Raw genomic sequence first — 56949 nt, 5'->3', positions numbered from 1 at the left:
GTGCAGCGAGGCCGCCCACTCCGGCGAGTCCGGCCGCGGCGCCGCGACGGCCGCCGCGATCGCAGCCGTCAGGGCGCCCTTGCGGCGGATCGTGTCCGGGGCGACCCGGTGCAGACACACGTACCGGCCGCTCAGATACGCCGCCCACTCCTCGGCGCCCTCGGACGCGTCCTCCCAGTGCGCCACGAACCACGCCCGCAGCCGCTCCGCACCCCCGGCCGCGGCGGAAAGCGCGAACAGGTCGTGCGGCACCATCTCCGCGCCGTCCGAGCGCAGATAGCCCGGCAGCGGCAGCAGCCCGTCCAGCATCTGCCGCCGCGCCTCGTCCGCGTCCCGCCCGAGCACGGCGCACAGCTCCTCCAGGGGCGTGAACTGCGCGCTCACATAGGCGTCGTCCGCCGTCGTCATCGCATGCACGCCGTTCACCTCGTGAAACCGCCGCGCGACCGCCGCCGCGTACCGCCCCGTCCCCACGCCCATCGCGCCACTCCTCGCGCGCCCGGCCCGGGACCCTCCCGGACGGCGCCCGAGCAGGCTAGGAGCCGGACCGTTCGGCACCCGCCGAACCGTTCCGGCCCCGTCGGCGCTCAGTTCCCGCGCGCGCCGAACCGCCGCCACAGCCACAGCGAGAGCGCCGCGCCCAGCGCCGAGCCCACGAGGGCCAGCGGAAGGCCGGCCGCCGTACCCGTGGGAGCGGACTCCTGGTGCGGGTCGCGGTGGACCGCGCCGGCCGGGGCCGCCGCGAGAGCCGCCTGCGGCCCGGCCTGGGCCGCCGCACGGGCCTCGGCGCGGGCGCCCGCGCGCACGGCCTTCACCGGCTTGAGGGAGCCCACCGGCCGGACCCGCCCCGCCGCGTCGAAGCCCCAGTCGAGCAGCTCCCGGGCCTCCTCGTACACCGCGAGACCACCGCCCCACTGAGGGTTCATCACCGATACGACCAGCGTGCGCCCCCCGCGCCGCGCCCCCGCGACCAGGGTGTTCCCGGCATTGCTGGTGTAGCCGTTCTTGATGCCGAGGAGCCCCGGATAGCGGGCCACCCCGTCCGCGCCGGTGAGCAGCCGGTTGGTGTTCGCGATGCCGTACGACCAGGAGCCGGCCGGGAAGTCGGCGTAGCGGGTGGAGCAGTAGCGGGTGAACAGGGGATCCTGCAGGCCCGCCCGCCCGAAGACCGCCAGGTCGTACGCCGAGGAGACCTGGCCCGGCGCGTCGTAACCGTCGGGGGAGACCACCCGGGTGTCGCGGGCACCCAGGGCGCGGGCCTTCGCCTGCATCTGCCGGGTCATCGACTCCCAGCCGCCGTTCATCGAGGCGAGGACGTGCACCGCGTCGTTGCCGGAGCTGAGGAAGACGCCGTTCCACAGGTCCGACACCTTGTACGTGTAGCCCTCCTTCACCCCGACGAGGCTGCTGCCCTCGCCGATGCCGGTGAGCTCCGCGTCGCTGACGGTGTGCCGCTCGTCCGGATCGTGGTGGGGCAGCGCGGTCAGCGCGAACAGGGTCTTCAGGGTGCTCGCCGGCGGCAGCGGCCGGTGCGCGTCGCGGGCCGCGAGGACCTCGCCGGTGGCCGCGTCGGCCACCACCCAGGACAGCGCCGACAGGGAGGGCAGCCGCGGGGCGCCCGGCAGCGGCTGCACCTGCGTTCCCGAGCGGTCGAGGCGGGCGGGATCGACGAAGGAGCGCGCCGGCGGGGTGGGCTCGGACACGACGGAAGCCGAGGCCAGGGGAACCGGCAGGACGAGCAGCAGCGCCGCGGCACCGGCGGCGGCATGACGGACAGCTGGCATGACGATCATTCAGCCACCGTAGGAACGGGGTGCGGCGACCGCAGGACGGAGTGCGCCGACCGGCGTAGCGCCCGTGCCGGAGGGTGGGCGCGTCGCCCCGCCGCAGCTCCCGCCGCCCCTCGCCCGGTGGGCGGCGACCGGCCTGTCGGTGCCGCAGGGCATCCTGGTGACGTGTCCTCATTCCCGAACCAGAGCAGGCCCGTTGCGCCCGGCGACGCCGACGGCCACGCCCCCGCCGAACACATGATCGTCTGCGGTGACGACGTGCTCGCCCACCGTCTCGCGGCGGAGCTGCACGAGATGTACGAGGAGCGCGTCACCCTGCTCGTCCCCGCACCCGCCGAGGCGCCGAGCCGGCCCGCGGCCGCCCGCACGGGACGGGCCGCCGCGCTCTTCGGCCGGGTGACCGCCGCCGTCACCCGCACCACGGGCGCCGGCCCGGCCGGTGCGGGCGAGCCGCACCCGGCGGGGCGCCCGATCCGGGTCATGGAGACCGGCGAGGCAGACGACCAGGCACTGCTCGACGCGGGCGTGCAGCGGGCCGCCGCGCTCGCCCTGGTCCACGAGGACGACGAGCGCAACATCCGCGCCGCGCTGGCCGCCCGCCGGCTCAACCCGAGGCTGCGACTGGTCATCCGGCTCTACAACCGCAAGCTCGGCCAGCACCTGGCCGGCCTCCTCGACCAGGCCGCGGCCGTGTCCGAGCCCGGCCTCGACCCCGAGAAGCTCGACGCGTCCACCACCGTGCTCTCCGACGCCGACACCGCCGCGCCCGCCCTCGCGGCCACCGCCGTCGCCGGGAGCAAGAAGGTGATCCAGGCCGGCGGACTGCTGCTGCACGCCGTCGACCGCACCCCGCCCGCCCCCGGCGAGGTCGCCGACCCGGGCCTGTGCACCCTGGCGCTGCTCTCCGCGACCGCGAGCGACCCGGCGGGCAGCGAGGGCTCCGAGCGCAGCGGCGACCAGGGTCCGCAGCTGCTTCCCGACGACGCCGCCGTCGCCGCCGCCACCGGGCGCGGGATCGTCGCCCTGGAAGCCGTCACCTACGAGGGCCCCGCCCAGAGCACCGGCTGGCTCGGCGCCTCCGCGCTGCCCGTCGGCTCGCTCTTCTCCCGACGGCTGCGCTGGTCCCTCGCGGGAGTGGCGGCCGCGGTCCTGGCGATCGCCCTGGCCTCGACGCTCGCGACCGGCGACCACCCGCTGCACGCCGCCTATCTGACGCTCCTGGACGTCTTCGCCATCGGCGACCCGGCGGTGGACGAGCCGACCAGCCGCCAGCTGCTGCAGATCCTCGCCGGGTTCGTCGGGCTGCTCCTGCTGCCCGTGCTCGTCGCCGCGCTCCTGGAGGCCATGGGCACCTTCCGCTCGGCGACCACCCTGCGCCGGCCGCCCCGGGGCCTGTCCGGGCACGTGGTGCTGCTCGGCCTCGGCAAGGTCGGCACCCGGGTGCTCGCCCGGCTGCGCCGGATGAACATCCCGGTCGTCTGCGTGGAGGCCGACCCCGAGGCCCGCGGCCTGGCGCTGGCCCGGCGGCTGCGGGTGCCCACGGTCATCGGCGACGTCACGGAGGAGGGCGTCCTGGAAGCCGCCCGCATCCACCGGGCGCGCGCCCTGCTGGCCCTGACCAGCGTCGACATCACCAACCTGGAGGCGGCGCTGCACGCCCGGTCGATCAGCCCCGAGCTGCGGGTGGCGCTGCGCCTGTACGACGACGACTTCGCCACCGCCGTCTACCGCACGCTGCGCGCCGCGCACCCCGGCGCCCTCACCCGCAGCCGCAGTGTGTCCCATCTGTCGGCGCCCGCCTTCGCCGGGGCGATGATGGGCCGCCAGGTCCTGGGCGCCATCCCCGTGGAGCGCCGGGTGCTGCTCTTCGCGGCGCTCGACGTCACCGACCATCCGCTCCTGGAGGGCCGGACCGTCGCCCAGGCGTTCCGCCCCGGCGCCTGGCGGGTCGTCGCGCGCGGCCCGGCCGGCGTGGCCGTCGACCGCAGGGGCTACGGCCTGGTGTGGCAGCTCGCCCCCGGTGACGTCCTCGGCCCCGGCGACCGGGTCGTGGTCGCCGCCACCCGCCGGGGCCTCGCCGAACTCCTGGGCCGCCGCCGGCACCCCGAGCCGACGGACCGCGGGGAGAGCGGACGGGCGGGCCGACAGGGTCTGACGGCGCCTGGCGGGCCCTGACGGGGCCTGACGGGCGCTGTTCGGGACTGACGGGGGGTGACGCAGGAGTCGACAGGGTCCCGGTGGGCCGGGGATGCGCCCCCCGGCCCACCGGCCGGGCTGGGGGGCCGGGGGCCGGGCGCCCTCACACGGGCCTGCTCCGATCGGCCGTGGGGGAGGCCCGCAGCGCCGCCACGAGACTCAACAGATGCGCCTCGTTCCCCGAGAAGCCCGCCTCGCGCAGCGCCGCGTCCGCCTCGGCCATCGGATGCGTCAGCATCGCCGCCGCGTACGGCTCGAGGTGCGGATCGGCGAGCACCGCCTGGGTGGATTCGAGCAGCCGCAGGTAGGCCTGGGCGGCGGCGCGCTCGCGGCCGGTGAACGTCGTCATGTCGGGCTCCCTCTCGAGCAGGTGGCGGTCGTCCTGCCCACCCTCTCGCACGGGTCTGACAATCAGGCCCCTGGCCCGCCGAGGTGCGCCGCCAGCCGCTCCAGGAACGCCCGCTGACCCGCCACCAGCAGGGGCGCGGCCTCCGCGAGGGTGAACCAGCCGACCCGGTCGAGCTCCGGGAACTCCCGCAGCACGCCGGAGCCGCGCGGCCATTCCATGGTGAACGTGCCCGGCACCATCCGCTGGGGGTCGAGATCCGCCTCGACGGCCCAGACGGTGACGGTCTTTCCGTTCGCCTGCCGGACCTCCCCGAGTGCGATGTGCTCGCCGTCCGGCGCCGGAAGCCCCAGCTCCTCCTCGAACTCCCGCCGCGCGGCGGCCTCGGGCGTCTCGTCGGGCCCGTACTCGCCCTTGGGGACGCTCCAGGCGGCATCGGACCGTGAGGACCAGAACGGACCTCCCATATGGCCGATGAGCACCTCCGTACCGCCGTCGGCGGTCCTGCGGTAGAGGAGGAGACCGGCACTGCGCTTCTCGGGCATACCGCCCAGTGTCGCGGAACCCGCCACCGCGGTCGAGAGCGCCCGAGCCATGCCGACGGCCGGTGCGGCCCCCACCGGTCCCGGTAGACCGACGGCCGGTGCGGCCCCCTCCGGTCCCGGCAGGCCGACGGCCCCTGCGGCCCCCACCACCCGGTAGACCGACCGCCCGTGTGACCGCCCCCGCCCCGGCAGGCCTACCGCCCGTGCGGCCCCGCCGCGTCGGCAGGTCCACCGCCCGTGCAGGCCTCGCGTCCGTCGAGGCGGAGGACCACCGGGCCGCCCGCCGGGTCCACATCGGCCGTCCAGCCGGTCGGCGGACGGACCGAGCGGTGGGCTTCGAGCCGCCCGGGGAGCCGGCCCTCGTGCAGCACCCGGTCGTCCTGTACGACGGTGAGCAGTGGGCGCGACAGCCGCCGCGCGGGGCGGAGCAGCAGGGCCGGGGCGGGCCCGGTGAGGCGGTTGGGGGTGGCCCAGCGCAGGGCGCCCTCCGGGGCGAGGGGGACGCCTGGGGCGGGCCAGGGCGCGCCCGCGAGGTGGTCGAGGACGGCGGCGGCCACCGACCGGCCCTCCGCGGCCGCCACCACCCCGGGCTCCACGCCCCGCAGCAGGTTGCCCACCGCGAAGACCCCCGGCACGGGCGTACGGAACGCCGGGTCGACGGCCGGGCCGCGGGTCGCGGGGTCGAGGGGGACGCCACCTCCGCGGGCGAGTTCGTGGTCGGGGATCCAGTCGCCGGTGAAGACGACGGTGTCGCAGCGCAGCAGCCCGGTACGCCCGTCCGCACCGCGCACGACCACTCCCGACAGACGGCCCCGCCCGACCAGTTCGACGACCGTCGCCCCGCGCAGCACGGGCGCCGGCAGGCGCGGACCGTGCGGCTGCTCCGCGACGACCGCGACGACCGCGACCCCGGCCCGGCGCAGGGTGCGCACCGCGTGCCGGGCGACCGGCTCGGAGCCCACCACGACCGCACGGCGCCCGATCCGCTCGCGGCGCAGCCCGAACAGCTCGACCGACTGCTGGAGTTCACCGGTGCTGAACACCCCGGCGGGCCGGCTGCCCGGCACCAGGCGGGCGCTGCGCGGCCGTTCGCGCGCCCCGGTGGCGAGGACGACGGCCCGGGCGCCGATCCGTTCGAGGCCCGTGGGTGCGGTGACCTCCAGGGTGAGCGGCCCGGCCCAGCCCGTGGCGCTCACCCCGGTGCGGACGACCGCCCCGGCCCGGGTGGCGTCACGCACCGCCCGGCGGGCGTAGCCGGGGCCGGTGAGCGCGCCGAAGCCACCCCGCGCGCAGTGCCGCGGGACGCCGCCGGCCGTCCGCTCCCGCTCCAGGACCTCGACGCGTCCCGCGCCCGCGGTGGCCAGCCGGGCGGCCGCCGCGAGGCCCGCGGGGCCCGCGCCGACGATCAGGACGTCGACCGTGCGCTTCACCGTGCGCCTTCCTCGAACAGGGCCCGCACCGCCGCACCGCACGAGAAGCCCTGGCAGCGCCCGGCCCGCGCCCGGGTCCTGCGCCGCAGTCCGTCGAGCGAGGCGGGCGGCACGGCGGAGGCGAGCGCGTCGCGGATCTCGCCGCGGGTGACCCGCTCGCAGTGGCAGACGATGTCGCCGTACGCGGGGTCGCGGGCGATGAGGTCGGCGTCCCGGTACGGGCGGGGGAACGCCTCGCCGAGGTTGGGCATCGTCACGGGGGCGAGGCTGCGTTCCGCTCCGAGCGGAAGACCCGTGTCGGCGAGGAGCTCCACGGTGTGCCGGGCGATGGCCAGAGAGGCCGTGAGCCCGGTGGACCGGATCCCGCCCACCGTCACGTACCGCAGCTCCGGGTGGGCCGCGATCCGGTAGTCCTCGGCGCCGGTGGCGGCCCGCAGCCCCGCGTAGACCGCGGTGACCTCCTCGTCGAGCAGCGCGGGCAGGATCCGGCGGCCCTGGGCGCGCAGGGCGGCGAGCCCCTCCGCGGTGGAACCGGTGGCGGTCTTGTCGTCGAGGTCCTCGGCGGTCGGGCCGAGCATCACGTTGCCGTAGACGGTCGGCGCGACCAGCACGCCCTTGCCGAGGGCGCCGGGCACCGGCAGCAGGATGTGCCGGACGAGCTCGCGCGCGAACTTGTCGAAGACGACGAGCTGCCCGCGCCGCGGGGTGACCGTGAAGTCGTACCGCCCGACCAGCGCGTCGAAGGCGTCCGCGTACAGTCCGCAGGCGTTGACCAGGTGACGGGTGCGCAGCACACCGCGCCGGGTGATCAGCCGGTGCGGTGTGCCGGGGCCGCCCGGCCGCACCCTCTCCACCGGGCAGTCGAGGTGCAGGTCGACACCGGAGCGGACGGCCTGGGTGGCGTAGGCGAGCGGGGTGGTCCAGGAGCAGATCAGCGACTCGTCGGGCACGGCCAGGGCGCCCAGCGCGCCCGGGCCCACGTGGGGTTCGAGCGCGCGCAGTTCGGCGGAGCCGACGATCCGGGTGCCGTGGTGGCCGTTGCGTACGGCCTTGTCGGCGAGGCGGGGGAGCGCGGCGAGCTGGTCCTCGTCCCAGGCGACGAGCAGCGCGCCGACGGGCTCGACCGGGATCCCGGTCTCGCGGGCGTACGCGGCGAGCAGCCGGCTGCCCTCGCGGACCAGACGCGCTTCGAGGGAGCCGGGATCGGCGTCGAAACCGGTGTGCAGGATCGCGGTGTTGGCCTTGGAGCTGCCCTCGCCGATGTCGCCGGACGCCTCCACGAGCGCGACCCGCAGCGGATGGCGGGCCAGCTCGCGGGCGATCGCGCAGCCCACCACGCCCGCGCCGACGACCGTGACGTCGTACGCGGCGCCCGGGCCGGAGGTGTCCGGCAGCACCCCGCGACGGGTCACGCTCACGCGGTCGGACCCTTCTGCTCCACGGTGGCGCGTTCCTCGGCGGCCAGCAGCCCCGCCACGGCGGTACGGAAGCGGTCCAGGCGCTCCGCCGCCTCGGCGGCCGTGATCCGCGGCTCGTACACGGCGGACGGCTTCCACGGCGGCACGGCCTCGTGGACGGCGAGCCCGGGTGTGTGGCCGAGCCGGGCGACGGCCGCCACGCCGAGCGCGGTGGCGTCGGGGAGCGCGGAGACCTCGACCGGCCGCTGGAGGAGGTCGGCCTGCGTCTGCATGAGCAGGGCGGAGCGGGTGAGCCCGCCGTCGACCCGGAGCGTGGTGAGCGGCGCGCCCAGGTCGGCCGCCGCGGCGCCGGCGAGCTCCACGACCTGCGCGGCGATGCCCTCGCACAGCGCCCTGACCAGCTGGCCGGGACCGGTGTCCAGGCCGAGTCCGGTGAGCGAGCCGCGCACGTCGCCGCGCCACCAGGGGGCGGCGAGCCCGGCGAGCGCGGGGACGAAGGTGACGCCGCCGGCGTCGGGGACGGCGCCGCCGACGGTGTCCAGGTCGGCCGGCCCGGCGATCACGCCCAGTTCGGTGAGCCAGCGCACGGCGGACGCGGCCGTGTACACCTGCCCGTCCAGGCAGTAGCTGGACTCGCCGCGGAGCCGCCAGGCGACACAGGAGACCAGGCCGGAGTCGCCGCGGCGCGGCACCGGACCGGTCTGGGCGAGCAGGAAGGCGCCGGTGCCGTAGGTGCACTTGGCCGCGCCGGGCTCGGTCACGTCCTGGGCGAGCAGCGCCGCCTGCTGGTCGACGAGGAGCCCGGTCAGCGGCAGCGGCGGGCCGAAGGCGGTGGTGGTGCCCACCGGGGTGTCGCTGTCCACCACGCGCGGCAGCCGCTCCGCGCCGAGGCCGAACACGTCGAGCGCGGGCCCGGACCAGGCGACGGTGTCGAGGTCGAGCAGCCCGGTGCGGCCGGCGGTGGCGGTGTCGGTGACGAAGGCGCCGGTGAGCCGGTGCACGAGCCAGGCGTCGCTCGTGGTGACGACCCCGGCTCCGGTCAGGCTGCGGCGGATCCAGGCCATCTTGGGAGCGGCGAAGTAGGGGTCGAGAGGCAGTCCGGTGACTCGTCTCAACTCCGGCTCGTGCGGGCCGAGTTCACGGCACAACGCCTCGGCCCTGCGGTCCTGCCAGACGAGGGCGTCGGTCAGCGGCTCGCCGGTCGCCGGGTCCCACGCGAGCACCGTCTCGCCCTGGTTGGCGAGTCCCACCGCGACGGCCGGCTCCCCGGCCTCGGTGAGCGCCGCGCGTCCGGCGCTGACGACGGAGTCGTACAGCTCACGCGGGTCGACCTCGACGAGGCCGCCCGGCAGCGCGCGGGGGTGCACCGGGGCGAAACCGCTGCCGATGACCCCCCGTTCGGGGCAGACGACGAGGGCCTTGGTGCCCGACGTGCCCTGGTCGACGGCGAGTACCGGGCCCGTCATGCGTGCGACTCCCTGCTGCTGTGCGGTGGCTGGCGACCTTGATCGTGGAACCGGTCAGCCTGATGCAGTCGAAGCGCCCCGTCAAGCCTTCGCGGGCAAGCACGTCAGTTTTCCCGAGGCCGCTGACATCCAATCAAACTCGGTCGTTGGCTTGATAGTTACGGTCACGGAAGAAGATGGAACGGTCACGTCCAGCGACCTCTATAGTGATCGCCGATCACGGCCGGGATGGCCACGGGGCCGACCACCCCCTCCACCCACCGCACCGAGGAACGATGTCTCCCACCCACCGCCCGGCCCCCTGATGGCCGCGCAAGGCTTCCGGCCCGTCTACCACCCGGCGGGCCACGACCACGCCCTGCGGGGCGCCGTCCAGGACCTGCGGACCGGCCGCTGGGTGGCGATGGCCAGGCTCCTCGACGAGACGGCCGGCTGGCCCGGCTGGACCCGGCGCACCCAGGTGCTCGCCGCCGTCGCGGCCGGCACCGACGTCGTCGCCACCTGGCGGGCCGAGCAGCCCGGTTCCGTCGCCGCCGCCGTGATGCACGCACGGGTCGCCGTCGAACGCGCCGTACGTGCCCACCGCACCGCCCACGCCCGCACCCGCGAGCTGTGGCAGGAGGCCTGGACCGCCTGCCGGGAGGCCGTCGAGCTGGCCCCCGCCGATCCCGTGCCCTGGGTGTGCCGCCTCGCGCTCGCCCTGCTCGACGCCCGCCAGAGCATGGAGGAGCACCGGCTCCCGCCGCCCGCCCCGATGCTGCCGCCGGGCCCGTGGGGCCTGCTCGCCGAGGCCGAGAAGCGCGACCCGTACAACCGCGAGGCGCACCACCGGATGCTGCAGTTCGTCTACGCCCGCCGCCCCGGACCGCTCTCCGAGGCCGTCAACTACGCGCAGTGGGCCTCGTCCTCCGCCCCCGTCGGCTCGGCCCTGCACGCGCTCCCCCTCTATGTGCGCGTCGAGCGCTACCGGCGCGAGCGCGGCCACGAGCGCGCGCTCGACCTGCACTGGGTCGCCGAGGACGCCGTGCGCGACGCCCGCCGCGCCATGGACGCCTGGTTCCTCTTCTGCGCGACCGACGAGGCCAGCCTGCTCGACCTGAACTACCTCGCGCACGCCCTCTACGGCGCCCTCAGGTTCACCGACGCGAGCCGGGTGTTCGACGCCCTCGGTCCGTACTGGACCCCCCAGCCCTGGGCGTACCGCACCGCCCTCCCCGACGAACGCGGCCCCGCCGAGGAGGTCTTCCTGCGGGCCAGGGCGCGCTGTCTGGGCGGCGCGGAGAGCCGCCCGGCCCCCTGACCGGCCGCGGCGACGCCCGAACGCCCCTGCCCTCCACCCCGTACGCCCCCCCCACACGTCCCCCGTACGTCCCGCTCCCCTTCCCCCGGAGGAACGCATGTCCCGCACCGTCCCCACCGACGCGATACGCAAGCCGCCTCCGGCCGACGACGAGGAGGCACGGCTCAGAGAACTCGGCTACCAGCCGGTCCTCGCCCGCCGGATGGGCGGCTTCGGGAACTTCGCCATCAGCTTCTCGGTCATCTCGATCCTCTCCGGCTGCATGACCCTCTACGGCTTCGGCCTCGGCACCGGCGGCCCCGCCGTGATGCTCTGGGGCTGGGCGGGCGTCGGGCTGTTCGTGCTGTGCGTCGGCCTCGCCCTCGCCGAGGTCACCAGCGCCTACCCCACCTCGGGTGCGCTCTACTACATGGCGGACCGGCTCGGCGGGCGTCGCTGGGGCTGGTACACCGGCTGGCTCAACCTGCTCGGCCTGCTCGGCGCCATCGCGGGAATCGACTACGGTGCCGCGCTGTTCACCGGCGCCTTCCTCAACCTCCAGTGGGGCTTCGTCCCCACCACGGGGTCGACCTTCCTGATCTTCCTGGCGATCCTGCTGGTCCACGCGGTCCTCAACCTCTACGGTGTCCGCCTGGTCAGCGTGCTCAACTCGATCAGCGTCTGGTGGCACCTCGGCGGCGTCGCCCTCATCGTGGGCGCCCTCGCCCTCGTCCCCGACCACCACCAGTCCGCCACGTTCGTCTTCACCGAGTTCGTCAACGACACCGGCTGGACCAACCCGCTGTACGTCGCCGCGATCGGCCTGCTGCTCGCCCAGTACACCTTCTCCGGATACGACGCCTCCGCCCACCTCTCGGAGGAGACCTCCAACGCCTCGGTGACCGCGGCCAAGGGCATCGTCCGCTCCATCTGGGCCTCCTGGATCGCCGGCTTCGCCCTGCTCGCCGGGCTCACCTTCGCCATCCAGGACTACGCGGGCACGCAGAACAGCGCCACCGGCGTCCCGCCCGCCCAGATCCTGCTGGACGCGCTGGGCGCCGGCGGCGCCAAGGCCCTGCTGCTCGTGGTGATCGTGGCCCAGCTCTTCTGCGGCAACGCCGAGGTCGCCGCCGCCAGCCGGATGGTCTTCGCCTTCAGCCGGGACAACGCCCTGCCGGGCTCGGCCCTCTGGCGCCGGGTCAGCAGCCGCACCCAGACCCCGGTCCCGGCCGTCTGGCTCTCCGTCGTCACGGCCGGGGTGCTCGCCCTCCCCTCGCTGTACTCGGCCACCGCCTACGGGGCCGTCACCGCGATCAACGTCATCGGCATCACCCCCGCCTACGCCATCCCGATCTACCTGCGGCTGCGCGCCGGGCGGAACTTCGTCCCCGGCCCGTGGAACCTGGGCCGTTGGAGCCGGCCGATCGGCTGGACCGCGGTCGTGTGGGTGGCGCTCGTGACCGTGCTCTTCTGCCTGCCGCAGAAGTCCCCGGTGACGGTCGACAGCATGAACTACGCCGTGATCGCGCTGGCCGTGGTGCTCGTGCTCGCCAGCGTGTGGTGGTACGTCGCCCGCCGCTCCTACGGGACGCCGTCGGCGTACGGCAGCGCCCGCGAGGAGGCGGAGATCGCCGAGGGCATCGTCTGACACCCCCACGGGGCCGCCGGCGCACGAGCCGCCGGCCCCGGGGCCCGTCAGCCGCTGAACTCGTAGGTCCAGGAGCCCGTCCGGGCCGCGACGTCGATGTCCGTGACCTCCAGTGCGTGCCCGTGCTGGTCGCTCACCACCCGGTGGACGCTCAGCCGGGGCGCGCCGACGGCCGCCCGCTCCTGGGAGTGCCCGTCCGGCTCCTGCGGCACGCCGACGGACTCCCGGTGCGTGGTGCGCAGACCCGCCTGGTGCATCCAGTGGTACAGCAGGCGCAGATCGGGCTGCTGCCGGTACCGCTCGGCGCTGCGCCGGTAGCGGGCCAGCTGGGGGATCTCGGCGAGGGCGGGCCGGGAGAACCAGGACACCGACCGCTGCAGCGAGGCCCCCGACGGGGTGAGCACCGTGTGCCGGTGGACCAGGGTCGGCTCGCCGGGGGCGAGGGAGAGCCGCCCGGCCAGCGAGGCCGGCGGGGCCTCCCAGGCCAGCGCGGCGCGCACCAGGGCCTCGGCGGCGCGGGGTCCGCCGGGGAAGGAGCGCCGCGGCGGCGCCGGGGCCGGGACGGGCTGCTCGTGCTCGGCGCCGGCGGCGAAGGTGCCCCGCCGGTCGGTGACCACGAGCCGGTCGTCCCGCAGCAGCTGGAGCGCGCTGCGGACCGTCTGGCGGTTGACGTGGTAGCGGTGGGCGAGGTGACGTTCCGACGGCAGCCGGCTGCCGGGGGCGATGCGGCGCTGGGTGAGGTCGTCCCGTAGCGCTGCGGCGACCCGGAGGTAGAGCGGAAGCGCCGCCGACGTCACGGGTTCGGGAACGGGCTCGGCCATGTCGCGGACCCTCTCTGTCGTGCACAGTTCAATCATTGCCCGGTGTGACCAACCGGGTCGCATGGGTGATCAATTCCTATCATTGGTCTAAACCATTCCGGAAGTCCCGGCGGTGAGAGTGGCCGAATCGAGCAGCCCGATTTGTAATGGATCGCGAGCGAACGCTTGAGGCAGCGGCGGTGGAAGAGGTGGGTGAGGCCGGATGTCGACACCGTCCGAACGGGCCGAGAGGGGACGGGCGGCGCGCAAGCGCGTACCCCGCTCCTCGCACGGGCGCTGGATACCCTCCTCGCAACGCCCGGACCCCCTCGGCGTCCTGGAACGCCAGTCCCTCGACCGGGTCCCCGAGCTCGTCCCGATCCGCTACGGCCGCATGGCCGTCTCCCCCTTCGCGTTCCTGCGCGGCGCGGCCGCCGTCATGGCCGCCGACCTCGCGGCCCAGCGCAACACGGGACTGAACGTCCAGCTCTGCGGAGACGCCCATCTGCTCAACTTCGGGGTGTACGCCTCACCCGAACGGACGCTCCTGTTCGACGTGAACGACTTCGACGAGACGCTGCCCGGACCCTTCGAGTGGGACGTCAAGCGCCTCGCCGCCTCCATCGCGGTCGCCGCCCTCCAGAACGGCACCAGCAAGGCCAAGGCCCACCGCGCCGCCCAGGTCTCCGCCGAGGGCTACCGCACGGCCATGCGCCGCCTCGCCGGCCTCGGGGAACTCGACGTCTGGTACGAGCGGATCGCAGCCGAGGACATCGCCGGCCTGGTCCGCGGAGCCGACCGCAAGCGCCTGGAGAGCCGGCTCGCCCGCGCCCGCCGCCGCACCAGCCTGCAGGCCTTCGAGAAGCTCACCGAGAAGGACGGGACCGGCCGCCACATCGTCGACGACCCGCCGCTCCTGGAACGCGTCACCGACGTCGACCGCGTCACCCTCGGCAAGATCTTCAGCGACTACCGCAGCTCGCTCGCCGAGGAACGCCGGATGCTCCTCGACCGCTTCCGCTACCTCGACTCCGCCCGCAAGGTCGTCGGCGTCGGCAGCGTCGGCACCCGCTGCTTCATCCTCCTGCTGGAGGGCCGCGACGACGGAGACCCGCTCTTCCTCCAGATCAAGGAGGCCGTGCCCTCGGTCCTGGAGCAGTACCTGGCGCCCAGCGCGTACAGCCACCAGGGCCGCCGCGTGGTCTGCGGGCAACGGCTCACCCAGGCCGCGAGCGACATCTTCCTCGGCTGGATGACCGGACCCGAACAGCGCCACTTCTACTGGCGCCAGCTGCGCGACATGAAGGGCTCCGCCGAGGTCGAGTCCATGTCCCCGGCCCTGCTCCGCGACTACGCGCGCCTGTGCGGCCGCGCCCTGGCCCGTGCCCACGCCCGCTCCGGCGACCGCATCGCCATCGCCGCGTACCTCGGCGGCTCCGACGTCTTCGACCGCGGCATCGCCGACTTCGCCCTGCGGTACGCGGGGCAGAACGCGGACGACTACGCGGCGCTGAGCGCCGGCATCGCCGCGGGGGTGGTGACCGCGGCCCCGGGGGTCTGAACGCCCCGCCCAGGGCCGCCGCGGCCCGGCCGCCCGACGTCCCCGCGTCCCGGCGGCCCTGGGCTTGGCGCGGAACGCCCCGCCCGGCCCGCGCGATCGCGGGCGCTCCCGAAGGGCCCCTGCAGCTCGGCTGCAAAGGCGCCCCGGCGACCGGCGACCGGTGCTCGCACGCACCGGGCGCCGGGCGCCGGATACGGCCTACGCGCCCGTGGCGCCCTTGCGCAGCAGCGGCGGCTGCGCGGGAGTCCGGGGCACCGGCTCGAAGAGGACCGCGCGGGCCACCGAGGGCGCGAACAGCCCCGCCAGCGGTGCGGTCAGCGTCAGCGCCGCGCGGAAGGGCGTGCCCACCACGGGATTGCCGGAGGCGCGCGCCTGCACACGGCGCAGGTACCAGCCGGTCACCTTGTCGGCCGCCCCGGTCCGCGCCGCGTCACCCGTCGCGCCCGGCATCTTCTTGTCGGCGCCCGCCGAGATGTCCCAGGCCTGCTTCGAGGCGTCGAGCAGGGCCCGCTGCACCCGCCGGGTGGTCGGTGTGCGCCGGGAGTCCGCGAGGACCTTGCGCAGCGCGACCGCGGTGATCGCCGCGACGGCCATGCCCTGCCCGTAGATCGGGTTGAAGGCGCACAGCGCGTCGCCGGTCGCGAGGAACCCGGCCGGACGGCGGCCCGGACGGTCGTACCGGCGCCGGATGTTGGCCGTCCTGCGGAAGCCGTACACGGGCGACAGCGGCTCGGCCTTGGCGATCCAGTCGCTGACCACCGGGTGCGGCAGCTTGCGCGCGTACTCCTCGAACAGGTCCTCGTCCGTGGGAGGTTCGTCGCCCCGCAGACCGGACAGCGTGACCAGGTGGCGTCCGTCGCCGAGCGGCAGCACCACACCGCCGTACACCTGCTCCGGGTTGGGCACCACGTAGTAGCCGAGGGCGTCGGTCGACGGGTCGTCGGCGGGGGAGCGGTACACCCGCGTGCCGTACGCGAGACCCGTGTCCAGGGTCTCCTCGTGCGGGGCCTCGGCGCCGATCGCCGCCAGCCACTCCGGCGCCCGGGTCGAGCGCCCGGAGGCGTCGACGACCAGATCGGCCTCCAGTGGGCGCGGCTCCCGGTCCGCGCCCGCGCCGCGCTCGCGCACCAGGACGCCCCGCACCCGCGCGGCGTCGCCGAGCAGGCCCACCGTCTCGGTGCCCTCGACGAGTTCGATCCGCGGATCGGCGAGGACCCGCTGCCGCACCAGCCACTCCAGCTGGGGCCGGGGCCCGGTGTAGAAGTGCGCGGTCGCCGGCGTGCGGACGTACCACTGCCCGTTCTGCCACTGGACCATGTCCTCGGGCACGCCGACCTTCGGCGCGCCCAGTGCGCGCAGCTCGTCCATGAAGCCCGGCAGCAGCTCGTCGAGCGCCCGCTGCCCGCCCTCGATCAGCACGTGCAGGTGCCGCCCCTGCGGAACGCCGGGGCGTGCCTCCTGCCCGTCCGGGTAGCGGTCGCGCTCGACGACCGTGACCCGCTCGGCGTGTTCGCTGAGGACCCGCGCGGCCAGCAGACCCGCGAGACTCCCCCCGATGACCACCGCATGACGTGTCCTGCGGTGACCCAACTCGTCGGCCATCCTCGCCCTTTCGCGTGATCGGATGTTGTCGGTCCAGGACTGACCAGTATCTCCGATCCGCGGCGCGGAGCCGCAGGGTTGCGCCACCCGCGGATGGAAGCGGATGGAAGCGGGTCGAAGCGGTGGGATGTGGTGGGAAGTGCTTGGGAGCCGTTGCGAGTGGTGGGAGGCGGGCGGAAAGCAGGTGGCGGCGGCCGGCGGCAGGGGGGTGGAGGCGGGCGGAAGCAGGTGGCGGCGGCCGGCGGCACAGGGGCCGGGCCCCGGGCGCGCGTTCAGCCCGTCTCAGGCCTTCCCGGCGTCCGGTGCCGTCGCGTCCAGCTCGGCCAGCGCGTGGGTCAGCCACTCCACCCAGAAGCGTTCCAGGTCGATGCCGCCGCGCAGCACCAGATGCCGCAGCCGGTCCGGCTCCGCCGTCCGCCGCTCGGCCGGGAAGTCCCGTACCTCGATCTCCAGGTACTCCTCCAACTGGCGCCGGTGCAGTCCCAGATGGCGCTCGAGCTCGGCCCGCAGCCCGGTTCCGCCCACCACGGCGGCGGCCCGCATCCGCAGCAGCAGCGCGGAGCGCAGCGGTTTGGGGTCCTCCGGGGTGTCCACCCAGCCGGCGAGTTCCTCGCGGCCCGCCGGCAGCACCTCGTACTCCTTCTTCTGCCCGCGGGCCGGTGCGACGGACGGCAGCGCGCGGATGTACCCGGCCTGCTCAAGCCTGCCCAGTTCGCGGTAGATCTGCTGGTGGGTGGACGACCAGAAATAGCCGATCGACCGGTCGAAGCGGCGGGTCAGCTCGAGGCCGGAGGACGGCTTCTCGAGCAGTGCCGTCAGGATCGCGTGCGGGAGGGACATGCTCGCATCCTAGATTCGGCCGCTCCGACCGGTCGGCCGGTCAGAGGGTGGCGGCGAGACGGGTGCCCTGGTCGATCGCGCGCTTGGCGTCCAGCTCCGCGGCGACGTCCGCCCCGCCGATCAGGTGCGGCGCCCGGCCCGCGGCGACCAGCTCCTCGTACAGCCCGCGGCGGGGCTCCTGGCCCGTGCAGAGCACGACGGTGTCGACGGGCAGCAGCTGCGCCTCGCCGTCGATCGTGAGGTGCAGGCCCTCGTCGTCGATCCGTGTGTACGACGCGCCCGCGACCATCGTCACGCCCCGGTGCTTCAGCTCGGTGCGGTGGATCCAGCCCGTGGTCTTGCCCAGGCCGGCGCCGACCTTGCTGGTCTTGCGCTGGAGCAGGTGGACCTGGCGGGGCGGCCGGGGCCGCTCCGGGGTGCGCAGACCGCCCCGGGTCTCGTACGAGGTGTCGACGCCCCACTGGCGGAAGTACGTCTCGGCGTCCTGGCTCGCGCCCTCGCCGCCGTCCGTGAGGAACTCGGCCACGTCGAAGCCGATGCCGCCCGCGCCGAGGATCGCGACCCGCTCGCCGACGGGCGCGCCGTGGCGCAGCACGTCCAGGTAGCCGACCACGCTCGGGTGGTCGACGCCCTCGATCTCCGGGGTGCGGGGGGTGACGCCGGTGGCGACGACGACCTCGTCGTAGCCGTCGAGGTCGGTGGCGGTGACGAGGGTGTTCAGGCGCACCTCGACCCCGCGCTCGGCGAGCTGGACGCGGAAGTAGCGCAGGGTCTCGTCGAACTCCTCCTTGCCCGGCACCCGCTTGGCGACGTTCAGCTGGCCGCCGATCTCCTCGGCGGCGTCGAACAGGGTGACGGTGTGGCCGCGTTCGGCCGCGGAGACCGCGCAGGCCAGCCCGGCCGGGCCGGCGCCGACGACGGCGATCCGCTTGGCGAGGCGGGTGGGGGAGAGGACCAGCTCGGTCTCGTGGCAGGCGCGCGGGTTCACCAGACAGGAGGTGATCTTGAGGCTGAAGGTGTGGTCGAGGCAGGCCTGGTTGCAGCCGATGCAGGTGTTGATGGTCTCGGCGCGGTCCGCGGCGGCCTTCGCGACGAAGTCCGGGTCGGCGAGGAACGGGCGGGCCATCGACACCATGTCGGCGCGGCCCTCGGCCAGGATCGCCTCGGCGACCTCGGGCGTGTTGATCCGGTTGCTGGTGACCAGCGGCACGGAGACGGCGCCCATCAGCCGCTTCGTGACCCAGGTGTACGCGCCGCGCGGCACGGAGGTGGCGATGGTGGGGATGCGGGCCTCGTGCCAGCCGATGCCGGTGTTGATGATGGTGGCGCCGGCGGCCTCGATCTCCTTGGCCAGGGCGACCACCTCGTCGAGGGTGGAGCCGCCGGGGACCAGGTCCAGCATGGACAGCCGGTAGACGAGGATGAACTCCTCGCCGACGCGCTCGCGGATGCGGCGGACGATCTCCAGCGGGAAGCGCACCCGGTTCTCGTAGGAGCCGCCCCAGCGGTCGGTGCGCCGGTTGGTGGCGGCGGCGATGAACTCGTTGATGAGGTAGCCCTCGGAGCCCATCACCTCGACGCCGTCGTAACCCGCCTCCTTGGCGAGCTCGGCGCAGCGCACGTAGTCCTCGACGGTCTGCTCGACCTCGGCGTCGGTCAGCTCGTTCGGCACGAAGGGGCTGATCGGGGCCTGGACGGCGCTCGGGGCGACCAGCCCCGGGTGGTAGGCGTACCGGCCGAAGTGGAGGATCTGCATCGCGATCCGGCCGCCGGCCTCGTGCACGGCGTCGGTGATCACCCGGTGCTCGGCGACCTCCTCGGCGCTGGTCAGCTTGGCGCCGCCGTCCCAGGGCCGGCCGGCCTCGTTCGGGGCGATGCCGCCGGTGACGATCAGACCGACGCCGCCGCGGGCGCGCTCGGCGTAGAAGGCGGCCATGCGCTCGAATCCGTGCTCGGCCTCCTCCAGGCCGACGTGCATGGATCCCATGAGCACCCGGTTGGGCAGGGTGGTGAACCCGAGGTCCAGCGGGCTCAGCAGGTGCGGGTACGGGGTGGTCGGGGCCATCGGGGCGCCTCCTCGCGCGGGGTCGTCACGCACTGTTGTAGACGACGCGTCGCGTGATGTGCAACAAGTTGCATAAAGGCGTGGGGGTGATGTGTGCCATGTCGGGGCGCGGGGCGCGGGGCGCGGGGCGCGGGGCGTGGGGCGCGGGGCGCGGGGCGCGGGGCGCGGGGCGAGGAAGGGAGGGAGGGCGAGGACGGAAGGAGGCGAGGGCGAGGGCGAGGACGGAAGAAGGCGAGGGCGGGGGCGGGGGCGGAAGGCGCCGCGCGGCGGGGGCGCGGGCCGCGGCCCCGGGACCGTCGCCCGGCGCCGCGCGGCGGGGTCGCCGGCCGCGGCCCCCCGGGCGCCAAACCATCGCCCGCCGCCCCCGCCCTGGCCCCTCACTCCTTCCGGTACGCGTACGCCTCCGACGCCGCCGCCTCCACCGCCGCCAGGTCGCCGCCCGCGCTCGCCGTGACCAGAGCCGCCACCGCGCCCTCCACGAACGGCGCGTCCACCAGGCGGGCGCCCGCCGGGAGCTCGTCGCCCTCCGCGAGGAGGGCCTTGACGGTGAGGACCGCGCTGCCGAGGTCCACCAGGAGGGCCACCCCGGCGCCGCCGTCCGCCGCCTTCGCCGCCTCGGTGATCAGGTCGGCGCTCGTGCCCAGGCCGCCGTCCGGCGTCCCGCCGGCCGGCAGGATCGGGGCGGTGTCCCCGCCGCCCGCGAGGCCCCGGGCGAGCTCGGCCACCGAGGCCGCCACCGCCGCGCTGTGCGAGACCAGCACGATCCCGACCCGCGCGCCCGTCATCCCGCCACCTCCGCGAGCGCGGCGATCAGGAGCGCCGACGAGGTCGCCCCCGGGTCCTGGTGCCCGACCGACCGCTCGCCCAGATAGCTCGCCCTGCCCTTGCGGGCCCGCAGCGGTACGGTCGCGAGCGCGCCCGCCTCCGCCGCCTCCCGGGCCGCCGCGAACGACGTGCCGAGCGCCTCCGCCGCCGGCACGAGCGCGTCCAGCATCGTCTTGTCGCCCACCTGCGCCCCGCCCAGCTGGGCCACCGCGGCCACCCCGGCGCCCAGCGCCTCGGCGAGCGCCGCCCGGGAGACCTGCTCCGCCTCTCCCAGCGCCTTTCCGGTGCGGCGCAGCAGCGTCCCGTACAGCGGCCCCGAAGCGCCGCCGACCGTGGAGATCAGCTGCTTCCCGGCCGCGACGAGCACCGCTCCCGGCGTGGCCGGGGTCTCCTTCTCCAGGTCCGCGGTCACGGCCGCGAACCCGCGCTTCAGATTCGCCCCGTGGTCGGCGTCGCCGATCGCCGAGTCCAGCTCGGTCAGCCGGTCCGCCTCGCGGTCCACCGCCGCGCCCGCCGTCTCCAGCCAGGACCGGAAGAACTCCGCCCCGTACGTCCGCTTCGTCTCCTCGCTCATCCCCGCCTCACCGGCCCCAGCGCAGCGCGGCCGTCTGCACCGGCGCGTCCCACAGGCGGAGCAGCTCCTCGTCCGCCTCGCACAGCGTCACCGAGCAGCCCGCCATGTCGAGCGAGGTCACGTAGTTGCCGACGAGGGTGCGGGCCACCGGCACGCCGCGCTCGCCGAGCACCCGCTGTACCTCGGCGTTGAACCCGTAAAGCTCCAGCAGCGGCGTCACGCCCATCCCGTTGACCAGGGCGAGCACCGGGCCCTTCGGCCTCAGGTCCTCCAGGACGGCGTCGACGGAGAAGTCCGCGATCTCCCGCGAGGTCATCATCGGGCGCCGCTCGCGCCCCGGCTCCCCGTGGATCCCGATGCCCAACTCCAGCTCACCCGCGGGCAGGTCGAAGGTCGGCGAGCCCTTCGCCGGGGTGGTACAGGCGCTGAGCGCCACCCCGAAGCTCCTCGAGCGCTCGTTCACCCGGCGCCCGATCGCCTCGACCCGCTCCAGCGGCGCGCCCTCCTCGGCGGCCGCCCCGGCGATCTTCTCCACGAAGAGGGTGGCGCCGGTGCCGCGCCGCCCGGCGGTGTACAGGCTGTCGGTCACGGCCACGTCGTCGTCGACGAGGACCTTGGCGATCTGCACGCCCTCGTCCTCGGCGAGTTCGGCGGCCATCTCGAAGTTGAGCACGTCGCCCGTGTAGTTCTTCACCACGAACAGCACCCCGGCGCCGCTGTCGACGGCGGCCGCCGCCCGCACCATCTGGTCCGGGACCGGCGAGGTGAACACCTCGCCCGGGCAGGCCGCCGCGAGCATCCCCGGCCCCACGAACCCGGCGTGCAGCGGCTCGTGTCCCGAGCCGCCGCCCGACACCAGCGCCACCTTCCCGGCCATCGGCGCGTCCCTCCGCACCACGACCCGGTTCTCCACGTCGACGTTCAGATCGGGGTGCGCGGCGGCGATCCCGCGCAGCGCGTCCGCGACGACGGTCTCCGGAACATTGATCAGCATCCTCAAGGGGGTCTCCTCGTGGGGCCGGTGCAACAACCTGTGACCTCGGCAGTATCGGCCTTGCGGACGGCCCGGTCACGGAGATCGCACAACCCGGCGGACCCCTGCGGGCCTCCCGTCATCTCTTCACGGTGTCGTCCGTCTTCAGATCGGCGATCGCCTCGTCGTACGCGGAGGCCTGGTCCGGGCAGTAGACCTGGACCACGATCCGTCCGGCGTCCACGGCCTTGGTGTCGGCGATCACCGGGCGGCTGCCCGGTCCCGTGGCGCCGTTGGACAGCTGCTGGATCCGGTACAGCGCCTTCCTGAGGGCGCTCGCCGGGTCTTCGCAGACCTGCCCGCCGTCCGTGCCGAGGAGGCGCTCGACGGTGTCGGTGTCGGGGGCCGGGTAGCCGGCCCGCACGAGCTCCTCGCTGAGCTGGTCGGCCTTCTTCGCGGTCTCGTTCGTCTTCTTGAAACTGCTGTAGCGGATCAGGCCGGTGACGGCCAGGGCGACCAGGAGGACGATGGCGCCCCAGTAGATCCACCTGTGCTCGGAGGCGAAGCGGGTCGGGCTCATGACGCTTCTCCCTCGCGGTCGGCGGCGGCCGTGCGCCAGCCGGGCTTGCGCAGTCTGAGGAAGGCCCAGGGGATCAGGAAGCCGAGGACCAGCAGGCCGCATGCGATGAACAGGACGTACGACAGCACGCTGGCGCCGCCGAACTGCGAGGGCGGGACGAAGCCGATCGCCAGCGCCGCGAGGGAGGCCAGCAGACCGACGGTGCAGACCAGGCCGAGCATCGGCACGCGGTAGCCGCGCGGGTGGTCGGGCTTGGTCTTCCGCAGCCGCATCGCCGCCGCGAACATCAGCAGGTAGACGACGAGATAGACCTGTGTGGTGATGGTCGAGAAGATCCAGTAGACGCTGGAGACGTTCGGGATCAGCGCGTACAGCAGCGCGATGACCGAGGTCACGACGCCCTGGGTGACGAGGATGTTCTGCTGGATGCCGAACCTGTTCAGCTTCTGCAGGAACGGCGGCAGGTAGCCCTCGCTGCGGGAGATCTCCAGCAGGCCCTTGGACGGCCCCGCGAGCCAGGTCAGCATGCCGGCGAGGGAGGCGGAGATCAGCATGACGGCGGCGATCGGCGTCATCCACCCCACGTCGAAGTACGAGAAGAAGGCGTCGAAGGCCTGCATGACACCGGCCGTGAGGCTGAGCTGGTCCGCCGGGACGACCCAGCTGATGGCGAGCGCCGGCAGGATGAAGATGAGCAGGACGAGACCCATGGCCAGGAACATCGACCTCGGGTACTCCCTCGCCGGGTTCTTGAGCGAGGAGACGTGGACGGCGTTCATCTCCATGCCGGAGTACGACAGGAAGTTGTTGACGATCAGGACGAGGCTCGCGAGGCCGGTCCACTGCGGCAGCAGGTGGTCGGCGTCCATCGGCGCGGCCGAGGGGTTGCCCTGGCCGAGGAAGACCATGCCGAGGACGACGAGGATCGTGCCGGGCACCAGCGTGCCGATGACCAGGCCCCAACTGGACAGGCCCGCCAGGGCCTTCGTGCCCCGGGAGGAGACCCAGACGCCGGTCCAGTACAGGACCATGATCACGATGGCGGTGTAGACGCCGTTGGAGGCGAGCGAGGGGTCGATGACGTACGCGATCGTCGACGCCACGAAGGCCAGCAGGCTCGGATAGTAGAAGATCGTCATCGCGAACTGGCACCACACCGCGAGGAAGCCCAGCGGCTTGGAAAGGCCTTCGGCCACCCAGCGGTAGACGCCGCCGCTCCAGCCCGAGGCGAGCTCGGCGGAGACCAGTGCGGTCGGCAGCAGGAAGACGATGGCCGGTACCAGGTAGAGGAAGACGCAGGCGAGGCCGTACACGGCCATCGTGGGCGCCGCCCGCAGACTCGCGACCGAGGCCGTCGTCATCAGCGCCAGGGTCACCCAGGTGAGCGTGGGCGGGGCGGAGGCTCGCGCCTCCGCCCGCTGTTTCGGCAGATCGGCCGGGACGTCCATCGATGCCATGGGCACTCCTCAGGCGTGGCTGTGATGGACAACAGCGTCGGCCCGGGCGGTGGGGGACGCAGATCGACTACTCCGAACGTGTGATCCGCTCCCCTTCCCGCCGCCCCTGCTCAAGCGGCCCCGTGAACTCCCACCTCCCCGCTCACCAGCGGTACCAGCGTCCGCCCGACCCGTGCATCACGAAGCCGAGCAGCCACACGACGAGCAGGGCGATGGCGATCCACCACAGCACATGGGCGGCGAAGCCGCCGCCGAAGAGCAGCAGGATCACCAGTAGGACGAGAAGAATCGCAAGCATGACAAGCCTCCTTGTGGACATGCCGGCTCCGGTTACATGTGGCCCGGACTCACGGGTGGGGGTTCGGTGGGATCGGGAGCGCGATCGGGAGCGGTGTCCGGCGGTGCCGTGTCGGACGGGGCGGCGGCCTCGGGAGACCCGCCGGGTCCGTCCTGCGCGTCGCCGGGCCGCAGCCGGCCGCGCCAGCCGCCGGTCGCACGTCCGCGTTCCTCGATGAACTCCTTGAACCGGTACAGGTCCCCCTGGACCCTGCTGTCCAGCACACCGAGCGCCGCGCCCGCCTTCTCGGCGAAGCCCTCGGGTTCGACCTCCATGGCGAGTGTGACCCGTGTGTGCGCGTCGTCGAGGCGCTCGAAGGTGACGACGCCCTTCTGCCGTACGTCGCCGCCGACCGTCCGCCACGTGATCCGCTCGTCGGGCAGCTGGTCGACGATCTCGGTGTCGAACTCCCTGGCCGCACCGGCGATGCTGGTCCGCCAGTGCAGAAGCCGGTCGTCGAGCTGCCGGACCTCTTCGACGCCGTCCATGAAGCGCGGGAACTCCTCGAACTGCGTCCACTGGTCGTAGACCTCGCGCAGCGGGGCGTCCACCTTGATCGTGTCGTGCACCCTCACGGCCGTCTCCTTCGTTCCGTGCGGTACCGGACGGCTGGCGGGTACCCATGGACGGTGGCTCTAACCGTGGAGGCTCCGACCGCCTCCGCTTGCGGCGACCGGACTTCGCGGAACCCTGGAAGGGACCCCACCGCCGAGGAGGAACACCGCATGGGCGTCCGGCAGGGGGACCCGCCACCGCGCGGAGTCGTCCTCGACACTGACGGCGTGCTCCTGGACTCCGCCACCGTCCACGCCGCCGCGTGGAAAGCCGCGTTCGACGCCTGCCTGGCCGGACTTTCGCCCGCCACGGCACCTCAGCCACCGTTCGACGCGGACGCCGAGTACCGGCGCTACGTCGACGGCCGGTCGCGGTACGACGGAGCCGAGGCCTTCCTGGCCTCCCGCGGGCTGCGCCTGCCGCCCGGCACCCCCGGCGACCCGCCCGGCCACGACACGGTCTGGGCGGTCGCCGCCCACAAGGAGCGCCTCTTCGTCGGCATGACCGAAGCCGGCGGCGTGCCGGTGTACCACGACTCCCGGCCGGCCCTGACGGCCCTGCGTGCCGCGGGTGTGCCGCGCGCCGCCGTCTCCGCCTCCCGGCACGCCCGGGCGCTGCTCGCGGAGGCCGGACTCGACCGGCTCCTCGACACCGTCGTGGACGGAACGGACGCCGCCCGGCTCGGCCTGGCCGGAAAACCCGACCCCGCCCTCTTCCGCCACGCCGCCACCGCCCTCGGCACCGACCCGGGCGCCTGCGCGGTCGTCGAGGACGCCCTCTCCGGAGTCCTCGCGGCCCGCCGGGGCGGCTTCCGGCTCGTCGCCGGCGTCGACCGCACCCCGGACCGGCACGCCACCCCCGCCCTTCTGGCCCAGGGCGCCGACCTCGTGGTCCCCGACCTCCTGACGCTCGTACGGACCGTGTGGGGCGATCCCGCGTGAGCACCGACTGGATATGGACCTGCGCCCCCTGCGAACCGGCCCGCGAACGGCTCGTCGAAGCACTGTGCACGCTCGGCAACGGCCGCTTCGCCACCCGTGGCTCCGCCCCCGAGTGCCCCGCCGGCGCCACCCACTACCCGGGCACCTACCTGGCCGGCTGCTACGACCGGCGCGCCTCGACCGTCGCGGGCGAACGCGTCGAGAACGAGGACCTCGTCAACCTGCCCGACTGGACGCGGCTGCGCTACCGCCGCCTGCCCGACGACGGGCCACCGGGCGACTGGCTGGCACCGGACTCCCCGGAACTGCGCCACGCCACCGCACGGCTCGACCCGCGCACCGGCCTGCTCGTCCGCAGCCTCTACTTCCGCGACGACCGCGGTCGCGGACTGCGGGTCGTCCACACCCGGCTCGTGCACATGGGCGACGCCCGCCTCGCCGCCCAGCGCACCGCGTTCCGCGCCTACGGCTGGAGCGGCGCCGTCGAGGTGGAGTCGGTCCTCGACGGCGCCGTGACCAACGCCGGAGTGGACCGCTACCGGCACCTGGAGGGCCGGCACCTCGGCCACCACCGGACCGGGTTCGACCCCGGCGGCGTCGCTTGGCTCGCCTGTCGTACGGCGGACCCCGGAATCCGGATCGCGCTGGCCGTCCGCACGGTCACGAGCCCCGCCCGCCCGGCCCGGGAGCGCGCCACCCGCACCGGCACCGTCCAGAGCTACCTCCTGCCCGTCGGCGGCCACCGCTCGGTGACCCTCGTGAAGACCCTGGCCCTGCACGCCTCGACCGACCGGCCCGGCGGCGATCCCCGCGCGGCGGCCCGCGCCGGCGCCGCCCGCGCCCCCGCCTTCGGCCGGCTCCTGAGCACCCATCGCGCGGCCTGGCAACGACTCTGGGAGCAGGCGGAGTTGGACGTCCCCGGCGCGGCCGGGCGCATCCTGCGGCTGCACCTCTTCCACCTGCTGCAGACCCTCTCCCCGCACACCGCCGAACTCGACGTCGGCGTCCCCGCCCGCGGGCTGCACGGCGAGGCCTACCGAGGCCACGTCTTCTGGGACGAGCTCTTCGTCCTGCCCTATCTCGGCCTGCACTTCCCCGAGGTCGCCCGGTCCCTGCTGCTCTACCGCCACCGCCGCCTCCCGGCCGCCCGCGAGGCGGCCCGCAGGGCCGGCGGCGTCGGGGCCATGTACCCCTGGCAGAGCGCGAGTTCGGGCCGCGAGGAGACCCAGGAGCTGCACCTCAACCCGCGCTCGGGCCGCTGGCTCCCCGACCACTCCCGGCTCCAGCGCCACGTCGGCTCGGCCGTCGCGTACAACGTGTGGCACTACGCCCAGACCACCGGCGACCGCGGCTTCCTGCACTCCGACGGGGCCGAGATGCTCCTGGAGATCGCCCGGTACTGGGCGGGGACCGCCGCCCTCGACCCGGCCCTGGGCCGCTACCGGATCCGCGGGGTGGTCGGCCCCGACGAGTACCACGACGCCTATCCCGGCGCCGCGCTCCCGGGCATCGACGACAACGCGTACACCAACGCCACCGCCGCCTGGGTGCTCGCCCGCGCCCTCGACCTGCTCGACGACCTGCCCGGCGCCCGACGGGCGGAGCTGACGGAGAACCTGTCCCTGGACACCGCCGAACTCGCCCGCTGGGAGGACGTCTCGCGCCTCCTGTACGTGCCCTTCCACCAGGGCGTGGTCAGCCAGTTCGACGGGTACGGGGAACTGGCCGAGCTCGACTGGGAGGCCTACCGCGGCCGGTACGGGGACATCCGCAGGCTCGACCGGATCCTGGAGGCCGAGGGGGACACGGTCAACCGCTACCAGGCGTCCAAGCAGGCCGACACCCTCATGCTCGGACACCTCTTCCGGCCCGAGGAGCTGTCCGCCCTGTTCGCCCGGCTCGGCTACCGCATGGACGACGAGCTGTGGCGCGCCACCGTCGCGTACTACCTGCGGCGCACCAGTCACGGCTCCACCCTCAGCAGCCTGGTGCACGGCTGGGTCCTGGCCCGGCAGCAGGGCGCCGACGCCTGGCGGTACTGCGAGGAGGCGCTGCTGGGCGACGTCGCCGACATCCAGGGCGGGACGACCGGCGAGGGCATCCACCTCGGCGCGATGGCGGGCACCGTCGACCTCGTCGAACGGGGCATCACCGGCCTGGAGGCCGGGCCGGGAGGGCTGCGGGTGTCGCCCGTACCCCTGGCGCAGATCCCGCGCTTCACCATCACCCTCTGCTTCCGAGGCCATCGGGGCGTGCGGATCCGGATGCTGCCGGGGCGGTTCGTCGTCCGCGTCCCGGCCTCGTCGCAGGGCCCGCTCACCCTCGTCCTCCCGGGCGGGCGCCGGCGCAGCGTCGCGGCCGGCGAGGAGCGCTGGTTCCGGCTGTGAGCCCCGCCGGCCTCCGTGGGCGGCGCCGAGGGGCCGGGCGCGTGGCGCTGCCGCCCCGCTGGATGGATGCTGAGAGGAGGAGGGCCGCGCGGCGCTCCCGCGTGGCCGCGGGCACGAGCGCAGGAGGAGGCAGACCATGACACGGCACCTGGAGTGGAAGGTCGGCCTGGATCTCGTCGAGGAGGGCGGCAGGACCAGGGCGGAGGCGCACCTGGACACCGGCACGTCGACCCTCACCGGCCGCGGCACCGCCCGGTGCAACCCGGCGGACGTGGACGTACCGGCGATCGGCGACGAGCTCGCCGCGAGCCGGGCCATGAAGGATCTGGCCGGACAGCTGATGAGGGAGGCCAACCGGGAGATGGAGGCCGTGGGCGCCGACACCGTGCCCCGCCGCACCGGACCCGGATACGGCTGGCCGGAGGCGGTCCAGTAACGGAACCGCCGCACACCGCCCCCGGGCCCGCCGGAGCCGGGATCGGCCCGGCGGGCCCGGCGCGTGCGTACGCGGACCGGTGCTCAGGCCGCGTCGAAGCCCTGCGGGCCTCGGTCGTCCCGCGCCCGCGCCGCGTCTCCGCCGTCGTCTGCGCTCCTTGCCTCGTCCGCGCCCGCGCCCTCGTCCTCTCCCGCGCCCTCGCCCCGGTCTTCGTCCTCGTACGTGAGCCGGTCCACCACCTCCACGACCCCGTCCACGTCCTCGCAGAGGCGTACGAAGATGGGGCCGACGCCCTTGCGCGGCAGCGTGCCGCTCAGCGTCACCCGCCCCTCGGCCACGTCGATGTGGAGTGAGGCGGGGGAGAGGCCGAGGATCCGGGTGACGACGTCCTCCAGGATCTCCTCCTGGATCGCCCGGTCCCGCCGCAGGAACAGCTGGAGCAGATCACTGCGGCTGAGCACGCCGATGAGGCGCCCGTCGGCGTCCACGACCGGCAGTCGCTTGACGCGGTGCCGCTCCATCAGGCGTGCCGCCTCGACCGCCGTCCAGGACGGGCGGGCGACGAACACGGGGCTCGACATCATGGCCTCGGCGGTGCTCGGACCGTCCTTGGCCGTGTGGCGGCGCAGCAGATCCGCCTCCGAGACCACGCCCACGGGGCGGTCGTCCGCGTCGACCACGGGCACGGCCGTGATGCCGTACTCGTCGAGCAGTCGCGCGATCTCCTTGAACGGCGTGCCGGGCTGTACCGAAACCGCCGTCGGTGTCATGAGGTCGGCGACACTGCGGTGCCTCATCGTTCGTCCCGTCCCTTCTCGACTCGTTTGTCCATGATCCCCCACGGGATCCGTGGACGGGGCCGAGGGGCGGCGGGCCGCGGAACGGGGCGGTCAGTAGCCCGGCTTCGTGGCCGGGGGCGGGCTGGTCGAGGGCGTCGCGGCGGGGCTCGTGGCCGGCGGGCTCGCGGCGGCCGGGGTCGTCGCGGCGGGGCTCGTGGCGGCCGGCTCGGTCGGCTTCGGCAGGTCGTACAGGTGGTCCGGCGTCACGATCCCGGTGATCGCCTTGCCGAAGAGCGTGCTCGGCTCGATCCGGTCGTGCAGGATGTCGGTGTTGAGCAGCACGACCAGCGTCGCCTGCTCCTGCGGCAGGTAGATCGTCAGCGACTCGTAGCCCGGCAGCGAGCCGTTGTGGCCGATCCAGCCCTCGACGTTGAAGATGCCGAGGCCGTAACCGGTGTCCGACGCCTCGGTGGATCCGGTCTTCAGGCGCTGCGCCTGCGTCTGCGGGGTCAGCAGCGTGCCGGTGGCGACGGCCTTCGCCCAGGTGCGCATGTCCTGGAGGTCGGAGATCATCGCGCCGGCCGCCCAGCCCCAGGACGGGTTCCAGTCGGTGGCGTCCTCGATCCGCCCCGTCGCCGTCTGGTTGGTGTAGCCGTGTGCGTGGGGGTGGGGGAACTCGGCGCCGACCGGGAAGAGGGTGTGCTTCAGACCGGCCGGCCGGACGACGTTCTTCGTGATGTAGTCGCGCAGCGGCATGCCGCCGACCTTCTCCACCACCAGGCCCAGCAGGATCGTGTTGGTGTTGCAGTACTCGAACTCGGCGCCCGGCGCGAAGTTGACCGGGTGCTTGAAGGAGTAGTCCAGCAACTCCCGCGGAGTGAAGGGACGGTCGGGATCGGACGTGAGCGCCTTGAAGAAGTCCTCGTCCATCGAGTAGTTGTACAGGCCGCTGCGCATCCCGGCGAGCTGGCGCAGGGTGATGCGGTCCCCGTTCGGCACCCCCTCGACGTAGTCGCCGATGGGGTCGTCCAGGCCCACCTCGCCCTGGTCGACGAGTTCGAGCAGGGCGGTCACCGTGAAGGTCTTGGTCTCGCTGCCGATCCGCATGTACAGGCCCGGGTTCATCGGCAGGCCGCCGGCCTTGTCGGCGGTGCCGAAGGCGCGGATGTACTCGCCCTTGCCGGGCGCGGACAGCGCCACCATCACGCCCGGCACCTGCGCCTCGCGCATGACGCCCTGGACCGCGCTGTCGAGCTTGGCGGCGACGGCCGGGGTCAGCTGGGGGAACCCGTCCCCGGCGGGGGAGGGTGCCGTGGTGCTCGGTGCGGCGACGGGGGGTGGTGGGGCGGGGACCGTCACGCCGTACGCGGCACCCGCGGCCGCGGGAACGGCCAGGGTCCCGGTGAGGGCCACCCCGATGCACATCGTGCGCCAACGCGCCTGCGGGTTGCTCACGGCAGCCTCCTGCCGGCAGAGGGCGGTACTCCGTCCAGGCTAGGTCCGCGCCCGTGTCCCCGCACGGCGAGCAGGCCCGCCCTCAGGTGCGGAACACCCGCCCGAGACTCGCCGCGAGGGTCTCCTCCGTGGGCGGGTGGAGCCGGGCGCCGAGATGTCCATCGGGGCGTACCAGCAGGGCCGTTGGCGCCCGTACGGCACAGAGCCGGGCGAACTCCCCGCGCGCGTCCCGGTACACGGGAAGGCCGGGCGGGCCGGGGGTCTCGGCCGTGGCCCCGCCGGCCAGCAGTACGCAGGCCCGAACGGCGCCCTGCGACGACGCGGCGGCCACGGTGGCGAGTCGGGCGAAGTCGTCCGTGGCGGCCGTCCGGTCGTCGCCGTACAGGAGCAGGACGTGGTCGCGGCGCCGCAACAGGTCGTACAAGCGCAGGGGTCGGGCGGCGAGCGCGGTGGTGAGGCCCGTGCAGTCGGGCACGCGGTCGCCGGGCCGCGGGCCGGCGTTCCCGCCCTGGTCGGCGCGATCGCGGGACGGATCGGCGCCGTCCACGATCGGGCTGCCGCGGTAGCCGACGAGCAGCTGTGCCTCGCGCAGCAGCAGGGTGGCCGGATCCTCCGGGTCGGCCTGCACGCCCTCGGCCGCGTGGCGCACGGTGCGGCCGACGACCTCCTCGCCGACCGGGTGCCGCTCGGCGTCGTAGCTGGCGAGGAGCCCCGGCTGTGCGGTGCCCTCCACGGCGAGGGAGAGCTTCCAGGCCAGGTTGCAGGCGTCCTGGATGCCGGTGTTCATGCCCTGGGCGCCGGTCGGCGGGTGGATGTGTGCCGCGTCGCCCGCGACGAACACCCGCCCCTCGCCGTACCGGTCGACCAGCCGGTGGCTGATGCGGAACACCGAGGACCAGCGCAGCGCCGAGGCCGTCGCGGGCCGGGGCGAGAGGCGGTCGAGGACCTTCTGGAGGTCGGCGAGGCCGGGGGCCCGGGACCCCTCGCCGGCCAGGCCGTGGGACACGGTGTCGCCGGTCCCCAGGCCCCCGGACCGATGGGCGGCGGAGAGCTCCGGCGGCGCCTTCGTCGACATGCGGTAGCGGCCCCGCCCCGGCAGCGGGATGCACACCAGGATGTCGTCCACGGAGCCGTCGACGCCCCGGTGCATCGACCGCACCCCGTACCCGGGCGGCAGGTCCCAGTCGACCTCGACGTCCCCCAGCATGTACTCCTCGGGGAAGGCCCCGCCCTCGAAGCCCAGGCCGAGCTGCTTGCGCACCACGCTGTGCGCGCCGTCGCAGCCCACCAGATACCGGCAGCGGACCTCTTCCTCCACCGCCTTCGCCACCGCGGTGTCGGTATCCGTGCCCGTGCCCGTGCCCATACCCGTCCCCGTGCCCATACCCGTGCCCGTGTGCGCGTCCGGCGCCGAGACGAGGCGTGCGGTGACGCCCTCCTCGTCCTGGTCGAAGGACACCAGCTCCGTGCCCCGTTCGACGCGCGTGCCGAAACCGGCCAGGAACTCCTCCAGGATCCGCTCCGTCTCGTACTGCGGCAGCGCGGCGAAGCGGTACGGGACGTCGGGCGGCAGCACGAGCTCGGTGCGGGCCTGCTCGACCCCGTCGACGTAGAGCAACTGCCCGCGCAGCGGCACGGCCGCCTCCCACGCGGCTCGCACACAGCCCATCCGGTCCCAGAGCTCCATCGTGCGCGGCTGGATCCCGACCGCTTTGGCGTACGGCAGGCGGGCGGGCAGCCGGTCGACGATCCGGACCGCCGTGCCGCGGCGCCTCAGCTCGGCGGCCGCGGTGAGTCCGACCGGGCCCGCTCCGACGACCAGGACGTCCAGGACGCCCCTTCCCTTCTGGCGGGCGCCGGCCTCGCCGGGGCGGTGACGGAGGGTGTCGCTGTCGCTGCGCATCGTCGGCGCCTCCTGGAACGGGCCCCTCCACCATCGTCGGCCGCCGGATCGGTCGGCGCACCCCGCGCGTCCGGCTCACTCCAGGGCCAGCACCTCGCGCAGCGCGGCGACCGCGTGGTCCCGGTGCTCGTCCAGCCACCGCACCGTCGCCTCCGTGTCGCCCTCGACCAGCGCCGAGATGACCGCGCGGTGCTCGTGGACGGCGAGGTCCCGGTGCGAGACCTCGGTGTAGTACAGCGAGCGGTACGCGTCGGTGGCGTCCCACAGGGTGGCGATCAGGCGCACCAGGCGGGGCATGCCCGAGCCCTCGATCAGGGCGAAGTGGAAGCGCCGGTTCGCCTCCGCCATCGCCGCCACGTCACCGGCGGCCGCCGCCCGCTCGACCTCGCCCTGGATCCGCTGGAGGGATTCGAGCATGCCCTCCGGCAGTCGGTGTGCGGCCGCGCGGACCGCCTCCGTCTCCAGGAGCCGCCGGATCCGGTAGATCTCCTCCAGGTCGTCGAGGGACAACTCGGCCACGAAGTAGCCCCGGTGGACGTGGTGCACGACGAGTCCCTCGGCCTCCAGTGCCTTCAGGGCCTCGCGCAGCGGGACGCGGCTCACGTCGAGCCGGGCCGCCAGGGTCTCCTGTCGGATCGGGCCGCCCGGCTTCAACTCCCCGGAGGTGATGGCACGTCGCAGCTCCTCCAGGACGAACTGCTGGGCGGTCGGTGGCCGCCGTTTCTCCACCGCGCTGCTCATCGCCTGTGACCTTTCCCTCGGGGGTGTGCCGTACATCTTGCTACGGAGCGCCGACGAAGCACCGACCGAGCGCCGGGCCTGTGGACAACCCGGTCCGGGCGCGGTCCGGCCCAGGTGCGCTGCGGTCCGGGTGCGCCGCGGTGCGGGTCAGGGCTCGGAGCGGGCCAGCTCGGCCAGGAGCTCGTCGGTGTGCTCGCCGAGCCGTGGGGGAGCGGTGCGATAGGCGGCCGGGGTGGCGCCGAGCGCGATCGGGTGGACGACCTGCCCGGGGCCCGCCTGCTCGGCCGGCACGCGCGGGGCGAGTCCCAGGCGGTCGGCGAGGGCGAAGGCCGCTTCGAGGTCGTTGATGGGACCGCAGGGCACTCCGGCCGCGGTCAGCTCCTCGAACCACTCGTCGGCGGTGCGCTCCGCCAGCGGCCCGGTGAGTTCGGCGAGCAGTTCCTCGCGGTGGGCGACGCGGGCCGTGTTGGTGGCGAACCGCGGGTCGTCGGCGAGGCCGGGCCGGCCGATCCGTGCGCAGAGCACCCGGAACTGGCGGTCGTTGCCCACGGCCAGGACGAGCGGGCGGTCGCCCGCCTCGAACACCTCGTACGGTGCGATGCTCGGGTGCCGGTTGCCCATCGCGCGGGGGACGACCCCGGCGGCGAGGTGGGCGGCGGCCTGGTTGGTGAGGGCCGACAGCAGCGAGGTGAGCAGCGAGACCTCCACCCGCTGGCCCTCGCCGGTGCGTTCGCGGTGGCGCAGGGCGGCGAGGACCCCGAGGCCCGCGTGCAGGCCGGTGATCACGTCGACGAGGGCGACGCCGGCCTTGGTGCCGCTGCCGCCGGGTTCCCCGGTGACGCTCATGAGGCCGCCCATGGCCTGCACCAGCAGGTCGTAGCCCGGCAGATGGGCGCCCTCGGCCGAGCCGAAGCCGGTCACCGAGCAGTAGACGAGGCCGGGGTTGGAGGCCCTCACCTGTTCGTAGCCGAGGCCGAGCCTGTCCATCGTGCCGGGGCGGAAGTTCTCCACGAGGACGTCGGCGCGGTCGGCGATCGCCCGGGCCGTCGCCAGGTCGGCGGGGTCGGTCAGATCGAGCGTGACGGAACGCTTGTTGCGGTTCACGCCGAGGAAGTAGGTGGCCTGTCCGTCGGCGAACGGCGGGCCCCAGGCGCGGGTGTCGTCCCCGCTGCCGGGCCGCTCGATCTTGACGACCTCGGCGCCGAGGTCGGCGAGGAGCATCGTCATGTACGGGCCGGCGAGCACCCGGCCGAAGTCGGCGACGAGGATCCCGGACAGCGCGCCGGGAGGTGCCGTATCCGGCCGGCCTGTGGACATTCCGTTCTCCTTCGTCGGCGATCGGGATGCCACCGGACCGTACGCACTGAAGATTGGATATTCAATACTGGATCCAATATCCAATCTGGGGCTAGGCTGCGGCACGCCGAGTTGCCACAGCCGTCAGGAGGCAGTCCGTGAAGTCGTCGCCGAAGCCGTCGCGTTCGTCGCAGCCCTCGCCCGTGCACCCGCTCGATCTGCTCGCCGTGGACGGACTGCTGACCGACGAGGAGCGCGAGATCCGCCGCACCGTCCGCGCCGCCGCGGACCGCGAACTGCGCCCGCACGTCGCCGACTGGTTCGAGAAGGGCGCCATCCCCGCCCGAGAACTCGCCCGCACCCTCGGCGGCCTCGGCGTCCTCGGCATGCACCTGGAGGGCTACGGCTGCGCGGGCACCAACTCCGTGGCGTACGGCCTCGCCTGCATGGAGCTGGAGGCCGTCGACTCCGGACTGCGCTCGCTCGTCTCCGTCCAGGGCTCGCTCGCCATGTACGCGATCTGGAAGTACGGCTCCGAGGAGCAGAAGCGGCAGTGGCTGCCTGGCATGGCGGCCGGCGAGTACATCGGCTGCTTCGGCCTCACCGAGCCGGACGCCGGCTCCGACCCGGGCGCCATGCGCACCAACGCCAAGCGCGACGGCTCGGACTGGGTGCTCAACGGCACCAAGATGTGGATCACCAACGGCTCCGTCGCCGACGTCGCCGTGGTCTGGGCCCGCACCGAGGACGGCGTCCGCGGCTTCGTCGTCCCCACCGACACCCCCGGCTTCAGCGCGCCCGAGATCAAGCAGAAGCTGTCCCTGCGCGCCAGCGTCACCAGCGAGCTCGTCATGGACGAGGTGCGCCTGCCCGCCGAGGCGATGCTGCCGGAGGCCCGTGGCCTCTCCGGCCCGCTCGGCTGCCTCAACGAGGCCCGCTTCGGCATCGTCTTCGGCGCGCTCGGCGCGGCCCGCGACTGTCTGGAGACCGCGATCTCCTACGCCGCCGACCGCACCGTCTTCGCCCGCCCGCTCTCCTCCTACCAGCTGACGCAGGCGAAGCTCGCCGACATGTCCCTCGAACTCGGCAAGGGCATGCTGCTCGCCCTCCACCTCGGCCGTCTCAAGGACGCCGGCGAGCTGACCCCCGAGCAGATCAGCGTCGGCAAGCTGAACAACGTCCGCGAGGCCATCGCCATCGCCCGCGAGTGCCGCACCATCCTCGGCGCGAACGGCATCACCCTGGAGTACCCGGTGCTGCGCCACGCCAACAACCTGGAGTCGGTCCTCACCTACGAGGGCACCAGCGAGGTCCACGCCCTCGTCATCGGCAAGGCGCTCACCGGCGAGCAGGCCTTCCGCTGACCGCCCGCCGTGGTGGCGGCCGGTGCTAGCCGGCCGTCACCCGGTCCACGAAGGCGTGCAGGTTGTCCATCATCCGCTCGACGCGTTCCGTCACGTCCAGGGACTCCTCCTGACGGTGACCGCGCAGTCGCGGCTCGCGCTTGCCGCGCACATAGAGCGGGCAGGCCAGGTCGGCGCAGATGTACGTGCCGACCGTGTTGCCCTCCCGGCCGCGGCTGCCCGCGAGCGGGGCGGCCAGCAGGGTGACGCCCGAGGAGGCGTGCGCCGTCAGGCAGATCTGGCACATGCTGGACTTCACGGCGCTGGTACGGCCCACGGCCGGCACCCGCAGGGTGATGCCGACCGGGCCCTCGGGGCGCGGGACGACGAGGTGGGCGCGCAGCGGCGCGCCCGGGTCGACCCAGCCGAGGAAGTCGAGGTCGTGCCAGGGCAGCTCGGCGAAGTCGAGCGGCGTCTTCATCCGGGCCGCGTCCCCCTTCGTGCAGTTCACGAAGGACGCGCGGATCTGTTTGTCGGTCAGTGGTTCCACCCTGGGACCGTACACAGCGTCCTCGCCGCGGGCATCCGATTATCGGTCGGCTCAGGCCACCCACTCCGGCAGGCCCGGGTCGAAGACCCGGGCGGGCGCGCCCGCGAGCGCCGCCGCCAGCCGCTCGGCCGCCGTCTCGTACACGTCGCCCGGCAGCGTGTACGGGATGCGCAGCCGGTGCTCGTGGGTGCCGGGGTCCACCCCGAACCGGGCGCCGCCCTCCACGCGCACCCCGTGGCCCAGCGCCCGGGCCGCGAGCTGCGAGGCGATCGGGCGGCCCAGGTCGATCCAGAGGCACATGCCGCCCGGCGGCAGCGTCCACCGCCACTCCGGCACATGCCGGGCGAGCGCCGTCACGAGCGCCTCCCGGCGCCGCCGCAACTCCGCCGCGCGGTCCGGGAGCAGCGCGTCGATCCGGTCCATCAGGGCCACGGCGACCAGCTGGTCGAGGACGGAGCCGGCCAGGTCGTGCGTGATCCGCACCCGGGCCAGCTCCGTCACCATCCGCGAGGAGGCCCGCGCCCAGCCCACCCGCAGGCCGCCCCAGCAGCTCTTGCTGAGCGAGCCGACGCTGATGATCTGCTCGCTGGTGCCGGGACCCGCCGCGGCGGCGAACGGCCGTGGCGGCGACACGTCCAGGGCGATGTCGGAGAGCGTCTCGTCCACCACCAGCCAGGTCCTGGTGGCCCGGGCCGCCGCGGCCACCTCGCGCCGCTGCTCGTCCGGCATCAGCCGGCCGGTCGGGTTGTGGAAGTCGGGGATCAGATAGGCGAGCCGCGGCGCCGTCTGCCGCAGCGCCGCGTCGATCAGGCCGCTGTCCCAGCCCGTCTCGGTGACCGGCACGGGGGTGATCCGCAGCCGGTGGCCGCGCATGGCGTCCAGGGCGTTGGTGTACGAGGGGTTCTCCGCGAGCACCCGGTCGCCGGGCGCGCCGAGCAGCGCGAGGGCCAGCGCCAGGGCCTGCTGGGCGCCGGTCGTCACCAGGATCTGCTCCGGTCGGGTCGGCAGTCCGCGGGCGGAGTACCGGTCGGCGATGGCGGCGCGCAGTTCGGGCAGCCCGTACGGGTGGTAGCCCTGGGTCGTCGCATAGCGGGGCAGCTCGGCCGAGGCGACGGCCAGCGCCTCGGAGAGGAGGCCCGCGGGGGCCTCGGGCGCGGCCAGCGCGAAGTCGATGACGGCCCCCGAGTCTCCGTGGATCGCGGCGGGACCGATCGGCGACTGGCCCTCGGGCAGCGCCGTCCAGGTTCCCGCGCCCTGGCGGCTGTGCGCGTAGCCGCTCTCCCTGAGCAGGTCGTAGGCGGAGGTGACGGTGGTCCGGCTGACGCCGAGGGCCGTCGCGAGTTCGCGCTCGGCGGGCAGCCGCATCCGCAGCGCCACCCGCCCGTCGAGGAGGGTCTCCCGCACCGCCCGGGCCAGCTCCCGGTAGCCGAACCGCCCCTCGGGCGGCGGTGTGAGCAGGGCCGCCAGCTGGCGGCCGCTCAGCACGCGGTCCGCGACGGTGACCACGGAGCGGGCCACTCGACCCTGTGCCATGCCAATCACTCCTCATTGGCTCTGCTGTCCAGGCCAATAAGGCTACAGACTCCGGTCCAGTGGCCCGAAGGCCGCGGCGAGGGGAGAGGAGAGAAACATGTCCGGACACTTCACCGACCGGGACGAGAGGGCGTGGCAGCGGCAGGCGGAGCAGAGGATCGCCGTGCCATTGGATATCGGATTTTGGATCCAATCGCTGTGGCGCGGGGCCCGGCGCCATCGCCGCGCGGAATCGGTCACCGCGCTGGCCGCCACCACCCCCGCCACCGGCGCCGCGACCGTGACCGCGACCGGCCCTCGGGTCATCGCGGGCCCCCGTCCCTGCGGGCCGGCGTGACCCGGATCGTCGTCGGCGTGAGCGGCTCGCTCGCCTCGCTCGCCGCCCTCCGGTACGCCACGGCCCTCGCCCGCCGCGACGGTGCCGAGCTGCTCGCCGTGCTCGCCTGGGAGCCGCCGGAGGGCGAGGCGGCGTACGCCCGCGTCCCCGACCCGGCCTGGGCCCGGCTGTGGGCGGGCGAGGCGAGGCTCCGGCTGACCCGGGCCTTCGACGAGGGGCTGGGCGCCGCGCCCCGGGGGCTCGCGGTCGAGCGGCGGATCGTGCGGGACGCACCGGCCGCCGCCCTGCGCCGGGCGGCCGACCGGCCCGGCGATCTGCTCGTCCTCGGCATTACACCGGGCCGTGGCCGGCTCGGCGGACCACGTCGTCGACCGGTCCTGCGGGCCGTCCTCGCGCGGGCCGCCACACCCGTCGTGACGGTCCCGGGACCGCTGCTCCGCCGCGGCGAGGCCCGCGTCCTGCGGCGGCACGCCCGTACGGGACGCGCGGCGCCGCAGGAGTACCCGGCGGCCTCTCAGGCGATCGGCTGAGGTCCGGGCGCGCCCGGCAGGGGCGGCGAGACGGAGGTCGAGCGCGAGCCGGACGGGGAGACCGGCGCCGTGATCGAAGCCGTCGCGGTGCCGCTCGCGCTCTGGCTCGCGGACTGCGACGTGGACCCCGTCGTGGTCAGGGGCGCCGGCTGCGACTGCGGGCCCGTTGTCGGCGGCGACGGCGGCGGCGCCGAGGACGGCGTCACCGACGACGTCGACGGCGAGGGGCTCGTCGTGGAGGCCGAGGGCGAGGGGCACGGCGAGGGCGTCACGCCGTCGACCGGCGTCGGGGTCTGCGTGCCCGTGACCGTCACGCACGGGATCGGGGTCGTCGGCGACGTGGAGGGCGAGGTCGACGGCGACGTGGAGGTCGAGGGGGACGTCGAAGGAGACGTCGAGGCGGACGTCGACGGGGACGCCGAGGGCGAGGTCGTCGGGGGCGGCGGGGGCGTGGTGTGCCGGTCGTGGTGGCCGGTGTCGCCCGGCTTCCGGGCGATCCAGCGGTCGTCGTGCGGGTCGTAGATCACGAAGATGTTGATGACCGTCACCGAGGGCTGGACGACCACCACCTTGTCGGTCCGGTAGCCGGGCCAGGCCGCGCCGACCTGCTTCGGGGCCTTCTGGGCGACCGGCGGCGTCAGCGGGTTGCCGCAGGCGCACCGCACCCGCGGCACCCCGTGGTCGTCGACCATGACGGCCGTGCCGGCCTGGAGCACCGACTGGAAGGGGGCCGGGGAGCCGTCCTTGAAGCCGTGGTTGGTGACCCGGGTGTCCACCCGCAGCTGCACGGAGGTCAGGGAGCGCAGATAACCGGGGACCTCGTTGGCCGAGATGCCGAGGACCTGGGCGAAGGCCGCGTTCTTCGGGGGCTCTTCGGCCAGGAACCTGATCTGCTGCTCGACGTCGCAGCTCGACGTGCGGTGGGTGCCGCCGTACAGGCCGGGCGCCGAACCCGGCACGCTCTGCGTGGTGTTGGCGCCGGTTCCGGTCTGACTGGGCAGTGGAACCGGGGACATGGAGGCGCTCGTGGCGCGGGCCGTCGAACGGGTGAAGGGGGCCGGGCCCGCGGCGGAGACGTTCTGCGGGAAGATCTCGCCGCCGCCGGCGCCCGCCTCGTTCTTGCCGCCGCCGCTGTCGCCCCGGGTGAGGACCACGACGAGCGCGATCGCCGCCACCAGGACGGCCGTGATCGAGGCGACCTTCGGCACCGAGCGCCACCACGGGCCCCCGCCGCCACCGCCGGTCGGGCCCCCGCCCGTACCGCCGCGGCCGGAACCGCCCGACCCGCCTCCGCCCCCGCCGGAGCCGCCCCCTCCTCCGCCGGAGCCGCCCGCGCCGCCGCCCCCGCCGGACCCGTCGTACGGCGGGCCCGAAGGCGGAGGTGGCGCGGCCTGTCCAGGGCGCGTGGTCGGACCCGAGAGGGGGCCCGAGGGCGGGCCGGCGGGGCGACCGCCGGGAGGGACCGAGGGGCTGCCGGACGGCGGGTGGGAAGTCACGTTTTTCCCTTTCTTCCGTTCCGCGCCCATTGTGTGCGCCGACCGGGTCCCGCCCGCAAGCGGACGGCGCCCTCCGGTACTAGCGTGGGCGGGGTGAGCACCCGGCTCCCCACCCCACCCAGCCCCCAGGCCACCGCCCGTCCCGCGGGGCGACTCGCCCGTGACGTGGCCCTGGCCCTCCTGACGGTCGTCGCCGGCCTCCTGGCGATGGGCGTCGTCGCCGGCCTCGGACTCTGGGCCGCGGGCGCCGCGGACCTCCCCGGTGGCGCGGGCGCCTTCGTCGCCGTCCTCGCCGCCGTCGTCGTCATGGCCGCGGGCGGCCAGGTCGGCCTCGCCGGAGACGCCGGCGACCTCGCCGGCACCCAGGCCGAACTGACCGCCATGCCGCTCACCGTCACCCTGGTGGGCGCGCTCGTCACCGGCTTCTGCTTCCTGCGCCCGCTGCGCCACCACGCCGTCGCCAGGACCCGCGACCTGCTCTCGCTGGCCGTGCCCACCGTCCTGGTCTGGCTGGTCGCGCTCGCGGGCCTCTCCGCGCTCGCCCGGCACGACTTCCCGATCACCCTCGGCGGCGACACCTCCCAGAACAGCGGGGACCTGGGAGACCTCTTCAACGACCTCCTGAACGCCACGAACCCCTCCGTGGGCTTCACCACCGACGTCGGCCCCACGCTCTTCTACGGCCTGCTGTGGATCCTCGGCGTCCTCGTCGTCGCGCTGCTCGTCTCCCGCGGGACCCCGCTGCCGACCCGGCTCGTCCGCCACCACCAGGCCGTCCGACCGGCCGCCTCCGCGATGCTCCTGCTCGTCCTCGCGTACGTGCTCGTCGGCCTCGTCATCGGCATCGTCGTCGCCGCGACCAAGGGACACGCGAGAGAGACCCTGGCCGTGCTGCTGCTCGGCCTGCCCAACGTCAGCTGGCTCGCGCTCGGCGTCGGCATCGGCGGCTCCTGGGAGGGGCGCGTCGAGGGCCCGTTCGGGCTCCCCATGCCGCAGATCCTCGACTCCGTCCTGCGCGGCGGGAAGGGCGGCGACCTGAACACGGTCGACCTCTCCAGCCTCGCCTCCTACGACTCCCGCGCCTGGTGGCTGCTGCCCGTCGCCGCCGTCCTCGTGCTCGCCGCCGCGTTCGTGGCGGCCGTACGGTCCCCGGCCCGCGTCCGGCTCTGGCAGCACTCCCTCCACCTCGGCATCGCCTTCGCGCTCACGATGCTCGTCGTCGCCCCGCTCACCCTCGTCGAGGCCCGGTTCGGCCTGTCGATCCTCGGCATCGGCGAACTGGAGTCGCTCGGCGGCGAGGTGGTGCTCCGCCCGAACATCTGGAAGACCGTCGGCTTCGCCCTGCTCTGGGGCCTGGTCGCGGGCCTCCTCGGCGGTCTGCTCGCCCGTCCCGTGCGCAGAAGGGGCGAGGTCGACACGCCGACGAAGAGCGGCGAGCGGCCCACCGGGTGACGGCTCGCCAGGCTACGCCCACCGGGCGGCGGCCCACCAGGCTACGCCCAACGGGTGGCGACCCACCGGGTGACGGCCCGGCCCGCGCGGGGCAGCCGCGCCGCGCCATCCGTCCCTGCCACGGCCCACGGGCCCCCGGCCCGGCGCCGCTCCACGCGCCCCTCACCACCCCGCTTCGTCACCGATCCGCCGGAACACCGGCCGCGCCCAGCGTGGAGGCTCCGGCGGCGCGCCCTGCGGCCAGCCGCCGGTGTCGGTGTCCCGGGGCGGGTTCTTGGCGCGCGTTCCCCGCTCCAGCGCCGCCCGCAACTCCACCACGAACTCCAGGCACGTCCCGTACCGCTCCTCGGGAGCCTTCGCCAGCGCCTTCGCGAGGACCTCGTCCGCCGCCTCCGGCAGCCCCGCCCGCACCTCCGAGAGCGGCGGTGGCGGATCGTACTGCTGCGCCCACAGCACCGCGATGTCGTCGTCCCTGCGGAACGGCACGGCTCCCGTCAGCATCTCGAAGACCACGCACCCCAGGCTGTAGACGTCGCAGCGGCCGTCCACCGGCTTCCCCGAGATCTGCTCCGGCGCCACGTAGTCCAGCGTCCCGACGAACTGCCCCACCGTCGTGAACCCGGTCAGCGACAGCGACTTCTTGGTCAGGCCGAAGTCGGTCAGGTACACGTGCTCGGGATGGTCCCGGTCGGTGCCCTCGGCCACCAGGATGTTGCCCGGCTTCACGTCCCGGTGCACCAGGTCGTGGGCGTGCGCCGCGTCCAGGGCGGAGGCCACCTGGATCGCGATCCGCCCGGCCGTCCGCGGATCGAGCGCACCCTCGCGGTCCTCCAGGGCCCGCAGGTCCTGGCCCGGCACGTACCGCATCGCGATGTACAGCAGGCCCTCCGTCTCGCCCGCCTCGAAGACCGGCACGATGTGCGGGTGGTCGATCGCCGCGGCCACGCGCGACTCGTGCGCGAAGCGCCTGCGGAAGGTGTCGTCCCGGGCCAGCTCCGGCGCGAGCAGCTTCAGGGCCACGGTCCGGTCGAGGTTCAGGTCATGCGCCCGGTAGACCACCGCCATGCCGCCGCGCCCGATCTCGTCCTGGACCAGGTACCCCGCGACCTGCCGGCCGAGGAGCCCCGAGTCCCGGCCGACCGGCAGCCCGGCGGAGGCGTCCGTGTCCACGGGCACGCCGGGGACGGTGCCCGTGGGATCGGCCGCGGGGATCTCCGGGGGAGGGCTCGGAAGGGCGTCGGGAGCGGCCTCCGGAGCGGCCGTCGGCGGGGCCTCCGCAGGGGCGTCGGGAGCGGCGTCAGGAGCGGCGTCAGAGCCGCCCGGGCGTGCCGCCCGCGCGGCGTTGGGGGGCGCGCTGACGGGCGTGCCGGGGGGCGCTCCTACTGGGGTGTCCGCCGACGTGCCCGCCGACGTGCCCGGCGGCGTGTCCGCCGACGTGCCCGGCGGCGTGTCCGGCGACGTGCCCGGCGGCGTGTGCGCTGTCGTGTCCGGCGGCGTCTCCGGCGGTGTGTCCGGGGTGGTCATCCGCGCTCACCCGCCCCCTCCGGACCGCCTGCCGTGCCTGCCGACCCCGTCCCGCCCGGCTCACCCACCCCGCCCACCACCCGGGTAGGAGAATGGGCCGGAGCATCCCTGTCCAGACCGGGCACCACCTGCGTCGGCTCGTGGGCCGCGTCGGCGCCGCCGGCACCCTCCGCCCCGCCGGCCGCCCAGATGCCGCCGGACGCCCCGGGCCCTCCGGACTCCGGCACCGGCGCGGCGGCGGACGGACCCGACGAGGCCGCGTACGTGCTCAGCCCGGCCCCGTCGCAGTAGAGCCACCGCTCGTGCTCCGCGTCGTACAGCCACAGCGACTCGCCGTCGACGACCATCCCCACCCGCAGCCCGCGCGTGCGCCGCCGGAACGTCTCGCCGTCCGCCCTGCCACCGGCCAGCTCCTCGGCAGCCCTCCGGTAGCGGCCCAGGGCGTCCTCCGCGCGGGCGATCAGCGGCCGGGGGTCGGCGGTCCGGGCGAGCGGGCGGCCGGCCGCGGGCGGATCGTCCGGCACGGAGACGAGGAGACGGGCGTCGACCCACGCCGACCAGCCGTTGGAGCACAGGACCCGCCCCCAGTCACCGGCCCGGTCCACGAGGCGCACCGGCAGGAACGCGTCGAGGGGGACGGTCGGCAGCCCCGGATCGGGCGACTCCCAGGCCGGCAGCCCGTCACGGGGCACGACGTGCGTGGGCCGGAAGTCGGGCACGTACGCGTAGTCGGAATCCGGTACGACGGCGTTCACGGCACGCTACCTCCGCATGACGACCGGCTCGTGCCGGCGCAGCAGCCGGGCGACGACGAAGCCGAGGACGACGCTGAGCACGACCAGCATCCCCATGTCGAAGAGCCAGGCGCTCACGGTGTGGTCCATCAGGGGGTCCGCCGTCTTCTCGCTCGGTGCGACGGCCCCGATGTCGATGGTCGCGCCCATCGCCGCGAACGCCCACCGGGACGGCACCAGCCAGGCCAGCTGCTCCAGGACAGGCGTGCCGCGCACGTTCAGGAGCGCCCCGCAGAACACCACCTGCACGATGGCCAGGAGGACGAGCAGCGGCATCGTCACCTCCTCCTTGCTGACCAGCGCCGAGACGAACAGGCCCAGCATCATCGCGGTGAAGGCGAGCAGGGCGACGGCCAGGGTGAGCTCCACCAGCGGGGGCATCAGCACGCCCTTGCCGTCGGGCACGTTGAGCGGTACGCCGATCAGGGCGACCAGGGTCAGCACCACCGCCTGCGCGACGGTGATCAGCCCGAGGACCACGACCTTGGACATCAGGTACGCCGAGCGGGAGAGGCCGACGGCTCTCTCCCTGCGGTAGATGGTCCGCTCCTTCACCAGCTCCCGCACCGCGTTCGCCGCCCCGGTGAGCACCCCGCCCACGCACAGGATGAGCAGCACGTTCAGGGTCGACTCGGGGCCCAGGCTGCCGTCCGACAGGGCGCGTGCCATCCCGCCCATGACGAACGGCAGCGCGATCATGATGGCGAGGAAGGTGCGGTCCGCCGCCAGGGCGGCGGTGTACCGGCGTACGAGCGTCCGCAGCTGGGACCCCCAGCTCTGCGCCTTAGGCGGCGGCGGTGGCGCGGGTTCCGCAGGGCCGCCGATGGGGGCGGGGGCCGGGCGGGCCATGGCCTCCTCGATGTACTGCCGGTGGAAGCGCGAGGCGCGGTACTGGCCGGCCCAGTCCCGGGCGCGGTCGTTCTCGAAGGCCTCGAACGCCTCGGGCCACTGGTCGAAGCCGAAGAAGCCGAGCGTCTCGTCGGGCGGCCCGTAGTAGGCGACCCGGCCGCCGGGCGCGAGGACGAGCAGCCGGTCGCAGACGTCCAGGCTCAGCACGCTGTGCGTGACGACGATGACGGTGCGCCCGTCGTCGGCGAGACCGCGCAGCATGTGCATCACCGAGCGGTCCATGCCCGGGTCGAGGCCCGAGGTCGGCTCGTCGAGGAAGAGCAGCGAGGGCTTGGTGAGCAGTTCGAGCGCCACGCTGACCCGCTTGCGCTGCCCGCCGGACAGGCTGAGGATGGGCTGCCCGGCCCGCTCCACCAGGCCGAGCTCCCCGATCACCTCGTCCACCCGGGCGTGCCGCTCGGCGGCGGCGGTGTCCTCGGGGAACCGCAGCTCGGCGGCGTAGGCGAGGGCGCGGCGCACGGTGAGCTGGAGGTGCAGGATGTCGTCCTGCGGCACGAGGCCGATGCGCTGGCGCAGCTCCGCGTAGTCCCGGTAGAGGTCGCGCCCGTCGTAGAGCACGGCGCCCTGGTCGGCGGGCCGCTGACCGGTGAGCGCCCCGAGCAGCGTCGACTTGCCCGCGCCGGACGGGCCGACGACGGCCAGCAGGCACTTCTGCCCGACGGGGAAGGTGACGCCGTCGAGGAGGGTCTTGCGGCCGTGGTCGACGGTGACGGCGAGCTCCTGCACGTCGAGCGAGACCTCGCCGGTGTCGGTGAACTCGACCAGGTTGCCGCCGATCAGGCAGAACGCGCAGTGCCCGATCCCGACGATGTCCTCGGCCGTCACCCGGGCGTGGTCCACGGGGCTGCCGTTGAGGAAGGTGCCGTTGTGGCTGCCGAGATCATGGATCCAGTACGTGCCGTCCGGCGCCGCCCGCAGCTCGGCGTGCCGCCGCGAGACCGTGAGGTCGTCGACGACCAGGTCGTTGTCGGGGGCCCGCCCGATCCGGACGCTGCGCGCGGGAAGCGGCCGCACGGAGGTGGGCTGCCGGAAGGTGCCCGTAAGGGCGGGGTACGAGACGGAGGACGGGCGGGGCGGGGCGTGCGGCGGCGCGGGGGCGGAGGCCGGGGCGGGCGCCGGGGCCGGCGTCGGCGCGACCGGGCCGGACGGTGTCGCGGGGGTGGCGACCGGAGCCACGGGCGCGGGGGGCGGGGGCGGGGCCGCAGGCGCCGGGGAGTGGGCCGGCGCCGCCGAGGAGAACACGGCCACCGGCCCGTCCGAGGGGTGCCCGAAGCGGATGACCGTACCCGGCCCGACCGCGCTCAGTTCGACCCGCCGATCGTCCGAAAAGGTGCCGTTGGTGCTGCCCGCGTCCTCGACCGTCCAGTGATCGCCGGTCGCGCGCAGCACGGCGTGGTGCCACGACGTCCTGGCGTCGGCCAGGACGAAGTCGCTGGTGGGGTCGCGTCCGATGCGATAGACGCGGCTCGGGTTCATCAGGGTCGCGTCCCCGCCGATCTCCAGGACCAGCTCGGGCGCGGCGGGCGCGACGGGCCGCTCTCCCATGTCCGAATCTTAACTTCGGACGCCGGTCCGTGCCCGGGAGAGCCGCCGGTATCGTGGTCGCCCCGTGCCCCCGCGGCCTGGCCGGGCAGGGGAAGGCCCGTACGTGCCGAGCAGGGAGAGGAGGGGGAAGGGACCGTGCCGAAAGACGTCAGCAGGCGCCGGCCGCACACCCGCGCGGCGGTTCTGAAGGCGGCCCTGGAGGTCTTCGCCGAGCACGGGTTCCACGCCGCCTCGATCGAGCAGATTTGCGAGCGCGCCGGATTCACGCGCGGCGCGTACTACTCGAACTTCGCCAGCAAGGAAGCGCTCTTCCTCGCCCTCTTCGACGAGCACAGCGAGCGGATCGTGCGCCGTCTCGCCGAGTCGATCGACGCGCTCCCGGCCGAGGAGCACACGCCTGCGGGGATCGCCCGACTCGCCTCCCGCGTGGAGCCGGAAGAGCGGGACTGGTACCTGGTCAGCACGGAGTTCACCCTGCACGCCATCCGCGACCCGCAGGCTGCGTGGGTGCTCGCCCGGCACGACGCCCGGCTGCGGGCGGAGATCGCCCGCGGGATCGAGCTCGTGCTCCACCGGGCGGGCCGCGAACTCACGGTGGACGCCGACCGGTTCGCCCGGATGATCGTCGCCCTGCGGGAGGGCGGTCTCGCCCAGAGCTACGTCGAGCCGTCCGCGCTGCCCCCGGGGACGCTCGAACGGGACTTCCTGGCCCCGCTGTTGGAGTCCTGTACGCGCCCGACCGGCGGTACGGGCCAGCCGCCGCCCCAGGCAGACCAGCCGCCGACCTGACCAGACCAGCCGGCCTGTGCGGCCGAGCCGGCCTGTGCAGCCGGGTCGATCCAGGCACGCCGGGCAGACCAGCTGGCCTGAGCAGCCGAGTCGACCTGAGCAGCCCAGCGGCCTGTCCAGGCCGGCCAGGCCGGGCAGCCGAGCCGGCCCGTGCAGCCTGGTCGATCCAGGCACGCCGGGCAGACCAGCCGGCCTGAGCAGACGAGCCGGCGCGAACAGACCAACCGGCCCGGGCAGCCGAGCTGGCCTGAGCAGGCCGGGTAGGGCGTGCCGCCGAGCTGGCCTGTGCGGCCGGGTCGATCCAGGCACGCCGGGCAGACCAGCCGGCCTGAGCAGCCCAGCGGCCTGTGCAGGCCGGCCAGGCCGGGCAGCCCAGCCGGCCCGTGCAGCCGGGTTGTTCCAGGCAGGCCGCGCAGACCAGCCGGTCCCTGCGGCCGGGTCGATCCAGGCAGGCCGCGCAGCCCAGTCGGCCCGTGCGGCCGGGTCGATCCAGGCACTCCAGGCAGCCCAGCCGGGCCGTGCAGGTCGGCCAGGCCAGGCAGGCGGTGCCGCCCTCGCCGGCCCGGGCAGGCCATGCACGTGCAGCCCGGGCAGGCCATGCAGGCCAGGACCGCGATGAGGGCCAGGCAGCCCGGGCCGACGGCGAGGGTGGGGCAGGAGGCGGGCCGGAGGCCTAGCGCTCCGGCGCGCCGAAGCGGGCCAGGAGGTGCCAGACCCGCTTCACGTCCTGCCGGTCGTAGCGCCCCGACTCGGCCGCCTCCTGCACGATCCGCGCGTCGAGCCGGCCGTCGACGGCGATCCGGGCGCCCAACTCCACGTACTCGGGCCCCCGGTACTCCGGGTGGCGCCGCAGCTCCGTGACGGACAGCCGGAAGCCGCCGTGCCACTCGACGGGACAGGGCAGGCGGCGGGCGGCGGCCTCGACCGGTGTGCCGCGGAAGCTGGGGTCGAGGACCAGCGCCTCCACGTCCCGCGCGATCTCGACCGGGCCGTGGACATGCGCCTCGATGCAGTCGTCGAGGGCGTCCAGGTCGTCCGCGTCGGCCAGGGCGATCAGGGACATCCGGTCGGCGACGCCGAAGTCGGCCGGCTCCAGGACGCTGTCCGGATAGCAGAAGGTCGTACGGGCCAAGGTGGCGTAGGACAGCCGGAAGTGGGACGAGCCGAAGCGCGGGGCGGCCCCGTAGGGGCGCAGCCGGTGGTCGAGCGCGCCGTACACCGGCCGTTCGGACGCGGGGGCGTCGTCGTACGCGCCGCCGAATATGCGGCTCTCCCATCGCCAGCGGTCGCCGCCCGGATGGGCCGTGAGGCCGCCGTTGCTGGTGCCGGTGACGAACTGCGAGCGGTACACGCCGTCTTCGGCGAGCCGGTCGAGGAACGTGGGGTGGAAGTTGAGCGTGACCCTCAGGGCGGGGTCGAGCGGCGTGCCCGCCGAGCGGTCGGAGACGTGGCGGAGGGCGGCGGCGGCGCGCGGGGAGTCGATCAGGCTGTCCATCGGCGCAGTCTTCCCCACGGGCCGCCCTTGCGGCACGGGGATTTCGCTGGCTACGGTCGCAACGGGCAACGAGAAAGCGCTTGCTGTGCGCCGGAGGCGGTGCACCGACAGCAGCCGACGGCACACCTCAGGAGCAGCGTGAGCGACACCAGGGACGTCCTCGTCTACACCCGTACCACCGGCTACCGCCACGACTCCATCCCCGCCGGAGCCGCCGCCCTCGCCGAACTGGCCGCCGACGCCGGTTTCCGCGCGGAGACCACCGAGGAGCCGGACGCCTTCGCTCCGGCCCGCCTCGCCCGCTGCGCCGCCGTCGTCCTCCTGTCGACCACCGGCACCGTGCTCACCGACGCCGGCCGCGCCGCCTTCGAGGCGTACGTACGGGGCGGCGGCGGCGTCCTCGCCGTGCACGCGGCCGCCAACGCCGAACCCGACTGGCCCTTCTACGGCGAGCTCCTCGGCACCCGCTTCGACGGCCACCCCGAGGTCCAGCCCGGCGCGGTGTGCGTGGACGCGAAGGACCACCCGGCCACGGCCCCGCTGCCCGTCCGCTGGGAGTGGACCGACGAGTGGTACAACTTCACCTCCAACCCCCGGGCCACCGGCGTCCGCGTCCTCGCCCGCGCCGACGAGACGACCTACCGGGGCGGCACCCTCGGCGCCGACCACCCCCTCGTGTGGTCCCGCGAGACCGGGCCCGGGGGCGCGGGCCGCTTCCTGTTCACCGCGCTCGGCCACGCCTCCGAGGCGTACGCGGACCCTGCCTTCCGCGCCCACCTCGCGGGCGCCCTGCGCTGGGTGACCGGCGGCTGACCCGCCTGGCTTGGCGCCGTCGCTCCGCCATCCGGCCGGCGGGGCCCCGATCGGGGCAGGGGCCCGCCGGACGCCCGGGCGCGTCACCCCACCGCACCGCCCCGATTGCGCCCCGGGCCCGGCCGCGAAAGGTTGCCGATTGGGGGCGGAGGCCAGGAGGAGACGACATGGGCATCGCCACCGTGAACCCCGCGACCGGGGAGACGCTGCGCACGTACGAGGCCCACGGGCCCGCCGAGGTCGAGCGCCGGATCGGCGCCGCCCACGAGACGTACCGCCAGTACCGCACCACCCCCTTCGCCGAGCGCGCCCGCCTGATGCGCGCCGCCGCCGCCCTCCTCGACGAGGACACCGAGGACATCGCGCGCACCATGACCACCGAGATGGGCAAGCCCATCTCCGCCGCCCGCGCCGAGGCCGCCAAGTGCGCCAAGACCATGCGCTGGTACGCCGACCACGCCGAGGCCCTGCTCGCCGACGAGCACCCCGCCGAGCACGACGTCCAGGACGCGGGCGCCGACACGGCCCGGGTCCACTACCGCCCGCTCGGGCCCGTCCTCGCGGTCATGCCGTGGAACTTCCCGCTCTGGCAGGTGATCCGCTTCGCCGCGCCCGCCCTGATGGCCGGCAACACCGGGCTCCTCAAGCACGCCTCCAACGTGCCGCAGACGGCCCTCTACCTCGGCGACCTCTTCCGCCGTGCCGGGTTCCCCGAGGGCTGTTTCCAGACCCTTCTCATCGGCTCGGGCGCCGTCGAAGGCGTCCTGCGCGACCCGCGCGTGGCCGCCGCCACCCTCACCGGCAGCGAACCCGCCGGCCGCTCCGTCGCCGCCATCGCCGGCGACGAGGTGAAGAAGACGGTCCTGGAGCTCGGCGGCAGCGACCCGTACATCGTCATGCCCTCCGCCGACGTCCCGCGCGCCGTGAAGACCGCCGTCACCGCGCGCGTACAGAACAACGGGCAGTCCTGCATCGCGGCCAAGCGGTTCATCGTCCACCAGGACGTCTACGACGACTTCGCCGAGCGCTTCGCCGCCGCCATGAACGCCCTCACCGTCGGCGACCCGCTCGACGAGGCCACCGACGTCGGCCCGCTCGCCACCGAGCAGGGCAGGACCGACCTGGAGTCCCTCGTCGACGACGCCGTACGCCAGGGCGTCACCGTCCTGTGCGGCGGGAGCCGCCCCGAGGAGCTGCCGCGCGGCTGGTTCTACCGGCCGACCGTGCTCACGGGCATCACCCCTCAGATGCGCATCCACCGCGAGGAGACCTTCGGCCCCGTCGCCACCCTCTACCCGGTCGCCGACATCGAAGAGGCCGTCGCCGTCGCCAACGACTCGCCCTTCGGGCTCAGTTCCAACGTGTGGACCCGGAAGGACGAGGACATCGCCTTCTTCGTCCGCGACCTGGAGGCGGGCGGCGTCTTCGTCAACGGCATGACCGCCTCCCACCCCGCGCTGCCCTTCGGCGGCGTCAAACGCTCCGGGTACGGGCGTGAGCTCTCCGGCCACGGCATCCGCGAGTTCTGCAACGCGACCACGGTCTGGCAGCGCGCCTGACCGGCCCCGGCCAACCGCCCGTCTCGCGCCTGGCCGCTGCCTGACCCGCGCCGGCCTGCACCCGGCCTGCGCCCGACCCGTATCTGACCCGTCCCCGACCTGGCCCGTGGCCAGTCGCGCCCGACCCGTGTCCGGCTGTTGCCTGACCCGCGCCTGACCCGTGCCCGGCCTGCGTCCGACTCGTATCCGACCTGCCCCCGACTCGTCCCCGACCCGTGTCCGCTCGCCGCCCGGCCCGTGCCCGGTCGCGCCCGACCCGTGTCCGGCCGCTGCCTGACCCGCGCCGACTCGTATCCGACCCGTCCCCGGCCCGTGTCCGCTCGCCGCCCCACCCGTCCCCGCCCCGTGCCCGCTCGCCGCCCCACCCGCCCCGCCCCGCCCCGTGCGGCTCGGCGTCTCGCTCGACGAGGGTCGGGGCAGGACGAGGGGGCGGGGCAGCGGGACACGCGCTCTCCCCTGAGGTATGCCTTTTCCATGGAACCCCGCCGGCGAGCCCTCACCCCGCGCCTGTCCCGCACGGGCGGTCGGCTGCTGCTCGCGGTGCCCTTCGTGCTGATCGCGGTCGTCACCGTCGTCGACGTCCTGTCGCCGCCCGACGTCCACCTCGGGCCGTTCCTGATCGCCGCGCCCGCGATGACCGCCTCCTTCGCCGGGCCGCGCGTGACGGCGTTCGTCGGGGCGGTCGCCGTGCTCGCCCAGTCGGTGGTGGCGGTCGCGCGCACGAGCATCACCGACCTCAACCACACCTACCAGATCATCGCGCTCACCCTGATCTCGGTCATGGCGACCTTCTTCGCCGCCCTGCGCGAGCGGGACGAGCAGCGGGTCGTACGGCTGCGCTCCATCGCCCAGGCCGCCCAGAGCGTCGTCCTGCGCCCGCTGCCCACCCGGGCGGGGCCGCTGCGCATCGCCTCGGTCTAGCTGGCGGCCGAGGAGGAGGCGCAGATGGGCGGCGACCTGTACGCGGCGTCCCGCACGGCGACCGGGACCCGGCTCCTGATCGGGGACGCCCGGGGCAAGGGGCTCGACGCGATCAGCGAGGCCTCGCTCGTCCTGGGCGCCTTCCGCGTCACGGCCCGCCGCGAGCGGGAGCTGCCCGACCTGATCGGACACCTGGAGGAGGGCGTCGGCTCCGCCGAGGCGACCGAGGCGACCGAGGCGACCGAGGCGACCGAGGCGGCCGTAGGCGCCGCGGCCGAGGCCTTCGTCACCGCGCTCGTCCTGGACATCCCCGACCTCGAACCCGTCGTACGGCTCGTGAACTGCGGGCACCCGCCCCCGCTGCTCCTGCGGGCGGGACGGGTCCTCCCGCTGGACTCGGCCGACGCGAGCCCGCCGCTGGGGCTCTCGGACGTGCTCTCCCCGGCCGTGACCGTCGAGACCTTCCCCTTCGACGTCGGCGACGTGCTCCTGCTCTACACGGACGGGGTCATCGAGGCCCGGGACGCCTCCCGCGCCTTCTACCCCCTCACGGAACGGCTCGCGGCCTGGACCGGGGACGACCCGCCGACCCTGCTCGACCGGCTCCGGGCCGACCTCGAAGCGCACGTCGGCGGCCACCTCGGCGACGACGCCGCCCTCGTCGCGGTCGAACGGCTGGCGCCGCAGCCGCCCGCGCCGTAGCCGCCGGAGCACGCTGCCTCAGGACCGGGTCCACTCCAGGAGCCGCTCCGCGGACCACGTGTTGATCACCCGCTCCGCGGGCACCCCGCACTCCTCCGCCCGCGCGCAGCCGAGGATCTGCCACTCCAGCTGGCCCGGCGCGTGGGCGTCCGTGTCGACCGCGAAGTACACCCCCGCGTCCACCGCGAGGCGCAGCAGCCGGCGGGGCGGATCGAGCCGCTCGGGGCGGCTGTTGATCTCCACCGCCGTGCCCGACTCGGCACAGGCGGCGAAGACCCGCTCCGCGTCGAACTCCGACTCGGGCCGCAGCCGCCCACCGCTGACCAGGCGGCCCGTGCAGTGCCCGAGCACGTCCATCAGCGGGTTGCGGACCGCCTTCACCATCCGGCGCGTCATCGCCCGCGCGTCCATCCGCAGCTTCGAGTGCACCGATCCGACCACCAGGTCGAGCCGGTCGAGGAGCTCGGGCTCCTGGTCCAGGGAGCCGTCCTCCAGGATGTCGCACTCGATCCCGGTGAGCAGCCGGAACGGCGCCCACGCCTCGTTCAGGCGCGCCACCACGTCCAATTGCTCGCGCAGCCGCTCGGGGGAGAGCCCGCGCGCCACCTTCAGGCTCGGCGAATGGTCCGTCAGGACCGCCCACTCGTGCCCGATCCGGGCCGCCGCGCGCCCCATGTCCTCGATGGTGCTCCCGCCGTCCGACCAGTCCGAATGCAGATGGCAGTCGCCGCGCAGGGCCGCGCGCAGCGCCTCGCCGCCCTGGGTCTCGGGGGCCGTGATCTCCTGCTCCAGTCGGTCCAGATAGGCCGGCACCCGCCCGGCGAGCGCCTCGCTCACCACCGCGGCCGTCTTCGGCCCGATGCCCTTCACCGACTCCAGGGTTCCCGCCGCGGCCCGCCGCGCCACCTCCTCGGCGCCGAGTGCCGTCACCGCCGCCGACGCGGTACGGAAGGCACGCACCCGGTACGTGGGGGCCTGTGAGCGTTCCAGGAGGTACGCGATGCGCTCCAGCGCCGCCACCGGGTCCATCGGCCGCACCGCCTTCCGTCAGCCCGCCGCGCCCGCGGTGGACGCGGGCCCGATCTCGCACCAGACCGCCTTGCCCTCGCCGCGCGGCTCCACGCCCCAGCGCGAGGCGAGCGCGTCCATCAGCAGCAGGCCGCGCCCCGAGGTCGCCGCCTCGCCGGGGGTGCGCCGCCGCGGCCAGGCGCTCGACCGGTCCTGCACCGACAGCCGCACCCGCCGCACCGGCTCCGGCAGCACCTCCAGGGTGAGCACCGCACCGCCCTCGGTGTGCAGCAGCACGTTCACCAGCAACTCGCCGGTCAACAGCTCGGCGTCGTCGGCGAGTTCGGGCATGCCCCAGTCCACGAGCGCCTGGCCCACCGCGGCCCGCGCGTCCGACAGGCCCTGGGGGTCGGCCTGGTGGATGTACTGGTGGATGCGCGGAGCCTTCGGCGTGCCCGGGTCGGGGGTGCGCCGCAGCACGAGCAGCGCCACGTCGTCGCCCGAACCCCAGCGCTCCCACAGCTGCTCGGAGAGGTGGTCGGCGAGCGCCTCCGCCTGCGGCGGGCCGCTGCTCACCGCCTCGGCGAGTGCGGCGAGGCCGCTTTCGATGTCCGTGCCGGGCTGCTCGACGAGCCCGTCCGTGTACAGCACCAGCGTCTCGCCCGGCACCAGGTCGAGCCGGGTCTCCGGGAACTCCTCGTCCCCGAAGACCGTCGCGAGCCCCAGGGGCAGGCCGCCGCGCAGCTTCGGCCGCCCCACCCGCCCGTCCGTGTGCCGGATCAGCGGTCCCAGGTGCCCCGCCCGCACCCCGCGCACCGTGCCGCCGGCGAGGTCGACCTGTGCGTACGTACAGGTGGCGAAGCGGTTGGTGTCGAGCTCGGCGAGGAAACGGGAGGCACGGGCGAGCACCGTGGACGGGGCGTGGCCCTCGCCCGCGTACGCCCGCAGCGCGATCCGCAGCTGGCCCATGATCGCGGCGGCGTGCGTGTCGTGCCCCTGCACGTCGCCGACGACGACCCCGACCCGCCCGCGCGGCAGCGGGATCACGTCGTACCAGTCGCCGCCGACCTGCCGTCCGCTCCACGCCGCGTGATAGCGCACGGCGATCTCGCCGCCGGTGATCACCGGGATCCGGCGGGGGAGCATCGTCGCCTGGAGGCCGGTGGCCAGCTCCCGCTCCTCGTCGAAGAGGATCGCCCGCTGCAGCGACTGCGAGACGATCGCCGCCAGACCGAGCAGCAGGTTGCGCTCGTCGGCGTTGAACGCGCTGCGGCGCCGGTAGAACAGCGCGAGCCCGCCGAGCTTGCGGGCCTGCGCGATCAGCGGGAGGTAGCAGGCCGACTTGAACGGCAGCCGGCTCACGTACGGCGCCAGCTCGGGGAAGTCGCGCCCCAGCGTCGCGAACGAGGGGACGAACCGTGGCCGTCCGCTCAGCACCGCCTCCGACAGCGGCAGACCGCGGTCGAGCCGCCGGACCCGGAAGTCGTCGAGGATGTCGAGGGACTCGCCGCTCAGCGCGATGATGTTGAGGGAGTCGTTCTCCACCAGCCCCAGGGCCAGACCCTCCGCGCCGAGCCGGGCGAGCCCCCCGGGGCCGGTGAGCGCCGCCGTCACGTCGTCCACGGTCACCGCCCGCGACAGGGCGTGCGTCGTCCGCTCCACGATCGTGGTCTGCACCTCGCGGCGCTTCTCCAGCTCCAGCAGGAAGGCCGAGTGGGTCACCTCGGCCGTGGCGTCCCGCACGATCCCCACGATCCGGTATGCCATCCGGCCGTCCCTGCGCAGGATCCGCGCCTGTACATGCGTCCATTGGGGGGTACCGTCGGCCCGTTCGAGCCGGACGTGCGCCGTGTACGAGGACTCGCCGCCGGTGATGGCACGGCGGATCACCGCGTCGAGGCGGGCACGCTCCTCCGGGTCGAGCCCGCGCACCAGCGTCGCGGGCCGCCCGTCGAACTGCTCGGGGGCAAGCCCGAAGACCAGCAGCCCCGCGTCGTCGACATCGATGGTGCCGGTGTCGAGATCCCAGTCGAAGCTGCCGGTGCGGTTCATGGCGAGGCGCTCGGTCGGCCCGATCTCGCCGCCGCGCGTGCTCCGCTCGTCTTCGGTCATCCTCCCCATTGTCGAACCGGCACCCCCCGTACGCCATGGCGGCGACACCACCGTGTGGGTGTCGCTCCAGCCATTCGGCAGAATGGGCCGGTGCAGCCGCGCTATCGCATCCTCGGTCCCGGTCAGGCCCTCCGCGTCGACGGCGGTGAGGCCGTCCTGAACGGTGCCCGGCTCCGAGCCCTGCTCACCGCCCTGGCCGCGAGCGGCGGGCGCCCGGCCCGTACGGACGCGCTCATCGCCCAGGTGTGGTCCGAGGACACCGCCCAGGCGAACGACCCCGCGGGCGCCCGGGCCGGCGAAGGGGCGGGCGACCGGCTGGCCGCCCTCCAGGCCCTGGTCGGACGGCTTCGGCGGGCCCTGGGGCCGGGCGCGGTCCTCTCGGAGCCCGGCGGCTACCGGCTGGCCGTCGCCGGGCCGGAGGACGTCGACTACTTCCTCTTCGAGCGGAACGCCGATGCCGGCGCCCGCGAGCTGGCCGGCGGCCGCCCCGGACGGGCCGCGGAGCTCCTCGACGAGGCCCTCGGCCTCTGGCGGGGCGCCGCACTCGCCGACCTCCCGGGCCACGACACCGACCCCCTCGCCGTACGCGCCGAACGGCTCCGCACCCGTGCCCGCCGTGACCGGCTCGCCGCCGCCGTGGCCCTCGGCCACGCCCAGGACGTCCTCGCCCCACTGGCCGCCCTCGCCGCCGAGCACCCCCTCGACGAATCCGTCCACGCCCTGCACCTCCGCGCCCTGCGCGCCGCGGGCCGCCCCGCCGAGGCCCTGGCCGCCTACGCGGACGTGCGCACCGCCCTCGCCGACCGGCTGGGCACCGACCCCGGTCCCGAACTCAAGCAGCTGTACGCGGAGTTGCTGGAGGGATCCGAAGCCGCGCCGCCCGAGACCCCCCGCCGGGCGCTGCCCGCCGCACTCACGAGCTTCCTCGGCCGGGACGCCGATCTCGGCGCGTTGTACGCCGAGTTGAAGCAGTCCCGCCTGGTCACCCTGCTCGGGCCGGGCGGAGTCGGCAAGACGCGGCTCGCGATGGAGGCCGCCAGGGGCGTCGAGGCGGCCCAGGGCGACCGGGAGAGGGAGGTGTGGCTCGCCGAACTGGGCGCCGTTCGCGCGGAGTCGGACGTCGCGGCTGCCGTTCTCACCGCTCTCGGAGCCCGCGAGACGCAGCTCTGGAGCGGCCCCGCCCTCGCCGAGGCGGCGAACCGCGACCCGCTCGCCGCCCTGGTCGAGCACTGTGCCCGACGCCGGATGCTGATCCTGCTCGACAACTGTGAGCATGTGGTGGCTGCGGCGGCGGAGTTGGTGGAGGTGTTGT

46 protein-coding genes and 2 pseudogenes (1 of these 48 only partly in view) are annotated in these 56949 nt (G+C 74.6%); 16 read left to right on the top strand and 32 right to left on the bottom strand.

Annotated features, from left to right (window positions below; all coding sequences use genetic code 11):
• Both ACH414_RS17315 and ACH414_RS17310 read right to left on the bottom strand, forming a co-directional pair.
• Positions 1-408 carry the 5' portion of a DUF6058 family natural product biosynthesis protein gene (locus tag ACH414_RS17315; RefSeq protein ID WP_382534247.1) on the bottom strand. Its footprint begins 126 nt before the window's first position, so 408 of the gene's 534 nt are visible here — the first part of the coding sequence; the start codon lies at positions 406-408; its stop codon lies off the left edge, out of view.
• 179 nt (positions 409-587) lie between these two features.
• On the bottom strand, positions 588-1784 hold the full coding sequence (locus ACH414_RS17310; protein WP_398942304.1) for a D-alanyl-D-alanine carboxypeptidase family protein: 1197 nt from the start codon (positions 1782-1784) through the stop codon (positions 588-590).
• 243 nt (positions 1785-2027) lie between these two features.
• Here ACH414_RS17310 and ACH414_RS17305 point away from each other — a divergent pair, with 243 nt between their 5' ends.
• Positions 2028-3965, top strand: a complete 1938-nt coding sequence (locus tag ACH414_RS17305; protein WP_386570168.1) for an NAD-binding protein — start codon at positions 2028-2030, stop codon at positions 3963-3965.
• Between the two features lie 124 nt (positions 3966-4089).
• Here ACH414_RS17305 and ACH414_RS17300 read toward each other — a convergent pair whose 3' ends face one another.
• The 5 genes from ACH414_RS17300 to ACH414_RS17280 form a co-directional block, all read right to left on the bottom strand.
• Positions 4090-4335, bottom strand: a complete 246-nt coding sequence (locus tag ACH414_RS17300; RefSeq protein WP_386570147.1) for a hypothetical protein — start codon at positions 4333-4335, stop codon at positions 4090-4092.
• Between the two features lie 62 nt (positions 4336-4397).
• Positions 4398-4877: an NUDIX domain-containing protein gene (locus ACH414_RS17295; RefSeq protein WP_386570145.1), complete on the bottom strand. Its 480-nt coding sequence runs from the start codon at positions 4875-4877 to the stop codon at positions 4398-4400.
• A gap of 194 nt (positions 4878-5071) precedes the next feature.
• Positions 5072-6307: an FAD-dependent oxidoreductase gene (locus tag ACH414_RS17290; RefSeq protein ID WP_398942301.1), complete on the bottom strand. Its 1236-nt coding sequence runs from the start codon at positions 6305-6307 to the stop codon at positions 5072-5074.
• Positions 6304-7725: an FAD-dependent oxidoreductase gene (locus tag ACH414_RS17285; protein WP_382534137.1), complete on the bottom strand. Its 1422-nt coding sequence runs from the start codon at positions 7723-7725 to the stop codon at positions 6304-6306. Before ACH414_RS17285 ends, ACH414_RS17290 begins: the two co-directional genes overlap by 4 nt.
• Positions 7722-9191 carry an FGGY family carbohydrate kinase gene (locus ACH414_RS17280; RefSeq protein ID WP_398942300.1) on the bottom strand — a complete coding sequence of 490 codons (1470 nt, stop codon included), beginning with the start codon at positions 9189-9191 and terminating at the stop codon, positions 7722-7724. The genes ACH414_RS17285 and ACH414_RS17280 overlap by 4 nt, the downstream gene beginning before the upstream one ends.
• 304 nt (positions 9192-9495) lie before the next feature.
• On the opposite strand from ACH414_RS17280, the gene ACH414_RS17275 reads away from it, so the two are divergent.
• Complete coding sequence (locus tag ACH414_RS17275) at positions 9496-10491, top strand: hypothetical protein (RefSeq protein WP_382534140.1); 996 nt, start codon at positions 9496-9498, stop codon at positions 10489-10491.
• 97 nt (positions 10492-10588) lie between these two features.
• Positions 10589-12118 (top strand): amino acid permease, encoded by a 1530-nt coding sequence (locus ACH414_RS17270; protein ID WP_398942299.1) that lies wholly within the window; start codon positions 10589-10591, stop codon positions 12116-12118.
• Between the two features lie 47 nt (positions 12119-12165).
• Here the strand turns inward: ACH414_RS17270 and ACH414_RS17265 are convergent, their stop codons facing one another.
• A complete protein-coding gene (locus tag ACH414_RS17265; RefSeq protein WP_398942298.1) occupies positions 12166-12939 on the bottom strand; it encodes a GntR family transcriptional regulator in 774 nt (257 codons plus the stop codon).
• A gap of 202 nt (positions 12940-13141) precedes the next feature.
• Between ACH414_RS17265 and ACH414_RS17260 the strand changes: the two genes are divergently transcribed.
• Positions 13142-14479: a DUF2252 domain-containing protein gene (locus tag ACH414_RS17260; RefSeq protein ID WP_382534146.1), complete on the top strand. Its 1338-nt coding sequence runs from the start codon at positions 13142-13144 to the stop codon at positions 14477-14479.
• A gap of 198 nt (positions 14480-14677) precedes the next feature.
• On the opposite strand, the gene ACH414_RS17255 is transcribed toward ACH414_RS17260, so the two are convergent.
• From ACH414_RS17255 to ACH414_RS17210, 10 genes and pseudogenes are all read right to left on the bottom strand, one after another.
• The gene (locus ACH414_RS17255; protein ID WP_398942295.1) at positions 14678-16081 is read right to left on the bottom strand and encodes an NAD(P)/FAD-dependent oxidoreductase; all 1404 of its coding nucleotides are present in this window, start codon (positions 16079-16081) and stop codon (positions 14678-14680) included.
• Positions 16082-16363: 282 nt separating this feature from the next.
• Positions 16364-16921, bottom strand: coding sequence for a PadR family transcriptional regulator (locus tag ACH414_RS17250; protein WP_398942293.1), 558 nt, complete (start codon positions 16919-16921; stop codon positions 16364-16366).
• A gap of 40 nt (positions 16922-16961) precedes the next feature.
• The gene (locus ACH414_RS17245; RefSeq protein ID WP_382534152.1) at positions 16962-18986 is read right to left on the bottom strand and encodes an FAD-dependent oxidoreductase; all 2025 of its coding nucleotides are present in this window, start codon (positions 18984-18986) and stop codon (positions 16962-16964) included.
• Between the two features lie 377 nt (positions 18987-19363).
• A complete protein-coding gene (locus tag ACH414_RS17240) occupies positions 19364-19771 on the bottom strand; it encodes a PTS-dependent dihydroxyacetone kinase phosphotransferase subunit DhaM (protein ID WP_382534154.1) in 408 nt (135 codons plus the stop codon).
• Positions 19768-20385 (bottom strand): dihydroxyacetone kinase subunit DhaL, encoded by a 618-nt coding sequence (gene dhaL / locus ACH414_RS17235; protein WP_398942291.1) that lies wholly within the window; start codon positions 20383-20385, stop codon positions 19768-19770. Before dhaL ends, ACH414_RS17240 begins: the two co-directional genes overlap by 4 nt.
• Before the next feature lie 7 nt (positions 20386-20392).
• Positions 20393-21385 (bottom strand): dihydroxyacetone kinase subunit DhaK, encoded by a 993-nt coding sequence (dhaK, locus tag ACH414_RS17230; protein WP_398942290.1) that lies wholly within the window; start codon positions 21383-21385, stop codon positions 20393-20395.
• A 112-nt stretch (positions 21386-21497) separates the two neighbouring features.
• Complete coding sequence (locus tag ACH414_RS17225) at positions 21498-21938, bottom strand: hypothetical protein (protein ID WP_382534159.1); 441 nt, start codon at positions 21936-21938, stop codon at positions 21498-21500.
• Positions 21935-23395 carry an APC family permease gene (locus tag ACH414_RS17220; protein ID WP_382534161.1) on the bottom strand — a complete coding sequence of 487 codons (1461 nt, stop codon included), beginning with the start codon at positions 23393-23395 and terminating at the stop codon, positions 21935-21937. Before ACH414_RS17220 ends, ACH414_RS17225 begins: the two co-directional genes overlap by 4 nt.
• Positions 23396-23537: 142 nt before the next feature.
• On the bottom strand, positions 23538-23693 hold the full coding sequence (locus ACH414_RS17215; protein WP_382534163.1) for a hydrophobic protein: 156 nt from the start codon (positions 23691-23693) through the stop codon (positions 23538-23540).
• A 158-nt stretch (positions 23694-23851) separates the two neighbouring features.
• A pseudogene (locus tag ACH414_RS17210) lies at positions 23852-24307 on the bottom strand (SRPBCC family protein); the annotation flags it as partial.
• 150 nt (positions 24308-24457) lie between these two features.
• Here ACH414_RS17210 and ACH414_RS17205 point away from each other — a divergent pair.
• The 3 genes from ACH414_RS17205 to ACH414_RS17195 all read left to right on the top strand — a co-directional run bounded on the left by ACH414_RS17205 (position 24458) and on the right by ACH414_RS17195 (position 28051).
• On the top strand, positions 24458-25228 hold the full coding sequence (locus tag ACH414_RS17205) for an HAD family hydrolase (RefSeq protein ID WP_398942288.1): 771 nt from the start codon (positions 24458-24460) through the stop codon (positions 25226-25228).
• Positions 25225-27615, top strand: a complete 2391-nt coding sequence (locus ACH414_RS17200; RefSeq protein ID WP_382534167.1) for a glycoside hydrolase family 65 protein — start codon at positions 25225-25227, stop codon at positions 27613-27615. The genes ACH414_RS17205 and ACH414_RS17200 overlap by 4 nt, the downstream gene beginning before the upstream one ends.
• Positions 27616-27751: 136 nt before the next feature.
• A complete protein-coding gene (locus tag ACH414_RS17195; protein ID WP_382534168.1) occupies positions 27752-28051 on the top strand; it encodes a DUF1876 domain-containing protein in 300 nt (99 codons plus the stop codon).
• A gap of 83 nt (positions 28052-28134) precedes the next feature.
• Here the strand turns inward: ACH414_RS17195 and ACH414_RS17190 are convergent, their stop codons facing one another.
• The 5 genes from ACH414_RS17190 to ACH414_RS17170 all read right to left on the bottom strand — a co-directional run bounded on the left by ACH414_RS17190 (position 28135) and on the right by ACH414_RS17170 (position 34246).
• Positions 28135-28848: a CBS domain-containing protein gene (locus ACH414_RS17190; RefSeq protein ID WP_398942286.1), complete on the bottom strand. Its 714-nt coding sequence runs from the start codon at positions 28846-28848 to the stop codon at positions 28135-28137.
• A 93-nt stretch (positions 28849-28941) separates the two neighbouring features.
• A complete protein-coding gene (locus ACH414_RS17185) occupies positions 28942-30255 on the bottom strand; it encodes a serine hydrolase domain-containing protein (protein ID WP_398942622.1) in 1314 nt (437 codons plus the stop codon).
• Between the two features lie 112 nt (positions 30256-30367).
• Positions 30368-32188 (bottom strand): FAD-dependent monooxygenase, encoded by a 1821-nt coding sequence (locus tag ACH414_RS17180; RefSeq protein WP_398942285.1) that lies wholly within the window; start codon positions 32186-32188, stop codon positions 30368-30370.
• Positions 32189-32263: 75 nt separating this feature from the next.
• Positions 32264-32929, bottom strand: coding sequence for a GntR family transcriptional regulator (locus tag ACH414_RS17175; RefSeq protein ID WP_382534174.1), 666 nt, complete (start codon positions 32927-32929; stop codon positions 32264-32266).
• 147 nt (positions 32930-33076) lie between these two features.
• Positions 33077-34246 carry a CaiB/BaiF CoA transferase family protein gene (locus ACH414_RS17170; protein ID WP_398942283.1) on the bottom strand — a complete coding sequence of 390 codons (1170 nt, stop codon included), beginning with the start codon at positions 34244-34246 and terminating at the stop codon, positions 33077-33079.
• Positions 34247-34383: 137 nt separating this feature from the next.
• On the opposite strand from ACH414_RS17170, the gene ACH414_RS17165 reads away from it, so the two are divergent.
• On the top strand, positions 34384-35589 hold the full coding sequence (locus ACH414_RS17165) for an acyl-CoA dehydrogenase family protein (protein WP_382534177.1): 1206 nt from the start codon (positions 34384-34386) through the stop codon (positions 35587-35589).
• A gap of 25 nt (positions 35590-35614) precedes the next feature.
• On the opposite strand, the gene ACH414_RS17160 is transcribed toward ACH414_RS17165, so the two are convergent.
• Positions 35615-36118, bottom strand: coding sequence for an FBP domain-containing protein (locus ACH414_RS17160; protein ID WP_382534179.1), 504 nt, complete (start codon positions 36116-36118; stop codon positions 35615-35617).
• Between the two features lie 51 nt (positions 36119-36169).
• Positions 36170-37651 carry a PLP-dependent aminotransferase family protein gene (locus ACH414_RS17155; protein ID WP_382534180.1) on the bottom strand — a complete coding sequence of 494 codons (1482 nt, stop codon included), beginning with the start codon at positions 37649-37651 and terminating at the stop codon, positions 36170-36172.
• Positions 37652-37748: 97 nt separating this feature from the next.
• Here ACH414_RS17155 and ACH414_RS17150 point away from each other — a divergent pair, with 97 nt between their 5' ends.
• Together ACH414_RS17150 and ACH414_RS17145 are read left to right on the top strand one after the other, a co-directional pair.
• Positions 37749-37988 carry a hypothetical protein gene (locus ACH414_RS17150; RefSeq protein ID WP_398942281.1) on the top strand — a complete coding sequence of 80 codons (240 nt, stop codon included), beginning with the start codon at positions 37749-37751 and terminating at the stop codon, positions 37986-37988.
• Positions 37985-38518 carry a universal stress protein gene (locus tag ACH414_RS17145; protein WP_382534182.1) on the top strand — a complete coding sequence of 178 codons (534 nt, stop codon included), beginning with the start codon at positions 37985-37987 and terminating at the stop codon, positions 38516-38518. The genes ACH414_RS17150 and ACH414_RS17145 overlap by 4 nt, the downstream gene beginning before the upstream one ends.
• Here the strand turns inward: ACH414_RS17145 and ACH414_RS17140 are convergent.
• Positions 38503-39726, bottom strand: a complete 1224-nt coding sequence (locus ACH414_RS17140) for a DUF6777 domain-containing protein (protein WP_382534184.1) — start codon at positions 39724-39726, stop codon at positions 38503-38505. The two genes, ACH414_RS17145 and ACH414_RS17140, sit on opposite strands and share 16 nt — an antisense overlap.
• Before the next feature lie 372 nt (positions 39727-40098).
• Here ACH414_RS17140 and ACH414_RS17135 point away from each other — a divergent pair, with 372 nt between their 5' ends.
• The gene (locus ACH414_RS17135) at positions 40099-41466 is read left to right on the top strand and encodes a streptophobe family protein (protein WP_398942279.1); all 1368 of its coding nucleotides are present in this window, start codon (positions 40099-40101) and stop codon (positions 41464-41466) included.
• Positions 41467-41628: 162 nt separating this feature from the next.
• On the opposite strand, the gene ACH414_RS17130 is transcribed toward ACH414_RS17135, so the two are convergent.
• The 3 genes from ACH414_RS17130 to ACH414_RS17120 all read right to left on the bottom strand — a co-directional run bounded on the left by ACH414_RS17130 (position 41629) and on the right by ACH414_RS17120 (position 46238).
• A complete protein-coding gene (locus tag ACH414_RS17130) occupies positions 41629-42642 on the bottom strand; it encodes a serine/threonine-protein kinase (RefSeq protein WP_398942277.1) in 1014 nt (337 codons plus the stop codon).
• Between the two features lie 344 nt (positions 42643-42986).
• The gene (locus ACH414_RS17125) at positions 42987-43745 is read right to left on the bottom strand and encodes a hypothetical protein (RefSeq protein ID WP_382534189.1); all 759 of its coding nucleotides are present in this window, start codon (positions 43743-43745) and stop codon (positions 42987-42989) included.
• 6 nt (positions 43746-43751) lie between these two features.
• Positions 43752-46238 carry an FHA domain-containing protein gene (locus tag ACH414_RS17120; RefSeq protein ID WP_398942275.1) on the bottom strand — a complete coding sequence of 829 codons (2487 nt, stop codon included), beginning with the start codon at positions 46236-46238 and terminating at the stop codon, positions 43752-43754.
• Between the two features lie 135 nt (positions 46239-46373).
• On the opposite strand from ACH414_RS17120, the gene ACH414_RS17115 reads away from it, so the two are divergent.
• Complete coding sequence (locus tag ACH414_RS17115) at positions 46374-47027, top strand: TetR/AcrR family transcriptional regulator (RefSeq protein WP_382534193.1); 654 nt, start codon at positions 46374-46376, stop codon at positions 47025-47027.
• Between the two features lie 673 nt (positions 47028-47700).
• Here the strand turns inward: ACH414_RS17115 and ACH414_RS17110 are convergent.
• On the bottom strand, positions 47701-48522 hold the full coding sequence (locus ACH414_RS17110; RefSeq protein WP_382534195.1) for a DUF3626 domain-containing protein: 822 nt from the start codon (positions 48520-48522) through the stop codon (positions 47701-47703).
• A gap of 138 nt (positions 48523-48660) precedes the next feature.
• Here ACH414_RS17110 and ACH414_RS17105 point away from each other — a divergent pair, with 138 nt between their 5' ends.
• The 3 genes and pseudogenes from ACH414_RS17105 to ACH414_RS17095 all read left to right on the top strand — a co-directional run bounded on the left by ACH414_RS17105 (position 48661) and on the right by ACH414_RS17095 (position 52517).
• Positions 48661-49335: a ThuA domain-containing protein gene (locus ACH414_RS17105; protein WP_398942273.1), complete on the top strand. Its 675-nt coding sequence runs from the start codon at positions 48661-48663 to the stop codon at positions 49333-49335.
• Between the two features lie 167 nt (positions 49336-49502).
• Positions 49503-50894, top strand: a complete 1392-nt coding sequence (locus ACH414_RS17100) for an NADP-dependent succinic semialdehyde dehydrogenase (protein ID WP_398942272.1) — start codon at positions 49503-49505, stop codon at positions 50892-50894.
• 474 nt (positions 50895-51368) lie between these two features.
• Positions 51369-52517, top strand: a pseudogene (locus ACH414_RS17095) (PP2C family protein-serine/threonine phosphatase).
• Positions 52518-52535: 18 nt separating this feature from the next.
• Here ACH414_RS17095 and ACH414_RS17090 read toward each other — a convergent pair.
• Positions 52536-53546 (bottom strand): PHP domain-containing protein, encoded by a 1011-nt coding sequence (locus tag ACH414_RS17090; protein WP_382534202.1) that lies wholly within the window; start codon positions 53544-53546, stop codon positions 52536-52538.
• Positions 53547-53564: 18 nt separating this feature from the next.
• Entirely contained in the window at positions 53565-55637 is a 2073-nt protein-coding gene (locus ACH414_RS17085) for a SpoIIE family protein phosphatase (protein WP_382534203.1), read from the bottom strand.
• A 90-nt stretch (positions 55638-55727) separates the two neighbouring features.
• Between ACH414_RS17085 and ACH414_RS17080 the strand changes: the two genes are divergently transcribed.
• On the top strand, positions 55728-56949 hold a 1222-nt coding region (locus tag ACH414_RS17080), incomplete at its 3' end, for a BTAD domain-containing putative transcriptional regulator (RefSeq protein ID WP_398942270.1).

Source organism: Streptomyces sp. NPDC020422, from assembly GCF_044386705.1.
GTDB lineage: Bacteria > Actinomycetota > Actinomycetes > Streptomycetales > Streptomycetaceae > Streptomyces.
Note: the sequence above shows the minus strand (reverse complement) of the source record. Positions and strands in the feature narration are given on the sequence as shown.

Excerpts from the sequence above, each read along its gene's own strand:
- ACH414_RS17310 (WP_398942304.1), bottom strand. The coding sequence starts at position 1,784 with ATGCCAGCTGTCCGTCATGCCGCCGCCGGTGCCGCGGCGCTGCTGCTC.
- ACH414_RS17305 (WP_386570168.1), top strand. The coding sequence starts at position 2,028 with ATGATCGTCTGCGGTGACGACGTGCTCGCCCACCGTCTCGCGGCGGAG.
- ACH414_RS17300 (WP_386570147.1), bottom strand. The coding sequence starts at position 4,335 with ATGACGACGTTCACCGGCCGCGAGCGCGCCGCCGCCCAGGCCTACCTG.
- ACH414_RS17295 (WP_386570145.1), bottom strand. The coding sequence starts at position 4,877 with ATGCCCGAGAAGCGCAGTGCCGGTCTCCTCCTCTACCGCAGGACCGCC.
- ACH414_RS17280 (WP_398942300.1), bottom strand. The coding sequence starts at position 9,191 with ATGACGGGCCCGGTACTCGCCGTCGACCAGGGCACGTCGGGCACCAAG.
- ACH414_RS17275 (WP_382534140.1), top strand. The coding sequence starts at position 9,496 with ATGGCCGCGCAAGGCTTCCGGCCCGTCTACCACCCGGCGGGCCACGAC.
- ACH414_RS17270 (WP_398942299.1), top strand. The coding sequence starts at position 10,589 with ATGTCCCGCACCGTCCCCACCGACGCGATACGCAAGCCGCCTCCGGCC.
- ACH414_RS17265 (WP_398942298.1), bottom strand. The coding sequence starts at position 12,939 with ATGGCCGAGCCCGTTCCCGAACCCGTGACGTCGGCGGCGCTTCCGCTC.
- ACH414_RS17260 (WP_382534146.1), top strand. The coding sequence starts at position 13,142 with ATGTCGACACCGTCCGAACGGGCCGAGAGGGGACGGGCGGCGCGCAAG.
- ACH414_RS17255 (WP_398942295.1), bottom strand. The coding sequence starts at position 16,081 with ATGGCCGACGAGTTGGGTCACCGCAGGACACGTCATGCGGTGGTCATC.
- ACH414_RS17250 (WP_398942293.1), bottom strand. The coding sequence starts at position 16,921 with ATGTCCCTCCCGCACGCGATCCTGACGGCACTGCTCGAGAAGCCGTCC.
- ACH414_RS17245 (WP_382534152.1), bottom strand. The coding sequence starts at position 18,986 with ATGGCCCCGACCACCCCGTACCCGCACCTGCTGAGCCCGCTGGACCTC.
- ACH414_RS17240 (WP_382534154.1), bottom strand. The coding sequence starts at position 19,771 with ATGACGGGCGCGCGGGTCGGGATCGTGCTGGTCTCGCACAGCGCGGCG.
- dhaL (WP_398942291.1), bottom strand. The coding sequence starts at position 20,385 with ATGAGCGAGGAGACGAAGCGGACGTACGGGGCGGAGTTCTTCCGGTCC.
- ACH414_RS17225 (WP_382534159.1), bottom strand. The coding sequence starts at position 21,938 with ATGAGCCCGACCCGCTTCGCCTCCGAGCACAGGTGGATCTACTGGGGC.
- ACH414_RS17220 (WP_382534161.1), bottom strand. The coding sequence starts at position 23,395 with ATGGCATCGATGGACGTCCCGGCCGATCTGCCGAAACAGCGGGCGGAG.
- ACH414_RS17215 (WP_382534163.1), bottom strand. The coding sequence starts at position 23,693 with ATGCTTGCGATTCTTCTCGTCCTACTGGTGATCCTGCTGCTCTTCGGC.
- ACH414_RS17205 (WP_398942288.1), top strand. The coding sequence starts at position 24,458 with ATGGGCGTCCGGCAGGGGGACCCGCCACCGCGCGGAGTCGTCCTCGAC.
- ACH414_RS17195 (WP_382534168.1), top strand. The coding sequence starts at position 27,752 with ATGACACGGCACCTGGAGTGGAAGGTCGGCCTGGATCTCGTCGAGGAG.
- ACH414_RS17190 (WP_398942286.1), bottom strand. The coding sequence starts at position 28,848 with ATGAGGCACCGCAGTGTCGCCGACCTCATGACACCGACGGCGGTTTCG.
- ACH414_RS17185 (WP_398942622.1), bottom strand. The coding sequence starts at position 30,255 with ATGTGCATCGGGGTGGCCCTCACCGGGACCCTGGCCGTTCCCGCGGCC.
- ACH414_RS17180 (WP_398942285.1), bottom strand. The coding sequence starts at position 32,188 with ATGCGCAGCGACAGCGACACCCTCCGTCACCGCCCCGGCGAGGCCGGC.
- ACH414_RS17175 (WP_382534174.1), bottom strand. The coding sequence starts at position 32,929 with ATGAGCAGCGCGGTGGAGAAACGGCGGCCACCGACCGCCCAGCAGTTC.
- ACH414_RS17170 (WP_398942283.1), bottom strand. The coding sequence starts at position 34,246 with ATGTCCACAGGCCGGCCGGATACGGCACCTCCCGGCGCGCTGTCCGGG.
- ACH414_RS17155 (WP_382534180.1), bottom strand. The coding sequence starts at position 37,651 with ATGGCACAGGGTCGAGTGGCCCGCTCCGTGGTCACCGTCGCGGACCGC.
- ACH414_RS17150 (WP_398942281.1), top strand. The coding sequence starts at position 37,749 with ATGTCCGGACACTTCACCGACCGGGACGAGAGGGCGTGGCAGCGGCAG.
- ACH414_RS17120 (WP_398942275.1), bottom strand. The coding sequence starts at position 46,238 with ATGGGAGAGCGGCCCGTCGCGCCCGCCGCGCCCGAGCTGGTCCTGGAG.
- ACH414_RS17110 (WP_382534195.1), bottom strand. The coding sequence starts at position 48,522 with ATGGACAGCCTGATCGACTCCCCGCGCGCCGCCGCCGCCCTCCGCCAC.
- ACH414_RS17100 (WP_398942272.1), top strand. The coding sequence starts at position 49,503 with ATGGGCATCGCCACCGTGAACCCCGCGACCGGGGAGACGCTGCGCACG.
- ACH414_RS17090 (WP_382534202.1), bottom strand. The coding sequence starts at position 53,546 with ATGGACCCGGTGGCGGCGCTGGAGCGCATCGCGTACCTCCTGGAACGC.
- ACH414_RS17085 (WP_382534203.1), bottom strand. The coding sequence starts at position 55,637 with ATGACCGAAGACGAGCGGAGCACGCGCGGCGGCGAGATCGGGCCGACC.